Source organism: Mesorhizobium sp. M0145 (assembly GCF_040322355.1).
Classification (GTDB): domain Bacteria; phylum Pseudomonadota; class Alphaproteobacteria; order Rhizobiales; family Rhizobiaceae; genus Mesorhizobium.
The window spans coordinates 1-55842 of record NZ_JAMYTK010000004.1 but is presented as its reverse complement, the minus strand read 5'-3'; the positions used below and the strand labels follow the sequence as shown (position 1 = coordinate 55842).

Genomic DNA, 55842 nt, shown 5'->3' with positions numbered 1-55842 from the left:
CCAGTTCGAGATGATCGTGCGTGCTGAGCCCGAGCTTCAATCCGGCGTACTTAATCGCCAGCAGGTCGGCCGCAGCCAAATCCTCTTGGCCGAGATGGACGAAGTCGCAGCCTTCCTCAAAGGCGAGCCGCCAATAGTCGTTGACGATCAGTTGGCAACCATGGACCGCGCAGACGCCGTTCGCGCGGCGGATTTCCGTCCGCAGCGTGGCCTCGTCCCTATCCTTGATGCGCAACTGAACCAGCTTGACGCCAAGTGGCACCAGCCGTTCGATCCAGGCGGCGCTGTCGACGATCAGGTAGAAGGGATCGAGCTTCATGAGAAAACCGCCCTGCCGAATGTTGGTGTCGATGGCACCGCGACGTCGCGGGGTTCGAGCATTCCCGAAAGGAAGGCTTCACGGCCGGCATCGACTGCCTTGCCGAATGCGCGCGCCATGCCGACTGGCTCGGCTGCCCTGGCGACCGCTGTGTTCAGGAGCACGGCATCAAAGCCGAACTCCATGACTGTTGTCGCGTGCGATGGCCGTCCGAGACCAGCATCCACGATCAGCGGGACATCAGGGAAATGTCCGCGCATCGAGCGCAGCGCCATGATGTTGACCGGCCCGAGGGCGGAACCGATCGGTGCGCACCACGGCATCAAGACCTTGCAGCCCGCCTCCAGCAGCCGCTCGGCGACAACAAGGTCGTCGGTGGTATAGGGGAATACCGAAAACCCATCCTCGCACAGGATGCGGGCGGCTTCGACCAGTCCGAACACATCCGGCTGCAGAGTGTCGTGGTTGCCGATCACCTCGAGCTTGATCCAGGTCGTCCCGAACACCTCGCGCGCCATTTGCGCGGTCGTGACCGCTTCCTTGACGGAGTGGCAGCCGGCCGTGTTGGGCAGGATTCTTGTGCCAAGCGAGCGGATCAACGACCAGAACTTTTCGCCGTCCCTGCCGCCGGCCATTTCACGCCGCAGGGACACGGTCACCACCGACGTGCCCGATGCCTGGACCGCATCGGCAAGGATGGCGGGCGATGGATATTGAGCCGTGCCGAGAAACAGCCGAGAGGGAAGCGTCGTCCCGAGAAGCTCGAACATGCTAGCCTCCCTGCATCGGTGAGAGGATTTCGATCCGGTCGCCCTCGCTCAACTGGAACTCCGCCCGGTTGGCTTTGTGCACGAGGTCGCTGTTGACGGCCGTCGCCAGCCAATCGCCTTCATAGTCGAGCGCGGCAAGTAGTTCGGCCAGCGTTGAGGCGTCAATCTCAAGCGCTTGGCCGTTGACGATCAGTTTCATCGGCGGGCTCCAAGGGTTTGTGGTGACTGAAGACGAGTTCGGCCGCCTGGCGCGCCATGGCGGGCGCGAGAAGAAAGCCATGGCGATAAAGCCCGTTGATCGCCACGGTGCTTTCGCGTGCTTCGACACGCGGCAGATTGTCGGGAAAGGCTGGACGGACGCCGACACCGGTTTCAACGATCTCGGCCTCGCCAAAGGCCGGATGGAGGGCATAGGCGGTGCCCAGCAGCTCCATCATGGAACGCGCCGTGACCCGTCCAGCGGACTGGCTCTCGATCATCGTCGCGCCGGCCATGAACTGGTGGTCAGCGCGCGGCACTACGTAGAGCGGAAAGCGCGGATGAAGCAGTCGGACCGGGCGCGAGAGCGAGACATCGGGCGTGCGCAGGATCAGCATCTCGCCGCGAACGCCGCGCAGTCGGTCGTCTATGGCGGCCATGCCCGTGCAGTCGATCTGACGACCGAAACCGGAGCCAAGCCGGGCGTCGGCGCCGAAGCGGAATTCGATGCCCATCGCTGCTAGTCTGTCATGCAGTGCCGCCATCGCCTGGCGCGGGTCGAGATGGGCTTCGTCGGGGAAGAGCAATCCACGACGGAAGCGGCCGGCGAGGTCGGGTTCCAGGAGCGCAATTTCGTCTTCATCGACACGCCGATGGCCCGACGTGCGGCTGGCGAAGCGGTCGAGCTCGCCGGCATCACGCGGGGGGGCCACGACAAGTGTTCCGCCCCGTGTCACCTGACCCGGCAGCACCGCATCCCACCAGTCGGCGGCGTCACGTCCAAGGTCCAGCACCGGCTGCTCGGCGCTTTCACGCTCGCACCAGGGCGCCAGCATGCCGCCGGCGAACCACGACGCATTGCCTCCAAGGCCATGCCGGATCTCGGCGACAGTGACCGTCGCGCCGCGGGCGGCGAGTTCGAAGGCGGCGGTGAGGCCGGCGACGCCGGCCCCCTTTATCAGCACCTTCATGATGGCTTACCTGGCTGAGGCGTGAGCGGTGCGCCGGTCTCGTCCGCTGGCACGTAGAGATCGCCGCCCTCGCGGTATTTCGCCGCCATCGCCGCCATGCCCTCTTTCTGTGCCTCGGCTCGGATGTCGTGAGAGATGCGCATCGAGCAGAATTTCGGTCCGCACATCGAGCAGAAATGCGCCAGCTTGTGCGCCTCCTTGGGCAAGGTCTGGTCGTGGAAGGACCGTGCGGTTTCGGGGTCGAGCGACAGGTTGAACTGGTCCTCCCAGCGGAACTCGAAGCGCGCGCGGGAAAGGGCGTCATCCCTGACTTTCGCCGCCGGGTGGCCCTTCGCCAGGTCGGCCGCGTGCGCTGCGATCTTGTAGGTGATCACGCCGGTCTTGACGTCATCGCGGTCGGGAAGGCCGAGATGCTCCTTGGGCGTGACGTAGCAGAGCATGGCCGTTCCGAACCAGCCGATCATCGCCGCGCCGATGCCGGAAGTGATGTGGTCGTAGCCCGGCGCGATGTCGGTCGTCAGCGGTCCAAGCGTATAGAACGGCGCCTCGCCACAGACGGCGAGCTGCTTGTCCATGTTCGCCTTGATCTTGTGCATCGGCACGTGGCCGGGCCCCTCGATCATCACCTGGCAATCTTTCGCCCAGGCGATCTGCGTCAGCTCGCCGAGCGTTTCCAGCTCGGCGAATTGCGCCGCGTCGTTGGCATCGGCGATCGAGCCGGGACGAAGGCCGTCGCCGAGCGAAAAGGACACATCATAGGCGCGGCAGATGTCGCAGATTTCAGCGAAATGCTCGTAGAGGAAGCTCTCCCGGTGATGGTGCAGGCACCATTTGGCCATGATGGAGCCGCCGCGCGAGACGATACCCGTGACCCGGTCAACGGTCAGCGGGATGTAGTGCAGCCGCACGCCGGCATGGATGGTGAAATAGTCGACGCCCTGTTCGGCCTGTTCGATCAGCGTGTCGCGGTACACCTCCCAGGTCAGATCCTCGGCGATGCCGCCGACCTTCTCGAGCGCCTGGTAGAGCGGCACCGTGCCGATCGGCACCGGCGAGTTGCGGACGATCCATTCGCGGATGTTGTGGATGTTGCGGCCGGTCGACAGGTCCATCACTGTATCGGCGCCCCAGCGGATCGCCCAGACCATCTTTTCGACCTCTTCAGCCATCGACGATGTGACGGCGGAGTTACCGATATTGGCGTTGATCTTGACCAGGAAATTGCGACCGATAATCATCGGTTCGCTCTCGGGATGATTAATGTTGGCGGGAATGATCGCGCGTCCGCGCGCCACCTCGTGGCGGACGAATTCAGGCGTGACGAAATCGGGCAGCGTCGCGCCGAAAGCCTCGCCGTCACGCTCAAGCTTGCCGTGCAGGATCTCGCGACCAAGGTTCTCGCGGATGGCGACGAACTCCATTTCGGGCGTGATGATGCCAGCGCGCGCATAGGCAAGCTGTGTCACCGCCCTGCCGGTCTGGGCCCTGAGTGGCCGGTTGCGGACTGGAAATTCCGGTGTTAGGCGCTCGCCCGCCGCAAATCCATTGTCTTCTGGCCGGACGTGGCGGCCGTCATAGGCTTCGACATCGCCGCGCGCGGTGACCCATTCATGGCGAAGCCGTGCAAGGCCGTTTTCGATGCTGGTTTCGACAGTCGGGTCGGTATAGGGGCCGGACGGATCGTAAGCGGTCACCGGCGGCTCGCCTGCCGTCGGATGGACGGAGATTTCGCGCATCGGCACCCTGAGCTGCGGGTGGATGGTGCCGGATTTGTGGATTTTGCGTGAGGCAGGCAGCGGTCCCGTCGAGACGGCGGGGGTGAGGGCATTCATCTTGAGGCTCCTTTGCTCGTTGCATTGGAGACCCAGTTCTGTGCCGGAAGGATGAAAAGACGCTTCTAGCGACCTGCCGAAACAGGATCTCGGGCGTAAACTCCCGCAAAGCGCTTGCACCGTCCCTACGCCAGTATGAACTGGATCAGGTTCAACGGGTCACTGCGCCGCCAATGCCAGCAGTATCTCAGCCCCTTGCCGGGACTCCCCTGGTGAATGCGTGAGGTTGGACGGGACGGCTCCGGTTTGTCAAGCGCGTTCTGGCCGCGGCTGATCGGCGGCCGGTCAGACCGTGCGGAAAAAATCGTGCATGTCTCGGCGACAAGTCAAGCGTCGGAGATGAAGGCAGGGACAAGGGAATCGCAAACCGTCGGACTAAAAATCGATCCTGATGATCACACCTTCAATGGCACCGAAGGTTTGCGCGTAGATCGCCTCGATTCTTCCTGCCTCGTCACTGGTCAGCGCGGCGAATTCCTTTTCGCGCGCGCGGTTCGATAGATGTCCATCATTCTGGTGAAGAAAACGGAAGAGCAGATCGGTCAACCGCTCGGGCATGTCGATAAAGGCGTCCACCTGCTGCCGGAACTGATCGTAGCGCTGCAGAAATGCGGTTTCCTCGGGAAGGTCCCGTTCGATCGTCCGCTGAACGCAAGCATAGAGGAATTCGGCGTGCGGGGTTGCATCGAAGAACCGGTAGAAATCACCGGTGTCATTCAGCACCCGGACGTTGAATTGCGGCGTCGGTTCCCATTCCACCAACGGCAGCAGGCGCTGCGAATAGCTCTCGAGCACGCCCCTGTACTCGTTGATCTGGTCCAGGATCGCGGCCGAGACGGGAAAGACCACTCCCGGCGGATTGAAGCCGCGCATGGCAAGGACGTGGTGGATTAGGTAGCGGTGAATGCGGCCGTTTCCGTCCTCGAACGGGTGAATGTAGACAAAGCCGAAGGCGAGGATTGCGGCGGCTACGACTGCATCAAGCTTTTGCGTGGGGCCCTGATCGAACGCTGCCATTCCATCGATTAGCCGCGGCAGGTCCTCGGGCCGAGCGCCGATGTGATCGGGCAAGGGCGTGCCGTTGTCTCGGTCATGCTCGCCGACGAAACCTCCTTCTTTTCGGAAGCCAAGTCTTACGAAACGGGCGTCGCCAAGTACAATTCTTTGCAGACGCAGCAGCTCATCGCGATCGATCGGCCAGCGGCCGGCTTCGCCGATGGCGCGGCCCCAGCGCTGGATGCGATCTTGCGGCGGGTGCTCGCCCTCGATCGCATAGCTTGATCGCGAGTCTTTGAGCAAAAGAAAGACGGCGGTCCGAGCAAGGAGGTCGCGCGGCACGTCCGCTACGATTGCCTCCGCGCGCCGCGGTAGTTCAAGGCCGATGAATTTTTCGAGAATCTTGGTGCGGAACACCAGAGGGCAGAACTCACGCGTGCCGGGGAGATTGTCCCTTACGCGGTAGCGCGAAGCGGTCTTGTCGGGTCCCGGCCACTGCAGCTCGGGATCGACAACCGGAATGTATCGTCCGGCCTCCGCGTCCGGCAGATCGATACGCGCGCCCCTCAGCCATTCATATAAAAACCAGATGCGGCGGGCATAACTGCCGGTCGGGCTTTCACGGACCAGCGCCTCGATCGGCGCGGGACCGGTCACTTGGAACAGCCGCTTGAGGACGGCAAGGTCCAGTCCCTCGTACTTGAGCGCAAAGGTCAGGTGGCCTTCGAGGGTAGGATTTGGGGCATGGCGGGGGGTCATGATCCGCCAGCCATCCCGTTCGGTAATGCGATGATGCTCGCCAGTGGCGAACAACCTACGGGGCAAGGGCACGGCGAGCCTGTAGGCTCCGATCAGGGCGCTGTACCCGGCCGGGGTCGCCGTTTCAGGAAGGCGGATTTCCTGAAAAACGGTAACAGGACCTGAGAATTGCTGTTGCACCGCAGGCATGAAAAGCGAATCCTTCCATCGAATTTTGGTTTAATCGGCCAAAACCTATGAAAAATGATCCTATCCCATGAAAATTGATGCCACCAGACAAATTTTCCGAAAACCGATTCTAAAACGGTGCTGAAGTCGATCAAGCAAGAACTCCGCCACCGGCTCAAGGAAGCGACTTCAGACAAAAAGGTGAGTCCAGGAACCGCCATTCGTCCGTCTCTTAGTCACGAGGCCGGCACGGATGGCCCGCCTTACGTCGAGCCGGATTGCTCCCACTCGGCTCGTGAGGACATCGAAGCGGCGTTGGTAAAATTCATGGACGCCTTCAACAGCGGAAACGCAGCAGCGGTAGGTCAAATGTATACCGACGATGCCGCCCTGCTGCTACCCGACGGCAAACGCGTCGATGACCGCAAGGGCGTGGAAGAATTCTGGCAGGGCGCAATCAAGGCCGGGATGAAGAATCTCACCCTGAAGGCGCTGGAAGTGGAAGGGAGCGGGAATCTCGCCTACGAAGTTGGCGCATTTACGCTCGGTGTGCCGAGCAAAGGCGGCGCCCTCTCCACTGTCGCGGGCAAGTATCTCGTCGTCTGGAAAAAGGGCGACCACGGGACATGGCGCCTGCATCGGGACATCTGGAACTTAGGTGCGGCCGAATAGGGATAGATATCCAGGCCCTCATCGACCGTCTTGCGAAGGGTAGGGCGGCTGTAGTGACCGGGATCTGGTGCTCTATTGCCAGCGCTGTCGAGTGGCAGGACGATGGGGACCGGCTAACCGCGCGGTATAGCTTCGGTCTGGCGCGCTTTCCAATGGATTTGCCGCCAATTTGGCGGATCGCTGATCAGTCGCGGTGATTGCGACCACGTCACCAATTCCAATTCCCCGCTTCATGAAACGAGTCTGGAGCGTGCACGGCCTTAAGCAAGGGATTGCTAATGTGCGAGACAGCACGCTTCGCTCTAGCGGGTATGGCCCAGCGGCTTGGTTGAGGGGGGACTAGCAGCTAGAGGCCGCTGGGCCTTGACCAGCAGCATGCTTAAGAGGAGGCGCTGGCTGGCTGGCCAAAAACTTGCGCTCAAGGCAACGCAAAAGCATCATTCGAACGGACACTGCCCGCCAGAAGCTTATTCCAGCCGATAGAGCCACCATGGAATGCAAGCCCAGCAAACCGGATTCACCAAACATCGCATCGGGAACCTGCGCTTGCCCGTCCATGGCCGCGCCAGTCCTCCGGCATTCAGCATTGCGACGCGGAGCAGCCAGCCGACCCATTATAGACCGCGACGGACGGTGATTAGGGCCAGCGCGGCGATAGGCAGCGAGCGTAACCATTGGCGTAAGTGGAGTGTTTCACGATCTCAATTGGTTGGCTCCGCCAGGTTTCCAGCTGGCTGCCACCGGGCACGTGCCAGCTGGAGTAAACAATGAAATATTCGAAACCGGCTTTTTGGGCGGGAGCCGCGCTAGCTGCCTGCCTTTTGCCGAAACCGGCTTGGCCGAGCCAGTTCGGCTGCGCATATTGCAATGAGGGGTGAGAAACCTGGCATTCGACGGGAGCAGTGCAGTAACATGTGCGAAGCCTAGTCGAGTCTGCAAGCGGCAATCATTCGTCGTGAGTCGACGCTAGTGTGTGCGTTTCGCAGCACTCCGGCTGGCTATCTCGCGTAAGACCGCATGAAGAAGCGTTCCAATTTCCTGTTCGGCGCGCCCGGGTGCAATTCCTGATTCGGACAACTGAACGAGAATTGTCTTGGCGGTGCTGCGCCAGAACGCATTCGCCTCCTCCCCGTTCTTGGATTCCAGCACGCGGGCAACTCCCTCGACCAACTTCCGCCGCCGATACAGCGGAAACGCCCTTATGTTTGACACCGATCACCTCACCCATTCAGTCTCGCGATTAAGCATTGGCGGGTTAGAAAATCTGGTTAACGGCGTATTCTTTTTGGTAGTAGTAAGAGTTCTGTGCGGGCGGTGAACGGTGCCGCGATTAGCCAATGAGCGCGATGGCTTGGGCGCAAACTGTCGGGCAGGAATGGGTAAGAGCGGACATTGGCCGATCTCCGCTCTTCAGGGCCGGAAAAATCTCGACAATGCTCCCAATCGATTCCAGATCGAAGACGACGTCGTCAGAGCCGGTGTCATTGGCTGGCGTTCCGGAATAGCCGATGTCGTCACAATAGGATTTGATCGTCGCTGCTGCGCGACGGCATTCCGGAAGTCGACTGGCTCGTCGCCACCATGACCTTGACCGCACCAGTCGGCCCGATCACGACGTCACCGGCGCGGCCTTGTCGCTGATCGTGGTTCTGAACGGCCTGCCGCGGATGGCGCCGTTCAGCCCGGTCTCCCGCAATCGTTCAATGGTGCAGCGGGCCACATCGAAGCCTTCGCGCTTCAATTGCCGCCACACCTTGCGCACGCCATAGACGGCGAAGTTCTCTGCAAACACTCTTGTGATCTCCGGCTTCAGAGCTAAATCCCGTTTCGCCCGCAATGACAGGCGGGAAGGATCGTGGTTTGTGCCGCACGGTGGACGGGGCAATCGGCAGAACCCTGCAGATTGGCTCGATCCCGTAGTCGCCACGATGATCATCAATGAAGGCGATCATTTTGAACGGGCGGTCGAGCTCCCCCTTGGCAAAATAAGCGGCTGCTTTCCGCAGGATCTCATTGGCGTGCCGAAGCTCCCGGTTCTCCCGCTCCAGAGCCTTCATCCGCGCCGTCATCTCGGTGGGGAACCCCTGCACGTTGGCCGCTGTCCACCTCCATCCGCTTCAGCCAGCCATCCAGTGCGGCTGGCGTGAGATAACGAGCCGGCACGTTTCACTCAGAGCCCCGGCCCCGGCCGGGGTTTTTCATTTGCCCGGGTGATGCTAGGCTTGATAGTCTCTCTTCCGCATTTGCTTCGGGGGATGCCATGCGCACGATCGTTTTGCTGTGCAGTGCCGTGCTTTTCTCGCTCGCCCACATCCCGGCCCGCGCCGAGGAACCTTCGGTCGAACGCGGCCTCTACGTCTCGATTACCGGCGGCTGCCACGACTGTCACACCATGGGTTATCGGGAAAGCGGCGGGAAGATCGACCCGGAGAAGGCGCTCAAGGGCAGCAACATCGGTTTCCAGGGTCCATGGGGGACGAGCTATCCGGCCAACCTGCGGCTCATGGTGGCAGACGACGGCGAAGATGAGTTCGTGCGCATTGCCCGCTTTTTCGACGCAGCGCCGCCAATGCCCTGGTACAATCTCCGCAAGATGGACGAAACCGACGTGCGCTCGCTCTACCGCAATATCCGGTCGCTTGGCCCCGCCGGAGCGGCAGCACCGCAGCTGGTTGCGCCCGGCGAAAAGGTGATGACGCCCTTCATCGTGCTGGAGCCGCCGCAGATGCCGCCGCCCTGCAGTCGCGATCTCGATTGCGGCATAGGTGAAATCTGCGGCACAGCGGAACCGCGGATGTGCGTTAAGCGGTAGGCCTCAGAACAGCCGTCTGGCTCCGGTCGGGGTTTTTATTTGTCGCCATGGTGATATGTTGCCCGCATGGCGAAGTTTCGCAGGTTCTGGAGGCCAGGGGAAGGGGGAGAGGCAAAGATAGCCCCGGCCATAATTGCTCCCATCATGACCGAAATTGCTGCGGCAATGGACGTCCAATTTGCCCACACCGCGTCGGCTTTTAGTGTTTGACCGTGCCTTCAACTCTGCTGTCATACACGGATATCGCCACTCTCACGCTGCTGACGACGCCATGCTTGGACCAATGGGCACCTTCCGGTTGCGTTTCGAACGCTTCGGCGCCCCATGTTTTGAGGCACAGCGCTGCCATGGAGCTGCTGCAGGCGGGCGTCGATTGTTCGGTCCCGCTCGACGGTGTTACTGTCAATCTCGATGCGACCGTCGTCGAGGAAGCGCGAGAGGCCTTCCCAGCGCGTGAGAGTGTAGCGGATCGTCTCGGCGAGCTTTGTCTTGTGGCTGATCAGGTCGAGCTTCTCGCGCAGCCAAGGTTCGAGATCGGCGACAATAGCGCGGCTCCTTTCCTGGCGACGCACGGCGTTCGTCTGCCGACCTCGTCACTCCAAACCTGGTCGAAAACGCGTTGGCGAAGCTCTGGATCGGACGGGTATAAACCGGCCTGTTGAAAGGGATTTTTGGAACCCCCATGCTTCAGAAAGGCCGTCACTGGTGATCAAAATTAGCGCCCGTCGGGATGAACGAGTGAACGGTATGTAAAAGGAGGACATTTGCAATGATTGTCCGCCCCAACCGGCTACGAAAATTGTCCCCAACTGGCGGTTGGTAGACGCCAAGCAGCCGCGCACGTATCGTTTGTTACGATCGGGCCGCACCGGGCACAGCCCACCCCAGCGCCCACGCCCGTGCTCGGCGCAACGCTCGATCGACCCGTCGTGCTGTAGAGTGCGGCGGGTTTTTCAATGCCGATCGCGCAGCTCTTCACTGCCTTGGTGAGGGTCAGACGGTCGTTGCCGTTCTTTTTGATCAGCTTGCTGACCTGGCTCGGCCACACGCCATTTTCCCGCGCGAAATGTTCCACCTCATAACGCGCATCGACCGACAGGCGGCCTCGGTCGAACAAGTGAACAAGTCTCGATTGCTTTTGTTCTCGTCCATTTCCGTTCCCCCTCACTCGACATCCGACGCAGCTGGGAAATGAGGATCCGTCCGCCTATCGAGGAATGGCGGGCGGATCCTATCAGCGCAGGAAGGGACTTTTCTGCGCAGATACAAATTCGGGGCTGTTGGAGCGTCATTTCTGGCTAGCGAGCATCAGCTGGCAACCATTCCTATCACCAAGAAGGTGATGGAGACGGCGAAAACCGGTGCAAGCAGCCAGCGAGCTTGGTGGACACTGTTCTCCATAGGCTCCTCCGTTGAGCGACGCCGAGTACGAACAGACACAGTTCCGGGTGGCTGCATGTGCGGGGCTATTGCGCACTGCAGCGAAGACTTTGGTCCTACGCACGGCTAGACCGAAGGCTCAGTGAGGAACGTCTGCACAAGCTTCATGTTTGGGGGAGCTTTGGCGCAAAGTTTCGCGTCCAGTGCAAGAGAGCTCACAAGGAGATAGCTATGAGAATGCGTCTTTCCACCGCAGCCGCGGGATTTCTGCTGCTGGCTGGTGTCGGTGCTGCCGCCGCTCAGGACGTGGTGATCGACCCGGAACAGGAGACGGTGATTAAGGAATATGTGAAAAAGCAGCCACTCGCTTCGGTGAAAATTCCTGGAGTGGAGCTCAATATCGGCTCAACCCTGCCCGACACAGTCGAGCTTCATGAGGTCCCGAACGTCAAATACCGCTACGTCGTCGTCGACAATCGGACCGTTGTCGTTGATCCAGGCACACGCAAGATCGTCAAAGTCATCCAGTGACCTGAACGATTTGGGGAGGAGAAGCCCGCCGTTACCAAGTTAGGCGGCGCGGGGACGAAGCGTGTTTGATAGGCTGTCGGGCGGCAATCGATCTATAGATCTGCCAGCACCAGGCCTTGGGCAACGCTTGATCAACCCGCCGTGCTGATGGGCACGGCGGGTTTTTCCAGATGAAGGCGGGTTAGAACACGTTGTTAATTTATGATAGCTTTGCCGCGGGAGGCGATCAAATCATGGACAAAAGGGTCGAGGGAGACTCGGAGGAACTGGCGCGGGGCGAATTCGAGCTCAGAGCCGAACGGTATGGCGTGAACGCCTTCATTCTCGTTGTCGAACTTTTAAACCTGCTGGAAAAGCGCGGAACCATCAGCAGCGACGACGTCGCGAAAATGGCCGATGCCGCAGCACTGGCTGTTGCCGCATCCAGTCAACCTGACATGAGCAGCATTAATCTCTTGCAGGCCATCGCTGCCGCGCGCCAGTCCAAATAACGGCTGTCGAGAGCGTTTTTCAACTATTCCAAGTCCATGTCCAAACGGGGTTGCGAGGAGGTCCTATCGATTGCGCACTAAGCGTCCTTGCTGGCCGCGCCCCCATGATCTCGTCGGCGCTGCGAGCATCGAGCACGGGCAGGGCGGCCCAGCGCCGGCGGCTGGCAGCTAGGTCTTCCAGCATTGCCGGCTTGCGAGCGTCGGATCCGAATCGACGTAGGCGCTCCTCCAGCGCGCGCTGCGAAGCGGAGCTAAACCCAACGCACGGATTCGTTCCCGATAACGTCGCGCTTTGGCGCGGTTGCGGCAGTCTCCATTGAGAACCAGCGACGGTCCTGCAGCCGGCTTTCGTCGACAAATAGCCACCGCAGCCGCGATCATCTTGCAATTTGCGGATCTTATGCGCGGCTGCACGTGATCAGGTCGTCGGCAGACAGTGCGATCGGGCACAAGAGATCGAGCGGCTCTGGGCCGGACGTTCCATGTGCCAGGTGTCGGACCCCTTTCCCATTCGAGGCGCAAGTGGGATAGTTGTGCAGATCTGCGATTTAGTTGATCTCCTTCACGACCACCAGAATGAGAACAGTCACGATTGTTCCATGGTGGCGCAATGGCAACGACCCGACTCTGATCTCTCTGCCCAAGTGAAATACTTTCCAAAGAAGTCTCGCACCGAATTCTGCAAGTCTTTCTATCTCACAGTACGTCCTGCCGCTTTTGACAACTCCTTCCGCTTGCATATCTCGACACTCGGTCTTTCTTTGTTGTTCGGGTCATCAGATCGGAGACACGACAAGTGCCGGCAACCAAGATTTTGTGGGGACAGGTCCTCACCACCCTTGGGTTCGTCCTCGTGACAACATGGGCAGCGACACAATGGACGGCATGGCGGCTCGGCTTTCAGAGCCAACTCGGTCCGTCCTGGTTCGAACTGGCGGGACAGCCCATTTTTCCCCCGCCGGCATTTTTCTGGTGGTGGTTTTTCTATGACGTCTACGCGCCGAAGGTATTTGTTGAGGGCGCGGCGATTGCGGCAAGCGGCAGCCTGATGGCGATCGCCACCGCGATCGGGATGTCGGTATGGCGCGCGCGCGAGGCAAAGGACTCCGCGACCTATGGCTCGGCACGCTGGGCGACGCGAGCCGAAATCAGAGCCGCAGGCATAGTCGGTCCTGATGGCGTGGTGCTCGGCAAGCTCGACCACGACTATCTACGCCATGACGGTCCCGAACACGTGCTGTGTTTTGCGCCGACCCGAAGCGGCAAGGGTGTTGGCTTGGTCGTGCCGTCGCTGCTGACTTGGCCGGGTTCGGCAATTGTCCACGACATCAAAGGCGAAAACTGGGAACTGACGTCCGGATGGCGCGCACATTTCGGCCGGGTGCTTCTGTTCGATCCGACCAATGCCGCATCCGCGGCCTATAACCCTCTGCTGGAGGTGCGACGAGGCGAGCGGGAAGTTCGAGATGTGCAGAACGTGGCGGATGTCCTGGTCGACCCGGAAGGCACATTGGAACGCCGCAACCACTGGGAGAAGACCAGCCATGCGCTGCTGGTCGGCGCCATACTGCATGTGCTCTATGCGGAGAAAGACAAGACCCTTGCCGGCGTGGCGAACTTCCTCTCCGATCCACAGAGGCCAATCGAGACGACGTTGCGCGCCATGATGCTGACCCGGCATTTGGGCGATGCCGGCCCGCACCCGGTCGTCGCGTCGGCTGCCCGAGAACTGCTCAACAAATCCGAAAACGAGCGCTCCGGCGTGCTCTCGACGGCCATGAGTTTTCTGGGCCTCTACCGCGATCCGGTTGTGGCCAAGGTGACGTCATGTTGCCACTGGCGGATCGCCGACCTTGTCGAGGAGAAACGGCCGACGACCCTCTATTTGGTCGTGCCGCCATCGGATATCAGCCGCACAAAGCCGCTAATCCGCCTCGTGCTTAACCAGATCGGCCGCCGACTGACGGAAGATCTCCATGCGAAGGATCATCGACAGCGTCTGTTGATGATGCTCGACGAGTTCCCGGCGCTCGGCCGGCTTGATTTCTTCGAAAGCGCGCTGGCCTTCATGGCCGGCTATGGCATCAAGTCGTTCCTGATCGCACAATCACTCAATCAGATCGAGAAGGCCTACGGACCGAACAATTCCATCCTCGACAATTGTCACGTACGGGTAAGCTTCGCCACCAATGACGAGCGGACAGCCAAGCGCGTCTCAGACTCTTTGGGGACCGCGACCGAGTTGCGCGCCATGAAAAACTATGCCGGCCACAGATTGTCGCCCTGGCTCGGGCATCTGATGGTGTCGCGGCAGGAAACGGCGCGCGCTCTGATGACGCCGGGCGAGATCATGCAGCTGCCGCCCACCGACGCAATCGTCATGATCTCGGGCCAGTTCCCAATCCGAGCGAAGAAGACACGCTACTTCGCCGATCAGCGGCTTGCCGAGCGTGTCCTGCCGCCACCGAAAGCCGGAGAGAGCTTGAAAGCCGAACGCTCTGACGACTGGACCGGAACGACGGTTCACATGAAGCAGGAGGGCAATTCTCAAGAAGCGAGGTCCATCACGGATCAGCAGGACGACGATCCGGCCAATGGCGGCATCTGCCGCCAGCCCGAGCTTCCCGAACACGAGGACATCGCACCGGAGCGAACAACAAAGCGCGACGATGAGTTCGATCTTGACCGGGACGAGCCCGACGATGACGCCATGCGCCGTCGTGGTGTCGATCAGGCTATGAGGCGCGCAGCACGTCAGGCCGCTCTTGACCCCAGTGATGGCATTGAGCTTTGAGCCCATGAAGAACGCCAAGAAAAAACGTCTGTCTGCCTATCTTGATCCTGACGTGATGAACGGACTGGCCGATTACGCTGGGCGGCGCGAGGTCTCGCTGTCACTGGTCGCCGAGGCTGCGCTCGCATCGTTTCTGTCGCCGGATGCCGAAGAGCGGAAGCAAGCGGCGATAACTCGCCGCCTCGACCAGATCGATCGACGCGTGCAGCGTGTCGAGCGTGACGTCGGAATTGCTATTGAGACGCTAGCATTGTTCGTCCGGTTTTGGCTCAACTCGACCCCAGCCTTGCCGGAATCCGCTCAGGCCGAAGCCCGCGCGAAGGGTTTGCAGCGTTATGACAATTTCGTCGATGCGCTCGGTCGCCGGCTCAGCAAAGGACCAAGGCTGAGGCAGGAAATAGCCGACGATGTTCCGCCAGTGCCGCCAGTGAACGGATGAATCAGCCGGCAAGATAGGTTAGCAGAGGCGAGAATTCCTGATGCGACGCTATGCCCGATCATCGCGCGACGCCAGATTGAACCATCTCTCGGGACCATGATCTTTCCGACGAGTTTGGCAATCTGCTCGCGCACCATTTCTAAAAATCGTGCCCACAGAATTCGAGTGGTGAGGGGAGCGGACGTCGTGTGTCTGCTTTGCTCCACTCTAGACAACAATAGTCTGATCAAGTCAAAAACGCCTATCGAATCGATTGCGCAAACGTTTCGATGGCACTATGGTTATTGTACCTGCCAGGACAGAGTCGGGTTTAAAGCGCAACATCAGGGAGGAGCGCTTGCGTGCAGCACTCCGTTTGAGCCGCAATGGCAACGATGGTTGAGGTAGCCCGTCGTGCCGGGGTGTCGGTCTCAACGGTGTCCCATGTGATCAACCGCACGCGCTTTGTCTCGCCTGCGAAGTCGAGAGCCATTAATGAAGCGATTGCTTTGCTTGGATATCAGCCCAATGGGCTGGCGCGTTCCCTCAAGGTCGCTTCAACCAACAGCGTCGGCTTGGCGATTTCGGCGATCTCGAACCCGTATTTCACTGACATCATCTGTGCCGTGGAAGCGGAATGCGCGCGTCTTGGCCTCATGGTTTTCCTTTCCGACACGCAGGACGATCCTGATCGGGAGCTTGCGGTCGTTCGCGCTTTCCATCAACGACGTGTTGACGGCGTTATTCTGGCGCCCTCGGGTGCCCCAGAGCGAGCCACCAACTACCTTGCCGAGAAAATGGTTCCCTGTGTTCTGATCGACCGGTTTGCGGACGAGCGATTTGACCAGATCGGCGTTGAGAACCAATCTGCGATGCGGGCTCTTATCGATCACGTCGCATCCTTCGGCCATCAGCGGATTGGGTTCATTGCAGGGCAGCCGGGCCTTGCTACGACTCGCGAACGTATCGATGCGTTCAAGTCAGCTTTGATGGCTAACGGACTTGCCTACGTGTCGGAATATCTGCCGCCAGGGAACGTCGATACGGCGAGCGCTACGGCATCGACCCGCGCGATGTTGTCGTTGCCTTCGCCGCCTACGGCGTTGGTCACCGGCAACAATATGGCGACGATCGGAGCGGTCCGAGCGGTTCGCGAAAAAGGTCTCGAAATACCTCGGGATCTTTCACTTGTCGGCTTTGACGACTTCGAATGGGCCGACTGTTTTGAGCCGCGACTGACCCTTATTGCGCAGCCTTGCGCCGAAATCGGGCGGCAGGCCGCATCGTTGCTTAGCGCCCGAATTGCGTCAACGGATAGCGAGCCCCGCTCGGTGCGGCTTCAGGCGACGCTGCATGCCCGTCAATCCTGCGGGAGGCCGGCATGAGCGCGCCGCTTCTATCGGTGACAGGGGCCGTGAAACGCTTCGGCGGCGTCCAGGCACTACGCGGTGTCGATTTCGATCTCAAGCCAGGCGAGATCCACGCCCTGCTGGGCGAGAACGGCGCCGGCAAATCGACATTGATGAATCTGCTGTCGGGAGTTTACGCACCCGACGAAGGTACGATCCAGATTGACGGCAAGCCGGTGCGGTTCAACAACCCGCGCGAGGCGCAGACGGCCGGAATTGCGACCATTTTTCAGGAGCTTGATCTCGTTCCAACGCTCGATGTGGCGTCAAACCTCTTCCTTGGCCGCGAATTGATGCGCTCGGGCGGACTGCTCGATGTGGCGCGGATGCGCCGCGAAGCTCGCAAGCGTCTGGAAGCTATCGAACTGGCTATCGATCCCGCCAGGCTAGTCGGCGACCTCTCGATCGGGCAACGCCAGGTCGTTGCGATCGTCAAAGCGTTGTCCTATGCGACGCGGGTCCTGATCATGGACGAGCCGACGGCGGCCCTAACGGTGGGCGAGGTCGAGAGGCTGTTTGACATCATGCGCAAGCTCGCCGCCAGTGGCGTCGGCATCGTCTATATCTCCCACCGTCTGGAGGAAGTGCCGCAGATCGCGGACCGGGTGACGGTGATGCGGGACGGACGTGTAGCCGGCATCACCGATCCGCACGCACCGCAGGCCGAACTGGTGCGGCTGCTCGTCGGGCGCCCACTGGACGAACTCTATCCCCAGCGCACCACAGCCGTCGGCCGGGCTCTGCTCAGTCTGCGCGATGCCAGCTTCCGGCTAGCGCGCGACAGCGCCGGCTGGCAGGCCCCGACAGGGCTTTCACTCGAGGTGCATGAAGGCGAGATCGTCGGGCTGGCAGGCATCATGGGGGCAGGGCGCACCGAGCTCCTGAGCGCGCTTTACGGCACCGGCCTTTCCGGTCACTGGGAGGGCGGCGTCGCCATTTCCGGCCGCCCGGTCAAGCTTGATTCGATCAGAGCCGCGCGCATTGCCGGCATCGCCTTCGTCACCGACGACCGCCGTGGCAGTGGCCTCATGCTGAGGATGGCGGTTGGCCTCAACCTCGTCATGTCGGTGATCCGGCGAATATCGCCGGGCGGACTGATGTCGCCGGGCCGCCAGGCCCAGGCGGTGAAACAATCGTTCGGCCAGTTCGACATTCGGCCGAAGAATCCCGACGTCGCGGTCGGCGCGCTGTCCGGCGGCAACCAGCAGAAGGTGGTGCTGGCCAAGGAGATACTTGGCAATCCCCGGCTCTTGCTGCTCGACGAGCCGACGCGCGGCGTCGATGTCGGCGCCAAGGGCGAGATCTATCAGCGGCTGCGGCAGTTGGCTGCACAAGGCCTGGGCATCCTGGTTGCCTCCAGCGAAATGCCGGAGCTGATTGGCCTGTGCGACCGCATCGTGGTGCTGCGCCAGGGGCGCAATGTAGCGGAATTCACCGGTGGCGTTGACGAGCACACCGTGATGGCAGCGGCAAATGGCAGGGAGGCGTGATGTCCGAGCAGAAGATTTCGGTTGCGAGCGGTCCGGTGCTGGCCGCACCGGCCGCAAAGCATCGCGATCCACTCGCGCTGATCGTGCGCTTCCAGAGCCTGATCGGCCTGGTGCTGGTGGCGATCGGCGGCGTCATCTTCTCGCCGAGGCGCCATGGCGAGATACTGTTCCTTGCGCCCGACAACATGGCCAACATCGTGCGCGCGGTGTCGGAGACCGGCATTATCGCCATCGGCATGACCTTCGTCATTATCACCGCCGGCATCGACCTTTCGGTGGGCGCAGTGCTTGGTCTCTCCAGCGTCGTCACCGCGACGATGATGATCTCCGGCGGCTTCGGGCTTATCCCGACCATCCTCGCCGTGCTGGTAATGGGCACCGTCTTCGGCATGATCCAGGGCACCATTTCCAGCCGCTTTCGGCTCGAGCCGTTCATCGTCACGCTCGCCGGCCTGCAGGCGGCGCGAGGTCTCGCGCTGGTCGTTTCCGGCAACCAGTACATTAATATTTCCTATGGCGACGGGCCCGGCCTGGCGCCACCTGTCTTCGCGGTGCTGGGCGAGCGCCTGTTCAACAACACGGTGCCGGTGGCGACCATTGTCTTCATCGTCTTCGCCACTATTGCTACCCTGGTACTGAATACCACGCGCTTCGGCCGCTATGTCTTTGCCGTCGGTGGCAACGAGCGAGCGGCGCGTATTTCGGGCGTGCCGGTCTCGATGGTCAAGATCTCGGTCTACGCCATTACCGGATTTGCCGCCGCCCTTGCCGGCATCGTGCATGCCGGTCAGTTCAACTTCGGCAGCGCCAATGACGGTATGGGCTATGAGCTCACGGCCATCGCGGCCGTGGTCATCGGCGGCACCAGCCTGTTCGGCGGCGCCGGCTCGATGGTCGGCACCGTTGCCGGCACCATCATGCTCGGTGCGCTCGCCAACATCCTACAGCTCAACAACATTACCCCCGCCATGCAGCTGCTCGCGACCGCCGCGATCATCGTTCTGGCGGCAGTGCTTCAATCCCTCGTTCGCCGCCGCGAGGGTTTGGGACGATAGGAGGCCGGCGGCAGCATTTGAAAGACCGTGAAACCAAGGTCTGGCCCTAGGCCCGGCGAGGAGGAGATCAAGCATGACAACGATGGAAAAAAGATCGAGACGCGCCCTGCAGGTCGCCTTTCTAGCAGGCTCTTGCCTGTGCATGGCGGGCGTTGCCCAAGCGGCCGACCCGATGGTCAAGGCCTGCGCCAAGGACGGCCAGTTCATCATCGGCTTTTCGCAGGCGAACAATGCCGAGCCCTACCGCCAGCATGTCAATGACGAGCTGATCGCGGCGGTCAAGGAAGTGCCGCAGTTCACGCTTCAGATCGCCGACGGCGCCGGCAACGTCAACACGCAGACCTCGCAGGTCGACAACTTCATAACCCAGAAAGTTGATCTGCTCTTGATCTCGCCCTTCGAGGCAGCGCCCATGACCCCGGCGGTGAAGCGCGCGATGGATGCCGGCGTTCCCGTCATCGAGCTAGACCGCAAAACGGTAGGCGATCCCGGCAAAGACTACACCGCCTTCATCGGCGGCGACAATTACAAGATCGCGCTCGAAGCGGGCAAATACACCGCAAAGACCCTGCTCCCGGAAGGCGGCGAGGCGGCGGTGCTTGAAGGCCTGCCGAGTTCAACGCCGGCGGTGGAGCGACTCAACGGCTTCAAGGACGGTGTGAAAGAGAATACCAAAATCCAAGTGGTGGCCGAGCAGGCCGCCGACTGGGTGCCCGACAAAGCCCAAACCGCCTTTTCCGCCATGCTGCAAGCGCACCCGGACATCAAGGTGCTCTATGCCTCGAACGACATGATGGCGGCGGGTGCGCTGCTCGCAGCCAAGGGCGCGGGCAAGCAGGTCAAGATCATCGGCACCGATGGCCTGCCGGGTCCGGCCGGTGGCATCGAGGCCGTGGCCAAGGGCGACTGGGCGGCAACCTTCACCTACCCGACCGGCGCCAAGGAAGCGATCGAGATGTCGAAGAAGATCCTGCTTGAGTGTGCTTCGTCGGTGGAGCCGACGGTGACGGTGGACACGACCGCGATCACGCCGGAAAATGCCAAGCAGATGATGGGAAACTGAGGGCAGGGCCGACAGCAGAGTTGATACGGCAAGGCCCCCGGAGTGGGCCTTGTTGTTTTTGGGAGCGAGCCGGCGTGGTCCTCGTCGGTCAAAACTCCGGCTAGAAAATCCCGGCGGTCGAAGGACGGCACGCAGTTGAGCGCGTAGACGGCTTCAGTCCGTCTCGCGGCGATTTCAGCTGGATCTTGCAGCAGCCTTGTCACGGGCTCGTTTCCATTTGGTTGGCGCCAGACACTCGCGGAAAGCGCGAAAACGCCTCTATTCCGGAATAGAGCACTCTCGCCGATGACCGCCACCGTCACCGCCGTCTCGAAAAACTTCGGCGCTTATCAGGATACCTCGGTTCCGCAATCCGGTTCGTCATCACCAAAACGGCCGCACGCGCACCGTGCTGCTGGCCTACGAGGTTTTGTCTGGCTGTTGAAGCGCGACAGGCGGGTCGAGCTGATAGTGGAGCTCAGCGAGGACGATATCGCTGCGGTCGAAGCCTCCGCATGGAGCCGAGTCTCGACCATCTCAACGACAGCTCTCTGGGCCAAAACCAAAGTCGGACACGTCTTCTGTTATTCCTATCTCTGGCATTGGCACACCGGGAGGGCGCGAAGAAGGCGACAAGGACCAGCCCTGCCTGGTGCTGGCGCTGGTCGGCCACCACGAAGCACGTGGACAATAACGGCGCGCGCTCTGATGACGCCGGGCGAGATCATGCAGCTTCCGCCGAGCGATGCCATCATCATGATCTCTGGCCAGTTCCCAATCCGAGCGAAGAAGGTACGCTACTTCGCCGATCAGCGCCTGGCCGAGCGTGTCCTGCCGCCACCGAAAGCCGGAGAGAGCTTGAAAGCCGAACGCTCTGACGACTGGACCGGAACGACGGTTCTCATGAAGCAGGAGGGCAATCCTCAAAAATCGTGGCGCGCCAAGGATCAGCAGGACGACGATCCGGCCAATGGCGGCATCCGCCGCCAGCCCGAGCTTCCCGAACACGAGGACATCGCACCGGAGCGAACAACAAAGCGCGACGATGAGTTCGATCTTGACCGGGACGAGCCCGACGATGACGCCATGCGCCGTCGTGGTGTCGATCAGGCTATGAGGCGCGCAGCACGTCAGGCCGCTCTTGACCCCAGTGATGGCATTGAGCTTTGAGCCCATGAAGAACGCCAAGAAAAAACGTCTGTCTGCCTATCTTGATCCTGACGTGATGAACGGACTGGCCGATTACGCTGGGCGGCGCGAGGTCTCGCTGTCACTGGTCGCCGAGGCTGCGCTCGCATCGTTTCTGTCGCCGGATGCCGAAGAGCGGAAGCGGCAGGCGTTCCAGCATGGCGGGCGGCGTTGCCGGAGGACCCAATGCCCGACGAATACAATGACATCGTCATCCCCCAAGACCACGATGCATCGCCACTTCGGGAGGAGGAGTATTTCGTCGTCTGCCCGGCGTGCGGTCAGGCGTTCGACATCAGGTGTATGGCAGAGGCGCTTCATCACAACGAGCTGGGCCACGAGCCCTGCGACCTTGACTCATAGTCGGCAGTTACCGACGACCCTCGACGAACGTCGAGCCTGGTCGAGACCCACACCGAGGGTAAGTTCTCGCTCATCTGGCCCGGCGTTGCCGTCTGATCGGCTTACAACGAATCCCCGTCGCAAGGGCGGAGCTTCGCCGGCACGCTATGTCGTGACAGATACCTTGCGGCCTTTCAGCGACGACTTGATTGCCGTTGCGGTTGTTGTCGATGCGGTCGCGGCCGTCACCGACCGGGTTGTTAACCCAGGGGAGGGCGCTTACTCCACCGCAACCATGTCGCCCAGTTCCGTCGCGACGCTCCGAAGCAGACCTATTGCCGGCATCGGGGCCCGGGACGAACATGTGATCTCCATAATGGGTACGAGCCGGAGCCCATCGCGATTGAAACTGCTGACCGGCGATCAGGCGCTCGTTGCAGAGAAAGGTTACGATCAATCGCGATGCCCGCGCTGCCTTCACCCGAATGTGCTGGGCGTCTCCTTCCACAGCGCACACGTGCGACACGTCCTGGACGGGCGCGCCGCCTGTTGCCGAGAGCGACGATCGCGAATCCGAACGCTGGACGGCAGGTGAGGCGCGGTTGCGACTTGCTTCACCAGTAATCCGAAGACGCCAGGGACGCACTACGCTGGACGCGTGCCCTAGCTGTCGAGCTCCCATTTATCCGTTCGTCCGCTCCATATCCGGCTGGACCGCGCCGCACCCTTGGGCTGTTCAAAGGCGTTGGCACCTTCCCTACGCCGACACCGGCCGTTGTATCGCCGGAGCGTCAACCCGCTGAAGTCCGGCGGTGCTTTCTCAGCCGAGTGATCGCCGACTTGTCGACCGTGATCACCCCGCCGCAGTCAATCCGCACAGTGAGTTTGTTCGCCCCGCGATCGATGCGGGTGACGTCCCCAACAAGAACCACTCGGTCTCCGGCCCGGACTTTGGGTGGCGGATCAATCGTATAAGGATGGTCATACGAGGGAATGCTCACCCTGGCGCGGCCGCTGGGGAGAATCGTGATGACGGTACCTGCTAGTGAGACCTCATCGCCAACTTCAAATTCGCGAGGCATGTTAACGTGCAGCATGGTCTTCCTCCCGATGCTTTCCCTAATTGACGCTTTGCTAAATTAATGCCCGGCCAACCAGGTTGGTTGCTTGCAATCGACTTCGTACGGTTCCGCACAATTCCAAGCTGGTATGCACTCCCAGTTGGCCTCGGATCGGCCTTGTGTGCGTCAAATTCTGCAGAAATGGCTTTACATTCAGCGATGACCTTGGCGCGCCCAGGCCCGTGTTAGCGGAGCGGCGAACTTCCTCTCGGTCGGCGATGGCCATAAACGCGGAGCGTGGAGCGAAAATGGATCCTTCGCCTTCGGGTACTTCGTCCGGTAAATTCGAAGAACGCCGACGCTGGCTTCAGCTGCCACGCGGGTTATTGGAGCCAGATCATTGATGCGGGTGTCGCGCGCCTACGGCAGGTCAAGTTCGGTTTCATGCGTCCCGCTCTTCAAGGCCAGCGACGCCATCATCCGGCAAGGTTCAGCCAGCTCATATGTTGTTCGCAATTGCTGCACATGGAAGGTTCCGATCGGTTGACATTTCAACACTAGAGCAACCGGACAGACGCTGGAAGCGGCCCAAGCCTTGCCCTTCTTCGGGCCACGCTTCGAGCTTTTTGGCGAGCTATCCTGAGTTCGGGCAGCGTTGGTTGCCACCAGCCTCGTTGCCGTTCCACTAACTCGGCAGCACGCCGAGCGGGCCATGTTCTAATCAATTCAGCCAACGTCGCCGGACGCCATCTGCCCCAGACATGGTCGACGTTCGCCTCGATCAAATGCGGATAGAACGCTGCTAACTCCGAGGCGTTGACGAGTTCACCCGAAATCTCGGTGAAGACCACTATGCCGTATTGCTCCGTCGCCACGGCACGGCCAAGCCGGGGTAAATCGTCAAGGGGCAGTGGATAGCGACGTCGCCTGCGTTCGGCATACCGCAATCTAGCGGCTTCATATTCCTCGGAGTCTTTGGACGCTTCCCGTCGCCGTTTCCTCTCCTCCGGTTCTGCGCGGCCTGCGGCCCCTTCGATGCTTGGCCAATGGCGCCTCAACTCCTCGTATGAGCGGAAAGGCACCCTCCAGGCCCGCAGTTCGTCGTCCCAGCTCGCCCATGGAACGGCTCGCAACTCCTCAAGAACCGTCCGCGAATATGGCGTGCGGATTCGCAGGTCGTCCGCGACTTCCAGATACCGGCTCGACAGGGGATCGAAGGCGAAGGCATCCCGTCCCTTGCTGTCATCATGTGCTACTCGTAGATCCGCCTCTTGCGCCTGCCAGCGCTGGATGCGCCGCGCGGCAGTCTTTCCCGGCACGAACCAGCTTTTGCGCTCGTAACTCCACCTGGCGCGCGGAAATGCCTGTCGAAACCGCTCAACCGCCGCGCGATCGTACGGAAAGCGCGCTTCGGCTCCAGGAGCTGGCTGCGGTGCAGCAGGGGCGTCGGATTTTTCCATCAGATTGCGAAGCACAGCACTGCTCGCAAACAACGCGGTGCAGTTCATTTGGGTCCAAGAGCACCAGAACGTATGGTCAGAGCCGCTAGGGGCAGCCAATGAGGCGATCGGTGAAACTGCTGAATGCTAGTGTGGGAAAGCTTCGCCGCGCCGGACCGTTTATTCTGCTCCAGGAGAGGTCCATTCATGCCCAGACTAGGGTGCAAAACCCCATTGCCAGACGGCCAACGAGCCCTCGTTCGCGTCCCCTGAAAGCGAGGAGACGGAAGTGAACCACATCGTCGAAACGCAAGTGTATCGCCAGCCCAGGCGCGGGAGCTTGTGCGGCGCCACGGAAACGACTGGCGTAAGATCGAATGCCGCCAAGTCTTATAAGGACGACAGCTAAGCACTTCCAAGCCGGGGGAAAGGGAGCTTTGTCACGACATCCGCGGAGTTGCAAATCGAGCGGATCGGCTTGAGGTGACGAATGACCACCATCGCCATATTGGTAGCTTTTCTCAGACCGTTTGCACCGGCCCGGTCTGGGGATCGAATAAAACCAGCGAAGACCGCGTTCGAGCGGCGCTTTTGCTTCGACTGCGCTGCCGTAGAAAAGCCGCTCCGTCGTCATATTTTTTAATTAATACAGTTACTTCAACAGTCGCAGTGGAATCACGTGAGAGCTGTTGCAATCGGGCGCTCCGCCGCCTATTGTGTCTTGCAACAGCTCTGAGCTAAACGTATGGTAACTGTTGAATTGATTGATTTTGTTGAATTAAATAACGATCAGCGTCGGGAAAAAGTCAATTCCGACCAACGTTTCATTGCGCTTAAAGAGGCCCAAAGGAAGGCGAAGAGCTTTCGGGGATCCCTCGTCTGGCACACCGTGAACGGCATCGACCATTTGATGCGAAGCTACTACGACGCCGCTGGCGTACGACACCAAAAGGCAGAGGGTCGGCGCTCGCCGGCGAGCGAAGCTGTCAAGGCGGATTGGGAAGCAGCTCGCGCGTCCGCCCAAGAAACGTTCTCTGCGCGACAGGAGCAGATGGAGCGCCAATCTGCTGTCAATCGCGCGCTCCGGCTTGGGCGTGTTCCCCTGATCGCCGCAAGAATTATCAGAGCAATCGATAACGCCGGTCTTCTCGGGGAAGGCATTCGTATTGCAGGCACGAATGCGATCTACGCCTATGAGGCGGCGGCCGGAGTGTTCGTGGATCCCGGAATCACATCGACGCAAGATATCGATCTCCTCATGGACTCGCGCCAGTCCCTCAGGATCATGTCTGGCGCCAACGTCGAAGATGGAGCGCTCATCAACCTTTTGCGCAAGGTCGATCGGTCTTTCGAGCGTTCATCCGCCACATTCCGCGCGGTGAACCGCGACGGATATCTCGTTGATCTGATCAAACCGCTCGCAAACCCGGCATGGAAGCCGAGCCGGGAAACTATCGGGAAGGCTGACGACGAATTGGTGGCCGCCGAGATCGCCGGCCTGGCATGGTTGGAAAATGCCCCTGCTTTCGAAGCAATCGCCATCGATGAAAAAGGCGGACCGTTACGGCTCGTGGCACCCGATCCGCGTATTTTTGCCGCTCACAAATTCTGGGTCTCAAAACGAGCTGATCGCGAGCCAATCAAGCGCCGTCGCGACCTGGCCCAAGCGCAAGTGGTTGCCCGGCTGACGACGCAGTATCTCGAGCATCTCCCCTACGAAGCAAGCGAGCTTCGGGTCCTCCCAAGGGCGGTTTTCGACGAGGCCCATCATTTGTTCGCACAACCAGCGTCGCGGCCGTGAATGTCTGAGCAACATGTTGGCCGGCTGGATTGGCCCTCAACTTCCAACCGATCGAAGACGCGGCCCAGCAGCGCCAGATCGGAGGGACGAAAGACGTCAGATTGCTCTGCTTTGGGACCAATTGGCACGACACCCCTTGATGCAGGCCCAGCCGACAGGATCGAAACTAATTGGCGCTATTACAGGGTTCAAGCTGGAGACAGCCGATGATCCTAGAGTCTCGTGCTCATGCCGGTTCGATATTCGTTTGGGAGAAGTCTTTGCCGATGAAAAGCAGCGGTTCGTCTGCACGCTTTGCCAAAGCATAGGACAGGAAATCGTCAAAATTTAGCGCCGCCGGGTGGTGGCCTTTGCCGTAGGTCAGCCAACCCTGGGTCGCCAGATCAACCAATTCGGAGTCGACAGGAATGATGTCGGCCTCGATTTTGCGCAGCCAAAGATCGATCTCGGCCAATGCGTGTTCGCCGCGCCTGCTGACCAGCACCATGCGTGCCTCGGGCACCCCGGTTGCCGGGACCAGTCGGATTGGGTCGGAGACCAGCGCTCGTTCCAGCCTTGCTGCCTCAGGCTCGCTCCGAAGGATCGCTACAACAGCTGAGGTATCGATCACCATCAGTTAGGGATTCCATGCTCGTCATACCCGATGATCTCCTCGTCGCTGCGAGTATCCAGTTCAGGCAATCGTGCCACTCTTTCTCGGATGGCGCGCAATTCTGCCAGCAGACGCTCCTGAGCGGTCTCTCCAAAGCCCAAGCGATGCAAGCGCTCGCTAAGGGCTTGATGGATGGCTGCTGTCTTACTGATACCCTGGCGGCGTGCGAGTTCATCGGCGAGAGCAACGGTGGCCGGATTTTTGATATTCAGGGACACGAGAAACTCCAAAAATCTACCTTTCTGGCAATTTCCACCATAGTTCTCTAGGCTCTTCAACATAACCTGCTAGCCTCGCCTACACTCGCGCCGGATTGATCATGACAATCGCCAGGCCGTTGCCTGCCAAGGCGGCGACCGCCAGTCTCTCGAAGCTGCCTGTCGACTCCAATCCGACAACGGCCGGCGAAAGGGCTGCCAATCGCCGAACCAGAGCCTCCACCCCGGCATGGTCATACCCACCGAGAACGCCTCGCCGGACGGCAAAACATGCACGTCGAGCCGATCCTTGGAACGTCGATGCCAATAATGACTTCCCAATCGGGCTTCGCTTGCGGCCCTAGATATAGCCGGCTGGTTCTGCTGGAGCGGAGATAGCCAGTCGGGCACCGGTTGCTGAGCTATCGCGGTCGCCGCACCGCATTTCGCAAGTCTCTGCACGTCATTCCACGATCGCCGGTTTTGCTTGTTGCAAGGCCGGCGCTCCTGCCTTTTCTAATGATCCCCGACCGCGCCACGAATCAGTTCGTGGCGAGAAACGGGGACCCCGCATGGCGACCAACCATCATGCCAGCAAGGGAGCGGTATCGCGCGGCGCGCGCATGCTGCGCACCGCCCTCGGCCCGGCGATCGCAGGCTTCCTTGACGATCCAGCCATTGTCGAGGTGATGCTCAATCCCGACGGTCGCCTGTGGGTTGATCGTCTCAGCGAAGGACTCGTTGCAAGCAATGAAATACTGATCGCGGCCGACGGCGAACGGATCGTCAGGCTGGTCGCGCACCATGTCGGTGCGGAGGTGCATTCGGGCTCGCCGCGCGTTTCGGCCGAACTGCCCGGGACCGGCGAACGGTTCGAGGGTCTGTTGCCGCCTGTTGTCACGGCGCCAACCTTCGCCATCCGCAAGCCGGCAGTCGCGGTGTTCACGCTTCAAGACTATGTCGCCGCCGGCATCATGACCGAAGCCCAGGCTGGCGTCCTGCAGCTTGCCGTGAAGACACGGAAGAACGTGCTGGTGGCCGGCGGCACGTCGACGGGCAAGACCACGCTCGTGAACGCGTTGCTGGCGGAGGTCGCTAAAACCGCCGACCGCGTCGTGCTGATCGAGGATACGCGAGAGCTGCAGTGTGCTGCGCCCAATCTTGTGGCGCTGCGCACCAAGGACGGTGTCGCCTCGCTTTCCGATCTGGTGAAGTCGTCGTTACGCCTTCGGCCCGATCGCATTCCGATCGGCGAGGTACGCGGTGCGGAAGCGCTCGATCTGTTGAAGGCCTGGGGCACTGGCCATCCCGGCGGCATAGGCACCATCCACGCCAATTCTGCCATTGGCGCACTGCGGCGACTGGAGCAGCTCGTGCAGGAGGTGGTCATTACGGTTCCGCGCGCACTGATTGGCGAAACCATAGATCTCATCGCAGTTCTCGCTGGCCGCGGCTCAGCGCGCCGGCTCGTCGAGATCGCCCTGGTCGACGGGCTCGATCCGGCCACCGGCGACTACCGCACCCTGGAAGCAAATTTCGAGACCACAACGACCGTGAATCGCCACTCTCCCTATGGAGCTTCAGAATGACCCAGATCCGCTTCAATTCATCGGCTATCCGCAAACTTGCCGTGGAGCTGTCGTATGCGGCGACCGCCGCGATCATTACGATTGCGCCCGCCCATGCTGCCGGTTCCTCGATGCCCTGGGAGGAGCCGCTTCAGCAAATCCTTGAGTCAATCGAGGGGCCAGTCGCCAAGATCGTGGCGGTGATCATCATCATCATCACCGGTTTGTCGCTCGCCTTCGGTGACACGTCGGGCGGATTTCGCCGGCTGATCCAGATCGTCTTCGGGCTGTCGATCGCTTTCGCGGCAAGTTCGTTCTTTCTGTCCTTTTTCTCCTTCGGTGGCGGAGCTCTGATCTGATGGATGAGGAGATCCGTGGCTTTTTCGCGCCGGTGCATCGCGCGCTCACCGAACCGATCCTGCTCGGCGGCGCGCCGCGTGCGGTCGCCATCGCAAACGGCACGCTGGCCGGCGCGATCGGATTGGGGCTTCGCTTGTGGATCGCGGGGCTCATCATCTGGGCGGTCGGACATCTCGTGGCCGTCTGGGCGGCAAAGCGCGATGCGCAATTCGTCGATGTGGTTCGCCGCCACCTGCGCTATCCCACGCATTTCGGATGTTGAGGTTTCGCCATGATGAACCTCGCGGAATACCGAAAGAAGAGTGCCAGCCTCGTCGATTATCTGCCGTGGGCTGCCCTGGTAGCGCCGGGCGTGGTGCTCAACAAGGACGGCAGTTTTCAACGGACGGCGCGTTTTCGCGGGCCGGATCTGGACTCCGCGACGCCGGCGGAGCTCGTCGGCACGACCGCGCGGCTCAACGGCGCGCTGCGTCGGCTCGGCTCCGGCTGGGCACTTTTTGTCGAAGCCCAGCGCAATCCTGCCAGCGGCTACCCAGACAGCCGGTTCCCGGATTGCGCATCCGCACTTCTCGACATCGAGCGTCGCGAACAGTTCGAAGACTCCGGTGTGCTGTTTGAAAGCAGCTACTTTCTCACCTTCGTGTGGCTGCCTCCTGCGGAGGAAGCGTCGCGAATGGAGAGCTTGCTCTACGAAGGCCGGCAAAAGACCGGTGTCGATCCGTGGGAGCTCCTGAAGAGTTTTGTCGATCGCACGGACCGCGTGCTCAACCTCATCGAGGGCTTCGTTCCCGAAGCTGACTGGCTCGATGATGGCGAGACGCTGAGTTACCTGCACTCCACCATTTCGACCAAGCGGCATCGCGTTCGCGTACCAGAAACGCCGATGCATCTCGATGCTCTGCTTGTCGATCAGCCGTTGGCCGGCGGGTTAGAGCCGAGGCTTGGCGATGCGCATCTGCGCACACTCACCATCACCGGGTTTCCGACGATGACCTTCCCGGGGATTCTCGACGATCTTAATCGCCTTGCCTTCCCCTACCGCTGGTCGACGCGGGCGATCATGCTGGACAAGACCGACGCGACCAAGTTGGTGACGAAGATACGCCGTCAGTGGTTCGCGAAGCGGAAATCCGTCGCCGCGATCCTCAAAGAGGTGATGACCAACGAGGCATCCGTTCTCGTCGACACGGACGCCGCCAACAAGGCGGCCGATGCGGACGCGGCGCTCCAGGACCTGGGCTCTGACCAGATCGGCGAAGCCTATGTCACCGCCACCGTTTCGGTCTGGGATGCCGATCCGTCGATCGCCGACGAAAAGCTGCGTCTGGTCGAAAAGATCATTCAGGGCAGGGACTTCACCTGTATCGCCGAAGGCGTCAACGCTATCGAAGCTTGGCTGGGCGGTATTCCTGGCCATGTCTATGCCAATATTCGCCAGCCGCCGCTTTCCACGCTCAACCTCGCGCACACGATTCCGCTCTCCGCGGTCTGGGCAGGTCCGATCGAGAACGAGCATCTTGGAGCGCCGCCGCTGTTCTTCGCCAGAACGGAGGGCGCCACACCGTTCCGGTTCAGCCTGCATGTCGGCGACGTCGGCCACACCCTCGTCATCGGCCCGACGGGCGCTGGCAAGTCGGTCCTGTTGGCGATGATCGCGCTTCAGTTCCGGCGCTACGAAAACAGCCAGGTCTTTGCCTTTGATTTCGGCGGCTCAATCCGCGCGGCCATACTCGCCATGAATGGTGACTGGCACAATCTCGGAAGCGATACCGCAAGCGGGCAAGGGTCTGACGATCCGTTGCCCTTGCTCACTTTGACCGATCTGTCGGACGACGTTGACACCGTGTCGCTGCAGCCGCTTGCCCGCATCCATCATACGCCGGAGCGGGCCTGGGCGGCCGACTGGCTTTTCGACATTCTACTGCGCGAAGGCGTGCCCATCACGCCGCAGGTCAAGGAACATCTGTGGTCGGCGCTGACGTCGCTGGCTTCTGCGCCCGTCCACGAACGGACGCTGACTGGCCTGTCCGTGCTGCTGCAGTCCTCGCCGCTGAAACAGGCGCTTGGTCCCTACTGCATCGGCGGCGCTTTTGGCCGGCTGCTTGATGCCGAGTATGAGCGTCTCGGCGAAGCCTCCGTCCAGGCGTTCGAAACCGAGGGCCTGATCGGCACGGGTGCTGCTCCCGCGGTGCTTGCCTATCTTTTCCACCGCATCGAGCAGAGGATGGACGGCCGGCCGACACTGCTGCTCATCGACGAGGGCTGGCTGGCGCTCGACGATGGCGGTTTCGCCGACCAGCTGCGCGAATGGCTGAAGACGCTGAGAAAGAAGAACGCCAGCGTGGTCTTCGCCACGCAGTCGCTTTCGGACATCGCCGGATCGCCAATCGCGCCGGCAATCGTCGAAAGCTGCCAGACGCGGCTGTTCTTGCCGAACGAGCGCGCTATCGAGCCGCAGATCGCCGAGATCTATCGACGCTTTGGTCTCAACGATCGTCAGATCGAGATCATCGCCCGGGCGATACCGAAGCGCGACTATTACTGTCAAAGCCGCCGCGGCAACCGTCTGTTCGAACTGGGACTCGGTCCGATCGCGCTGGCGCTCTGCGCCACATCGTCCAAATCAGACCAGGCCGCGATCGACCGGACAATCGTCGAGGCCGGCCGAGAGCATTTCCTCGAGGCCTGGCTAGCGGAGCGCGGTCTCTCCTGGGCGGCCGACCTCATCCCAGGTCTCACCAACGTGATCGACCGATCCACAAAGGAGCTTCCCTCATGAATTCCGTTCTTGCAGGTCGCCGTATCCGTCGCATGGCGGCAGCCGGCGCAATCGTCGTCGCGACGGCGCTATCATCGGCACCAGCATCGGCACTGATCGTGTTCGACCCAAAGAACTACGCCGAGAACCTGCTTTCGGCATCGCGTGCGCTGGAGCAGATCCACAACCAGATCACCTCGTTGCAAAACGAAGCGCAGATGCTGATCAACCAGGCGAAGAATCTCACTTCGCTGCCAACCTCGCTGCTTGGCCAGATCGAGGGCAATTTTTCCGAGATGAAGAGCTTGCTCGGCGAAGCCGAGAAGCTGGCCTATAGCGTCCAGGAGATCGAGAGCCAGTTTGCCTCCACTTACACGAATTTCGGTTCGGATCTCTCCAGCCAGCAGCTTGTCGAGGGTGCGCATCAACGCTGGCAGACCTCGGTGTCTGCCTTCGAGCATTCGCTGAAAACCGGCGCCATCGCAGTCGACAACATCGCCGGGACACAGGAGCAGACGAGTGCGCTGGTCAGCGCCAGCCAATCGGCTGTCGGCGTGCTGCAGGCGACGCAGGCCGGCAACCAGCTTCTTGCCGTGCAGGCCAAGCAAGTTGCCGATCTCACCGCGATGCTGGCCGCACAAGGAAGGGCCGAGGCCCTTGAGCAGGCGAGGAGGGCAGCCGCGCAGGAGCAGGCACGCGAACAGTTCAGCCGTTTCATGACGGACCGCAGTTACAGCCCGTCATCGGTAAAAATGTTCCACGACTGAGGCGAGAATCGCATGGATCTCAAGATCGCCGCCCGGATAGCAGCCGTTCTTGCCCTTGGCGCCGCCATGACCGCCGCCTTCATGGCGTTGCGCGGCGACGGCTCGCGGGACGCGTCCTCCCCGCGCTCCGCACATCCGGGCGGCGAGCCGGCAAGAGTCGAACTTGCCCGATGCCGGGACAGTGGCATGGCGGCGATTGACGACGACACCTGCAGGAAAGCCTGGGCTGAAAGCCGCCGACGCTTCCTGCGGCCATCTCGTCCCGTAGCGCCAAATGCGGCTCCGTCGATCGAAAAAGACACGAGGCGCCTGCCGCCGCCCCAACCGCCGACGACCTCTCGCGCGGAAGACCGGCTCAATCCGGAGACGGTGGCGCCATGAACGACACCGGCGTGATCGATCGCTTCCTCGAGACTTTCACTCGCTACATCGATTCCGGCTTTGGTCTGCTCGGTGGGGAAGTCGCGTTTCTTACTTCGACCCTGATTGTCATCGACATCACACTGGCCGGCCTGTTCTGGGCTTGGGGTGCTGATGAGGACGTGCTGCATCGGCTGGTGAAGAAGACGCTCTATATCGGCTTCTTTGCCTTCATCATCGGCAACTTCAATCGTCTGGCCGGGATCGTCTTCGAGAGCTTTTCCGGGCTCGGCCTGAAGGCTGGAGGCTCGGCACTTTCAGGCTCGGCATTGCTGCAGCCGGGCCGCGTCGCACAAGTCGGCATCGATGCCGGCAATCCGATCCTCGAAGCCGCCAGCCAACTGATGGGCTACGTCTCGTTCTTCGAGAATTTCGTCCAGATCGCAGTGCTTATGATCGCCTGGGCGATCGTACTGATTGCGTTCTTTCTTCTGGCCGTCCAGATCTTCGTCACGCTGGTCGAATTCAAGCTGACGACGCTTGCCGGGTTTGTGCTGCTCCCCTTTGCGCTGTTCAACCGGACCGCCTTCCTTGCCGAAAAAGTGCTCGGCAACATCGTTGCCTCCGGCGTGAAGATCCTGGTCCTTGCCGTCATCGTCGGCATCGGCTCGGGCCTGTTCGGCGAGTTCACCCAAGGCTTCGGCGCCGAACAGCCCACAATCACGGATGCGCTGTCGCTTGTCCTGGGCGCTCTGTCGCTGATGGGATTGTCGATCTTCGGTCCCGGCATTGCGACGGGGCTGGTCTCCGGTGCCCCGCAACTGGGCGCAGGTGCCGCTGTTGGCACGAGCCTGGTCGCTGGCGGCCTTGGCGTGGCCGGCGCTATGGGTGCCCGCGCCGGATCGAGCGGCGCAGCAGGCGGGCTCAGTGCAGGCGGGCGTATGTCGGCAGCAGCCGCACGCGGCGGCGCGCACCTGGCCGGCAGCACTTCGGCCGCCTGGGAACTTGGCGCAGCCACGTCTGGAAGAGGTGGTGCAGGCTCAGTCGCCGCCGGCATGGCGGGTGTCGCAAAGGCTGGTGCCAGCGCTGCCGTTCAACCCGTCAAGCAAGCAATGTCGCGCGCCGCTTCAGCTCTGTCCGATAGCTACGAGGCCGGCCGCTTGGCAGCTTGGGCTGCGACGAGTGGAGAGCGATCGTCGGGAACGGCTTCCTCCGGTGACTGGTCGACCTCCGAAACCAGTTCCGACGCCCCGCCCGCATGGGCAAAACGCATGAAGCGCAGCCAGGCCATGAGCCACGGCGCCAGTATCGCCGCCCATTCGGTCCACTCAAGTGATGATGGGGGCGGCTCGATGAATGTTTCCCTCGATCAGGACGACCGCCGATGACCCCCTTTAGACGCCCTTTTGTTCGTTACGGAAAAACGCCTCAACCCGAGACACCCTATCAGCGTGCAGCCCAGATTTGGGACGAGCGCATCGGCTCGGCTCGCGTCCAGGCGAAAAACTGGCGGCTGATGGCCTTCGGCTCGCTCGTCCTGGCCGGCGGTTTTGCATCCGCATTGGTCTGGCAGTCGACGCGCGGCTCAGTGGTTCCCTGGGTGGTGGAGGTCGACAAGTTCGGCGAAGCGCAGGTTGTCGCTCCGGCCGTTGCCGACTATGGGCCGACCGATCCGCAGATCGCCTGGCATCTGGCCCGCTTCATCGAAGAGGTCAGAAGCATTCCGGCCGACCCGGTCATCGTCCGCCAAAACTGGCTGCGCGCCTACGACTACACCACAGACCGCGGCGCCATTTCCCTCAATGATTATGCTCGCTTGAACGACCCTTTTGCCAAAGTGGGCAAACTCCAGATGGCCATCGAGGTTTCCAGCGTCATCCGTGCTTCGCCGGATTCCTTCCGCGTCGCCTGGATCGAGCGCCGCTACGAGAACGGCACCTTGGCCGGCACCGAGCGCTGGACCGCAATCCTCACAGTCGTGATCCAGCCAACCCGCGACGCCGACCGGCTGAAAGCCAATCCGCTCGGCGTCTACGTCAATGCCATCAACTGGTCGAAGGAGCTTTCATGATGTCTGCGGCACGAACATTGGCGAGACCGGCCATGCGCAATGGGCCCAGGGCGCGTATGTTTGCCCTGGCACTGCTGTCAGCAACGGCGCTCGCCGGCTGTGCTTCGAAAAAATACATTCCGCCGGAAATCGCCTACGACGATGCGGTGCCTGCGGTGCGCAGGGTCGAGCCGCCTGGTCCGGTCAAAGTGGTGGAAGTGCCGAAACCGCTTCCACTGCCTGGTCAGTTGAAACCAGTAGAGGCCACGAAGGTGAAGCCGGAGCCAGCCGATCCGAAGCAGCGGATCAGCCAGGCCAATGAGGCCGCACGCATGCAGCCGGTTCGCGGCGGTTTCGTCAATGCCATCCAGCTCTATCCCTGGAGTGAGGGCGCGCTCTACCAGATCTACGCCGCACCCGGCCAGGTCACCGACATCGCCTTGCAGCCCGGCGAGCAGCTTGTCGGCTCCGGGCCAGTCGCCGCAGGTGACACAGTGCGCTGGATCATCGGCGATACGCAAAGTGGGACAGGGGAGCGCCAGCAGGTCCATATTCTTGTGAAGCCGACACGGCCGGATCTGCAGACCAACCTCATCATAAACAGCGACCGCCGCACCTATCATCTCGAGCTCCGCTCGACCGAAAAGACCTACATGGCTTCGGTCTCCTGGCAGTACCCGCAGGACCAGCTGATTGCGCTGCGGCGCCAGAACGCGCAGGCTTCCGCCGCACAGCCGGTCGCGTCCGGCGTCGACATCCAGAAACTCAATTTTCGCTATCGCATCGAAGGCGACATGGCGCCCTGGCGGCCGCTTCGCGCCTTCGATGACGGTGCAAAAGTCTACATCGAGTTCCCGTCGGGCATAGGGCAAGGTGAAATGCCGCCGCTCTTTGTCATCGGCCCATCGGGCGGCTCGGAGCTGGTCAACTACCGTGCTCGCCAGAACTACTACGTCGTAGATCGGCTGTTTGCCGCCGCTGAATTGAGGCTCGGTGACAAAACAAGCGAAAAGCGCGTCCGCATCGTGCGCACGGACGGCAAACGAACCTCGCCCAGCACGAGGCTGTTCCGATGAGCGACCCTGCAAATGCACCCAACCAGGACATTCGAGCGGAACTGCGCCTTCGGCCCGAACCGGCCAGGGTCACGCGACTGTCGCGCAAGGTGCTGATAGGCGTTGGTGGAGTTGCCAGCGCTGCGATCCTCGGCACGTTGATTTGGGCGCTCGACACCAGAGAGCGCGGAACCGAACAGCCGCCCGAGCTCTTCACCACCGAAAACCGCTCAACGGCCGACGGGCTACAGAAGCTGCCGAAGGACTATGCCGGTGTTCCGCAACTCGGCCCCGCGCTGCCTGGCGATTTGGGCCGGCCGATCTTGCGTGCGCAGGAGCGCGGCCAGCCGATTGGGGCGTCCAACGTCAGTGGACCGCGCGCAGATCCGGAGGAGCAGCGCCGACTGGCCGAGATCGAGGCCGCACGCGTGGCGAAGCTCTTCACCGATACGAACACGAGACCTGGTCCCGCACGACAGGATGCTGGCACCAGAGTCATAGAACCGGTCACCCAATCTGGTCTGACTCCGCCGCTGGGGTCGCCACCGATCGATCCTGGCGCCGCGCAAAACGTGCAGGATCGCAAGCTGGCCTTCGTCAATGCCGAGCCAGACCGTCGCACAGTCAGCCCCAATCGGCTCGCCGAGAAGGCCTCGCCCTATGTGGTGCAAGCCGGCAGCGTCATTCCAGCTGCCCTTATCACCGGCATCCGCTCCGACCTGCCCGGCGAGATCACCGCTCAGGTCACGGAAAATGTCTACGACAGCCCGACAGGATCCCATCTCCTGATCCCGCAGGGTGCGAGGCTGATCGGCCAGTACGACAGCCACGTCGCCTTCGGCCAGTCGCGCGTGCTGCTGGTCTGGAACCGGCTGATCATGCCTGACGGCACCTCGATCGTGCTGGAGCGCCAGCAGGGCGCAGACGCTGAAGGATTTTCCGGGCTGGAGGACGAGGTCGACCTTCATTGGGGCCAGATGTTCCGGGCCGCAGCACTCTCGACATTGCTGGGCATTGGGACATCGCTTGGGTCCAGCGACGACGAAAGCGAAATCGCCAAGGCCATCCGCGAAAGCGCTCAGGATTCGGCCTCCGATATTGGCCAGCAGCTCGTGCGCAATCAGCTCAATGTCCAGCCTACGCTCACCGTGCGGCCCGGTTTCCCGGTTCGCGTGATTGTCAATCGCGACCTTCTTCTTGTGCCTTACGGCACGCCAAAGGATCCATCATGACCAAGCTGAAACTTTCCGCCATTCCCGATGACCGTCCGGTCAAGATCACCGTCGAACTGCCTGCCGCCGTTGATCGCGACCTCGTTGCCTATGTCGATTATCTGAACAGTCAACATGTCTTTGTCTCACAAGCAGGAGGTGAACCATGCCGGATCTGAGGCTCGGTCGGCTGCCGAAGGTTGGCGTCGTCCGCATGACCATCTCCCTGTCGGAACCGCTCAAGGAGGAACTCGACCAGTATGCAGCCGAACACAGCCGGCTCTACGAACCCGTGGACGCCGCAGCCCTGATTCCGCACATGCTGGAAGCCTTCGTCCGTTCGGATCGCGGCTGGCGCGGCCGTAAGGCGAAGGCCGGCCGTGCCCGTCAACGAGGGGCGTCTCCAGCCAGCAGTACGACACGAAGCGGTGCTGAAGGTGATGGCTCCGCCTGAAGCTGTCCTGGTGGCTTTACCCTAAGCGGAAGTTCGCTCGCCCTCGGTTGAACTCACAATCATGACCCTTTCGAGACCTTCCGGAGTCGAATTCTCTCCTTGAAAGCCGACATTGGCCGGAACCAGCACTCGTGACCCTGAGCGGTCGTTCAGTCTGCAAGATAGCCTCCCGAAAGACGACATCCGGTCAGACAGAGAAACTGCTGACCCGCGGCAACCGTCCACCCAACTCGCCATCGCTCCACGGTCCACCTCCACGAGCGGCTTCTGTCTCAGGCGGCTAGGGTTATTCCCGCCGAGCCGAGGGCGTGTCATATAGCGTAGCACGCTCCAGCTCGCTGAGCAGGGCCTCGGCCTCTCTGACGTCGGCGGTTTCGAAACCCTCGGTGAACCAGTCGCGAACGGGTGTCAGAAAACCGTGGGCTTTCTCCCCGGCGCCTCGCTCTGCCCACAGGCGTGCGAGCTGCGTCGCAGCTCGCAACTCCCACCATTTGGCGGCCTGCGCCCCGGCAGTCTCTACCGATTTACCGAAAGATTCCGCCGCCAAGTCGCCGTCGCGACCAGGCTCGCGCAAAGCACACTCCCCTTTCAGTCGGTACAGCTCGGCATCAAACCAACGCTCGCCGGTGGAAGTCGCACGCTCGAACGCGTCGTCGAGCACGCGTCGCGCATCTTCAACGTTGCCACTACTAAGGTAAGCCTCAGCCAGAATGGACTCGAAGTACGGCATCATCACCAGGTAACCGGCGTTCACGTCGTGCTCGTAGCAGGATTTGAGGGTCTCGAGGCCTTCGGTTGCATTTCCTTCAGCGATGAGTGCGGCAGCTCGAAAGCCCCGACCCTTGTTCAACATTGCAGGCATGGCCTTTTCGGACGCGAGAGCAATCAGGCGCTCGCTGTCGCGCCGAAGGGCGAGCCAGTCTTTGCACAAGTGGTAGTAGACGCACGTGTTGGCGAGAGCCAACACGATCGCGAAGGGCTGGCGCGTTTTCTCCGCAGTTTCCAGACCCTGCCGGCACCGCCGGTACCCCTGCTCGGGGTAGCCCAGAATGAGCAGCGTCCGGGCAAGGTAGAGGATCGGTCCGGCGTCGGCGATGTCCGCACCGAGCAGAGGGTCCAGGTCAGGTGCCCTTGTCGAGACCCGCTGCTCCAGGAAAGAGCGTGCGGTGGCAAAATCGCCCATCCAAAGGGCAACGAATCCGGCTGCGTCCGCTCCGATTGGGCCACCCTCGCCGTATGCGCGCGCCGCCGCGCGCATCAGTTCGTTGGCGACTTCGCGCGCGCGATCGAGCTCCGCGCGATTGTAGTAACAGAGAAACTCGCCGTAGCCGGCCCGGAGGTTCTCGTGCTCCGCTCCCGTTTGCCCTGCCAGGAATCGGGCGCGAGCATAAGCGGTGCCCGTTTCGACCGCCGCCGTGCCCCTAGCCGCCCGGAGCGCATCCCCGAGCGCAAGGCGGAGCCCGAGTTCAAATCGGTTGCGCTCCAGGCCTTCCGGCAGCGTTTCGAGAAGCGAGAGACCGTTATCGAGCTGGTCCAGCGCTTCCCTTGTCGCCGAGCGCATGATCGCCGTGCGTGCCGCAGCCTGATAATATGGCACTGCCTGCTCGACGAGCCCGGCCCTGCCGTAGTGGCCGGCGACGAGTTCGGGATGAGCTGTGGCCGTGTCCTTGAATCTGTTGACCAGCGCGTCGGCAATCGCGCCGTGCAGTTCCCGGCGGCGCCTTTTGAGGAGCGATTCGTAGGCGGCGTCCTGAATGAGAGCGTGCTTGAAGATGTGTGCCGGGCTGGCCGCGGTGCCGCCGCTCAAGATTAGCTCGGCTCCGATCAGTTCCGAGAGCGCCGTCTCCAGTTCACCGGCAGGCATGTCGCTCACGCTCGCCAGCAGCGCACGATCGAACTCCCGCCCAATCACGGCACCGACTTGCGCGGCATGCCTTGCGGAGGGCGGCAGGCGGTCGAGCCGAGCCATCAGCGCGTCCTGAAGTGTCACGGGAACCGTGACTGCAGGCAGAGATCCCAAAAGGTCGAAGTGATCTCCTGCGTCGACAAGGACGTTGAGATCGCGCATCGCCTTGGTCAATTCCTCGATGAACAGCGGAATGCCGTCGGTGTGCGCGACGATCTCGTTCAAGACTTCCTGCGGAAGACGCTTGCCCGCAACGGCCTCGGCCACTGCGGCCGCCTCAATCGGATCGAGCCGTTCGAGCACGATCCAGTCAACGTGTGCGCCGCTCCAGGCCGGCTTGAACTCCGGCCGGAAAGTGACGAGCAGCAGCACTGGCAATTGGGCGATCCGATCGTTGATGCGATCGACCAGTTCCAGCGTCGTCGGGTCGAGCCATTGTGCGTCCTCGACGACCACGAGCAGCGGATGCCGCGTCGCGAGCCCCTCAATCCAGTTCAGCAGCGCTGCAAACGTCATGGCCTTCCTCTGCTGAGGGGTCAGATCACGTAACGAATGCTGCTCGCCGGTTCGAACGCCGAGCAGATCGGCGATGACAGGGATAGCGCCGCTGGTATCGGACAAAGCCCTTCCCAGAAGAAGCTCGAGCTTCCTGAGCTGTGTTTCGTCCGGGTCAATGCTTGCAAACTCCGCGGAGCGCCGGATTTCCGAGATGACGGGCCGTAGCGCCGAGTTCGCGTAGTACGGCGAGGCGTCGAAATGGATTTCCTGGAGCCAGTCCCCTCTCAGTCGATCCCCGAGAAAGCGCACCAGTCTCGATTTTCCGATCCCGGGCTCCCCGGTTACGAGGACAACCTGGCCCATCGTTCGCCTGACCCGCCCCCAGCGCTCGAGCAGCAGATCGATCTCGCGGCCTCGGCCGACGAACGGCGTGAGTATCGTGCCGTGAAGTCCCTCGAACCGACTTTCACTGCGCCCGATGCCGTGGACCCGCCAGAGGGCTACCGAGGGGCCGATCCCCTTGATTGGCTGCCTTCCCAGGTCCTCCAGGTCGAAAATCCCTCCGACGAGGTGCCGGGTGGTTTCGGAAATCACAACCTGGTCCAGCCCTGCCGCCTGCTGCAGCCGTGCTGCGAGGTTCGGCGTCTCCCCGACGATCTCGTCCGGGCGCTCTGCCTCCCCTTCCCCTAGGCTTCCGATGACCACCAACCCTGTGGCAATGCCGATGCGTGCACGAAGGTGAGGAACCTCTTGCGTCTTGATTCCACCAGCTGCTGCCACAATGCGAAGGGCAGCCTTGGCCGCCCGTTCAGCCGCGTCCTCCTGTGCCTTCGGCCAGCCGAAATATGCAAGAACGCCATCGCCCAAGAACTTGGCGACGTGCCCCCCGAAACGGTCCACTTCTTCGGTTACCGCGCTTCGGTAACGCCGCATCACCGCCCGCAGCTCTTCGGGGTCGAGCTGACGGCTTAGCTCGGTCGACCCGACGAGGTCGACGAACATCACCGTGAGCTGCCGCCGCTCTGCCTCTGTCGGGGCGGATAAAGGCAGCGCCGTCTTCAGCGATGCGGATGCGCCGTTGGGCGTCGACTTCGAGGCAACGGCCAGAGATGCAATCGCATCGAGCAACTTGCGGCGGTGACCGACGGAGGTCACGCCGATCCCCGTCAGATCCTCGGCCGTCAGGTGGGCAAGAACCTCTTCACTGATATCGTTATCGCGGAAGGCCTTCTCGTATTGTCCCAGGCCGATACCGCGAAGCCAGGCGGCGACGTTCACGTCCCCCTCCTGCATGACGAGCAATCATACACCCAAAGCTATCACGTATCTATGAAAACAAGTTGGAGAAGGGTCGATTCGGCCGAGCCCGAACGTCCGGTCTAGGTAGCACCAGAAATGTCAAGTTCTGGCGCGACCGAGCCGGCGGTAGGATTCGGCTCTGCCGTACAGCCGCGGAGCGTTCTACGTCGCCGTTGGGTGGAGGACCGCTCTTCAAGTGTGGCTCTCGGAACGACGTGGTTGCCGGACATTCCGGTCTTTCAGCTTCAGTCGACGCCCAAAGGAGGCTTTTCCCGACGGCGGAATGACAATGCGCGCGGCTATACGGCCGCGCGCTTCAGTTGTCGGGGTCCGACTGATCAGATCGCCTGACCACCCGAAACCTCGATCCGCTGTGCCGTAACCCAACGGTTATCCTCGCCCAGAAGGCTTGCCACCATCGGCCCGATGTCGTCGGGCAGCCCCACGCGGCCAAGCGCGGTCATCCCTGCGAACTGCGCGTTGACTTCGGCATTGTCGCGCACCAGCCCGCCACCGAAATCGGTCTCGATCGCTCCGGGCGCGACCGTGTTCACTGTGATCCCGCGCGCACCCAGCTCTTTCGCCATATAGACGGTCAAGATTTCGACCGCCCCCTTGGCGGCCGCATAGGCCGAGAAGCCCGGATAGGACACGCGGGTCAGGCCCGAAGAAAAGTTCACGATCCGCCCGCCATCTGCGATGAGCGGCAGAAGCGCCTGCACGAGGAAGAAAACGCCCTTCACATGGACGTCGAACAGACCGTCGAACTGCGCCTCGGTGGTATCGCCGATTATGGTGAATTCGCCGTGGCCGGCATTGTTGATTAGGTAATCGAAGCTGTCGCGGCCCCAGGTCTCTTTCAGCGCCGCGCCCAGGGTCTCGGCAAAGGCCGCGAAGCTGGCGACCTCGCCGAGATCGAACTGCAGGGCAACCGCCTTACGGCCCAGGGCTTCGATCTCGGCCACAACCTCGCGAGCCTGAGATGCGTTGCCGCGATAGGTGACGATCACGTCGCGGCCATGCTGCGCGATGCTGACAGCGGTGTTGCGGCCGAGGCCGCGGTTGGCGCCGGTGACAAGTGCGATCTTGGTCATGCGGGAAGTCCTTTCATCCGAAGCGATGGGGACAACATGCGGCAAGAGCGTCTCCAGTTGTTGCCGATTCCTCGCGTAGTCTTGCCTGTTCCTGCAAATCTGGATCGGCCTTGCCGCAAAGATTTTCCAGAATGTCCGGATTTCTTGCCTGATCCTTCTTTAGTTCTTGCCTGAAACGCCACCACCCTTCAACTTGCCCCCATGAGCCGAACGCTTCTCGACCTTGTGCGCAGCTTTGCCGACACTCATGCCGACCGTTCCGGGGCGGCGTCGACGCCTATTCCCGGCGTGACCGCGATCCGCGCCACGCAGCCCGGCGAATTGCAGGTCGCTGTCAATCGGCCGCTGGTGGCCATGCTGTTACAAGGTGTCAAGCGGGTCACGATAGGGGCCGAGACATTGGAATTCGGTCCGGGCGAGTCGCTGCTGATCTCGGCCGATGTGCCCACGGTCAGCCAGATCACGCAGGCAAGCCTCGGCGCGCCCTACTATTCGCTGGTGCTGGAACTCGACCCCGTCCTTATGCGGGAACTCGCGGTCGAGATGGCGGCGGTCCCGGGCGATCCGTGCAAGCCTGTCCGAGTGGAGCCGACCGACGCAGATGTCGCCGATGTGGCCCTGCGCCTGATGCGGCTTCTGGACCGTCCCTCTGCCCTCCCGGTCCTGCAAGGGCCGTTGCTGCGCGAGATTCATTTCTGGCTTCTGGCGGGACGGCACGGATCGGCCCTCCGCAGCCTCGGCGGGGCCGATGGCCATGCACAACGCATCGCCCGTGCGGTCGCTATGATCCGCGAAAGCTATGCACGGCCGATCCGCATCGAGGAACTGGCCGAGGCCGCGGGGATGAGCACCTCGTCCTTCCACCAGCATTTCCGCCAGACCACCACGCTGTCTCCCTTGCAATTCCAGAAGCAGTTGCGCCTGATCGAGGCTCGGCGCCAGATGCTGGCCGATGGCATGAGCGTGAGTTCGGTGGCTTATGCGGTGGGCTATGAGAGCGTGCCTCAGTTCACCCGCGAATATGGCCGTCTGTTCGGCAAACCACCGGCCCGCGACATACGACAGGCACAGATGGATGCGTAGTCTGACTCTGCTTCAGAAGAAAGCGAGCGTCCGCTGTGGGCTCAATTGAGCCGTTCGTCGCGTCCGCCGCCGAGGACCGGAAAGGGTCGACACCTGCCGGAGCGTGAACGTCCCGTTCGGAGAACCGTCGGGAACGGCGGCTTATGGCGCGAACACGATCTCCAGCATTGTCACCCGCGATGTCCTCCGGGCGGAGGCTGAAGAGACTGCCACGGCACTTTTCAACCTCGCCAAGGAACACCTTGAACAGCTCAAGGCGAGGCCATCGACTTAAGCCTAGCTGTGCGTGTTTCGACATTTCGACGTCGCGGTGTCGGATTATTTGCATGCAAACCAGTTTTACGACGCTATCCTCCCATCCTCAACGGACCATTCTGGGAGGAATGCATGGCTGCGCATGAGCAACATGCCGTTGAAATCATTAGGGACAAAGAGTGGTCGGTTCGCGTGACGGTCAACGGCACCACCACCACGGTCCCTTTTACATCTGAGAGCTACGCGCGTTCGTTTGCAGACGGTCAGGCGTTCCGACTGGGCGTTCAGGTCGCGGAGATCAAGAAGGCGGCCTAGCTGCGCGCTTGCCCCAAGAGCCCCACAGCGATTGAACCTCGAGTCACCAAAGCCGGTTGAAATTAGCCGTTGCGCGGCATAAGAGCTTGTGCCAAATAGTTAGTACGTGGCTCGCACGAACAAACAGACTGACTGTGACGACCTGTAGATGGCGCCCAAGCTGGGCTGCTGCGCGGTCTGGAGGTGAGCCGGAACACTCGGTCAACAGGGGATACGCACAGTGAACCGCTTTCAGAAACTCTCGACCGCAGCGCTCGTCGCAGCATCCTTCACGTCGGCCGCCCTCGCCGCGAATGACAAGCTGACGATCGGCATCGTCACCTTCTCGACATCCGACGTCGACACAAACCAGATGGTCGACACGATGAGCCAGGAAGCCAAGTCTAAGGGCTGGTCGGTGGAAACGCTCAATGCCAATGGCGATCCTTCGCAAGCGATCACCAGCATCAAGCAGCTGGCAACCAAGAAGGTGGACGCCATCATCGTCACGGTCTTCGATTCGACGGGCCTGGCGGCCGGGCTCCAGGCGGCGGCGGACGCAAAGATCCCCGTGCTTTCGGCCGGCGGCGGCATGGCAGACGGGATCGCGCTATCTGCAAGTACCGGTGCTGCGCAACCGCTGATCGACTTGATGCTGAAGGACATCGACAAGTCCGGAACTGTACTCGACCTCACCTACCATCCCGGCATTCCGTGCCGCGAACGAGCCGACGCCTTCGATGCGGCGGTCAAGGCAAATCCGGGGCTCAAGGCGACCTCGCACGAGATCAGCATCCCGGGTGCTGCCGAATCCTCGCAGGCCGCGACCAGCGCCTGGCTTGCAGCCAATGCCAACGCCAAGGGGCCGTTCGCCATCTTCAACTGCTATGACGACAACGCTATGGGCGCGATCGCGGCGCTGAAGCAGAACGGCCGCAGCGACGTGAAGGTCTATTCGTTCAACGCCACGGCGCCCGCTGTCCAGGCTGTCAAGGACGGGACGATGACCGCCACGCTCGGTGTCGATCTGACTTCGGCAGGCAAAATGCTAGTCGATCAGATTCCCGACATCCTGGCAGCCGGCGACCAGTGGAAGCCCAAATCCTTCGTGCCAGGCTATACGCTCGTCACCAAAGAGAATGTCGACAAGTTCATCAAGGACAATCCGCAGTAAGCTCTCCTGATTGTGGGTCTGGGCCGGACTTGCCTGGCCGGGCCGGAGTGCTGTCATGAGAGCCGCCATGTCCGCTGATCATTCCCTGCCCGAAACCCACGCTCCGGCAGAGGCGCCCCGCGTCCTGACGTCAACGCAGACCGGCTATGCCTCCCCCAATGCCCGACAGCGGCGCGCGTTGCTCATGCGCCTGCTTGGAACCTACGGCACCATCATCGTGCTGGCGTCGATGCTGGGGATCTTCTCGGTGCTGGAGCCGGGGACCTTCGCAACCATCGGCAATTTTCGCAACATCGTAAACGACATGGCGATCGGCACCATTGTCGCGGCCGGCCTCACCGTGCCCCTCGTCGCCGGTGATTTCGACCTCAGTATCGGCTATGTCGCGAGTTTCTGCGGGCTTCTCGTGGTCGGGCTGTTGAGCAGCAGTGGCTTGCCGATCCTACCCGCCATCTTCCTTGTCGTCGGCCTCGGAACGGTCATCGGCATTGTCAACGGCATTGTCGTTTCGAAGATCGGGGTGAACGCCTTCATTGCCACGCTTGGCACGGGCACCATCGTCGTCGGGCTGAACTACGCCTATTCGGGCGGAATTCCGCTGCAACTCACCCAGTCGCGCGAATTCACAAATATCGCGATCGGCCGGATTGCCGGAGTGCCGCACCTCGTCATCATCATGGCCGTCGTGCTTGCGCTGCTGTGGGTGATCCTCAACCGAACAGTGCAGGGCCAACACATCAAGGCCATCGGCGTCAGCCCGGAATCAGCGCGCCGCGCCGGCGTCGCCGTCGATCGCAGCCGCATCGTTGCCTTCGCCATCGCCAGCACCTGTGCTGCTATAGGTGGCGTGCTGATGGCCTCCAATCTCGGCTCCGGCCAGGTGACGGCGGGTGACAGCTTCATGCTGACGTCGTTTTCGGCCGCCTTCCTAGGTTCGGCGGCGCTGCGAGAGGGTCAGTTCCATATCCTCGGCACCTTGATCGGCGTGCTGACGGTCGCCGTCGGCAACAACGGGCTGGCCATGATCGGCGCGCCGATCTTCACGCAGTTTCTGTTCACCGGCTGCCTTCTCGTCGTCGCCGTAGCGCTCGGCGGTATTGGCCGCCGCTATGCGAGGGGATAGGCCATGGCGCAGAAGATGCTGCTCAGCCTGCGCCGGATCTGCCGCAGCTTCGGCGGCATCCAGGCACTCGATGACGTTTCGCTGGACATCGCCAGGGGCGACATACTCGGCCTTGTTGGCGACAATGGTGCCGGCAAGTCGACGCTGATCAAAATCCTGGCCGGCGCGCATGACCCAACTTCCGGCGACGTGATCCTCGAAGGGCGGCCGCAAAAGTTGTCGCCGCCGTCCGAAGCGCAACGCCTCGGCATCGAGACGGTCTATCAGGACCTGTCGCTGATCGGCACGTTCACTGCCGCCGAAAACTTCTTTCTCGGCCGCGAGATTGCGCTTGGCCGCGGCCCGGCGCTGCTGCGCTGGATCCGCCGCAAATCGATGGGCGACATCGCGATGCGCGGCCTCGAGGAACTGCACATCGAGATCCCCGGGGTGCGCAGCAAACCGGTGGATCGCATGTCCGGCGGCCAGCGCCAATTGGTGGCGATCGCGCGCGGTGCCTTTTGGGGCCACAAGCTGCTGCTGCTCGACGAGCCCACCGCGGCGCTCGGCGTACGCGAATCCCGTGAGGTGCTCGACCTCATCAAACGACTCGGCGCCCAGGGGCTGACGATCGTCATGGTCACCCACAATCTCGATCATCTCTGGCAGGTGTGCAACCGCGTGGTGGTGATGCGCAGGGGCCGCAAGGTCGCCGATCTCGCAAGTTCCGGCACCAACATGGAGGACGTCGTCGCTTATATCACCGGCGCCAGGCAGCCGGCGACCGCGCAGGCGGAAGCATGAGCGCGGCTGAAACGATGACGCTGCGCCGGCTGCTGGGCAATGCGCCGAGCCGCTGGGGGCATTGGGGTGCCGACGACGAGATCGGAGCGCTCAACTATCTGACCGCCGACGAGGTCAAGCGCGGCCTGGCGTCGGTGCGGGACGGCCGCACCTTCACCCTCGGCGTGCCGGTCGGGACTTCTGAGGGCGATGCCGTCTTTCCCGGCCGCTGGCCGGCGAAGCATTTCATGGTCGCCGACAAGGCCGGCTTCGAGAACGGTCACTGGCAACCGCTTGCCGGCGGCCTCGAATTCGCAGACGACTATATCACCAGCTTCGCACAGGCCGGCACGCATTGCGACGCGCTCGGCCACATGTGGTTCGACGACACGCTTTGGAACGGCTTCGCGGCAAGCAGTACCAATGGCGGCATGACCAAGGCCAGCATCATGCCGATCGCGGAGCGCGGGATCGTCGGACGCGGCGTGCTGCTCGACATCGCCCAGTTCCGCGGCAAACCGGCCCTTGAGCGCGCTGAAACATTCACGCATCGCGACCTCATGGAATGCGCCCAGGCCCAAGCGGTCGATATCCTGCCGCGCAGCATCCTTCTCGTTCGCACCGGCTGGGTCGGCGCACTGGCGGCGGGAAGCCAGCGCGTCGGCGATGGATATTGGGAACCCGGACTGACCTTCAGCCTCGACCTCGTGCGCTGGTTCGACGAGATGCAGATCCCCTGTCTGGTTACCGACACACTGGCCAACGAGACAACCTACGAGCCCGAGACAGGGTTGATGCTGGTGCTGCACGCCGCGCTGATGCGCAATCTGGGCGTGGCGTTCACCGAAATGGCATCGCTCGACCTGCTGGCCGCCGACTGTGCCTCGGACCACCGCTACGAAGGCTTCTACTGCGCCAGTCCGGTCAAAGTGAGCAAAGGCACCGGCGGCGCGGCAAATCCAGTGTTCATCAAATAGCACCAACAAGGTGGAACGGCTTATGACTTCTGCAGACGACCAGATCTGTTTCCTGCCGGCCACGGAACTGGCCCAGCGCATCCGGCGCCGCGACCTGTCGCCGGTTGAAGTAACCGAGGCCTATCTGCGCCGCATCGAGGCGCGCAACCCGGTGGTCAACGCCTACACGCTGGTTCTCGGCGACCAGGCGATGGAAGCTGCGCGGGCCGCCGAAAAGGCCGTGATGGCAGGCGGTCCGCTTGGACCGCTGCATGGCGTCCCCGTCGGCATCAAGGACCTCGACGATATGGCCGGCGTGCCGACCTCGATGGGGTCGTGGGCGGTGCACGACCGGGTGCCCAAAACAAGTGCTGTGGCGGTCGAGCGCCTGCTCGACGCAGGCGCCATCGTGCTCGGCAAGACCAACACGCCGGAGTTCGGCCATAAAGGTATCACCGACAATCTGCGCTTCGGGCCGACCAGCACGCCCTTCGCGATCGGCTACAATTCCGGCGGCTCGTCCGGCGGCAGTGCGGCAGCGGTCGGCGACGGCATGGCGGCCCTGGCGCAAGGCACGGACGGCGGCGGTTCGGTCCGCATACCCGCCTCGTTCAGCGGCACCGTCGGCTTCAAGCCCTCTTTCGGCCGCATTCCTTCGGTGACTCGCCCCGACGCCTTCTTGTGGGGACATCCTCTGGTCCATATCGGACCGCTGACCCGCACCGTTGCGGACGCCGCGCTGATGACCAAGATCATGGCCGGGCCTCACAACCGCGACCCGTTCTGCCTGCCGGATCACGGCGTTGATTATGTCGGCGCCGTTGCCGGGCGGACGCCGAAACTGCGCGTGGCCTACAGCCCGCGACTAGGCAATTTTCCGGTCGAAGCCGGGGTCGCCACCGTCGTTGCCCGGGCAGTCGATGTCATGCGAGCACATGGCATTGAGGTTGATGAGGTCGAGCTCGATTTTAGGGCCGATCACAAGGAACTGGCTGCGCTTTGGGTGCGCACGATCTCGATCCACTATGCTGCCATCGCCGTGTACTGGAAACAGGAGGGCATCGACCTAATGGGCAAGCACGCCAAGGTGCTCACCCCGCAGTTCCTCGCCATGCTGGAGGGCGCCTACAAGGTGTCCGCCGTCGACCATGCGCTCGACGATCTTTTGCGCACCGGCGTCCTTGACGGCCTCGAGGATGTATTCGAAACCCATGACCTGATCGTCTCGCCGACGCTGGCCGTTCCGCCCGTCAAGAATGCCCCCGACGGCAACACGATCGGGCCGACATCGATCAATGGCGAGGCGGTCGATCCGCTGATCGGCTGGTGCATGACCTATCCGATCAACTATACCGGCCATCCGGCGATTTCGGTTCCGGCCGGCCTGACGGCGCAGGGCCTGCCAGTCGGCCTGCAGATCATCGGGCGGCGGCACGCCGACGAAACCGTTCTGGCGATGGCGGCTCAGTTCGAACGTATGCAGCCCTGGTTCCAAAGCTATCCGGGGCTCGCTGGATAGTTGGGTGTCGGAATACCTAGATCGGAAGCTGCAGCAGCTCGGAAATCACCAGACCGGCTGCGCCTAGGAGGGCGGCCCGGTCACCTGCATCGCCGGCAATGAATTCGATCGCGCCGCCGGGTCGTGACGGAACCATGGCGCGGACATGCTCCGCGATTGCGCCGAGCAGGCAATCGCCGCCGAGCACGACATCGCCATGCATGATGAAAATGTTGGGCGCCACCGTCTGCTGCAGATTGGCGATGCCGACGGCGACGTTGCGGGCATAGCGGTCGAGCAGCTCAGCCGCTCCCGGCAGCCGCCGCGCCGCCATGTCGACGAGGCGGGCCGAGTCGATCAGGTCTGGCTCTGGCAGAGCCGTGCGGGCGGCCTCCCGCCGGAGCCAGCTCAAGGTGGCAATGGTGTCCCAGCAGCCGCGCCTGCCACAGCGGCAGGGCTCGCCGTCGAGCTGCACGAAAGTGTGTCCGAGTTCGCCGCCTGCGCCTGCCGTGCCACGATAGAGGTGCCCGTCGAAATAGAGTGCGCCGCCCAGCACCTCGCCCGTGTAGACGACCGCGAATTGCCTGACGCCGCGCCCGGCGCCGAACCAGCGGTCGCCGACCAGCAAGGCGCGCGGATGATGGTCGAGCTTGACCGGCAGGCCGAAGCGTCGCCCGAGATCGTCGGCGAGCGGGTAGCGGTCGAGCGCCGGCGCGAGATTGACAGCGACGATCGACCCGCGATCGGTGTCAACCATGCCGCCGACGCCAACACCGATCCCGAGAGGCATGCGCCGCGCCCTGGAGAGAGTGTCGCCGACGCATTCAGCGATCGACTCGATGATTGGCCGGACCGGCCCCCTGCCGTCCGGCAGGGCCATCTTGCGTTCCGATTCGATCTTGCCGTCGAGCGTCGCCACGCAGGCATGCACGGCATCCGGCATCAGCAGCACACCGCAGATCGGACGGGCATTGGGCGAGAACCACAGCGGCCGGGCCGGCTTGCCGCCGCCCGGACTGGGAGGAACCGGGTCGCTCTCGACCAGCACCTGATCGTCGATCAGCGGCTGCACGATTCCGGAAATGGTGGTGCGGTTGACCCCGGCCAGGCGGGCCAGTTCAGCCCTGCTCGTCGGCCCAAGATCGAACAGGGCCTGCAGCACACGGCCGCGATTGGTCGAGCCGACCATCGAGGACGACAGCAGCGCCTTGCGCCGGCGCGAAACCCGCTCCGCGCCGGACGCATCGCCGGGCGGCGTGAACAGAGCGCTGCGTCCGCCATTCGGGCGCCCATCGTCGGTATCGTCCATCGTCGGGTTTTTCATAAGGGGCATCCTGCCAGCTCTTCTAACCCAGGACCTTACCGGTTTCGAGCACTTTGTGCGAGCAGGCAACAAACTCGTGCATTGCCAGGACAAGATGCGTCGCAAATGTTCAAAGACACGCCAGCTCGGCGTCTCCTGACTAATTGGTGTCACAATAAGTTCCTGACCCACTTCGGCTTTGACACGTTGCGCGACCTGCCGGATTTCAAGGCACTCGAGGACGCTGGCCTGCTGTCCAAAGACAAGCTGCTCGCCGACGATATTCCGGTTGGCCAGACGAGCGGGGAGCGTGATGGTGAGGTGGACATCGTCGCTGAAGGCGAGATGCCATGAGCAGACAGGCTTCTCTCTTCGACTCTCGGCAATCTCACGTCCAGGACCGATCGCGTGGCAATCGGTGATCGGGATCATGGACTTCAACCACATCGCCTTCGACAAGATTGGCTGGAAAGATCACCAGATTCGTCCCGCCGGCATGACGCAGCGACGGAAACAAAATACCGCGTAGCCCCTCGATGATCACCTGGTCTGCGAGCTTCCGGTGGCCTTGACGTCGACCCGCACCAAATCGCGCGCCACCAAGCCAAGCAGGTCGCGATGCTCATCCAGCCATTGCGACATCGCCTTCAACTCGCGACCGATCTCGTGCGTGGCGAAAAGATCGAATATGCTGGCTTGGACGGTGCGTTCTTGGCGCATTGTCGGCTCCGGCGGTGGCAGGGCTTTGGAATCAGTCGCATGATCCAAGATACCTGAAACCGCCGGGCCTTGCTCGCGCAAAGCCGCGATTCACCAACAGAATCAACTGTTTGCCGTTGATGGACGGGAACTAGCTAGCACTTTTTCACGATGATTTCGCCCGGCGTCGCTGACCAGACTGGCAAGCCACGGACGCTGGGATCGTCGAACGTCGGCATGCAAAAGGAAAAAGACAGGACGTTGGTGGTTTCAGGTTTTGCGATGGTTTCGAGGTGCGAGAAGTCGGCTCGAGCATTGGCGCGCAGAGCGGCTACCTCGCTGCCCCTTGCGTCCGGGCGTCTATAAGTAATCTCTAGTAAACGAGCTGAATGATTAGGATTGCGACCGCAAGAGCAGAAGTGCAAATGCCCTCTCACGCTCCACCCATATAAATATCCATGATCTGCCGATCGTCGCGCACATCCTGAGGCTTTCCCTCGAAGCGCCTTTCGCCGGCCGCCAGGATGTAAAGCTTGTCTGCCATCGGCATCGCCTCACGGATATTCTGCTCCACCATCACGATGCCGATGCCGTGCGCGGTGAGGCTGCCAATGCGCTCGAGCGTCTCGATGACCATGGCCGGCGATAATCCGGCGGAAGGCTCATCGAGCAGAATGAAGCGCGGTTCCGAGACCAGCGCTCGCCCCAGCCCAAGCATTGCCTGCTCGCCGCCAGAAAGCGAACCGGCCGCGGTTCGCCGTCGCCGCGCCAAAGAAGGATATTGCTCGATCACCGCCTCGATGCGCTGTTCGACTAGCCGGCTGTCCGCGATGGCATGCGCAAATTCTCTATCACTGTGAGGCGCGGAAACACACCGCCGCCCTGCGGCATCAGCACCAGCCCCTGGCGCACCACCTCATGGACGGCAAGGTTGGAGAGCGTTGCATCGCCCAGGCTGGCCGTGCCGCTCCACACCGGCAGCGCGCCGGCAATCGCCTTGAGCAGGGTCGACTTGCCACAGCCGTTCGGTCCGAAGATGCAGGTGATCTTACCAGCCTCCGCGCTTAGCGAAACGCCATGGACGATCTCCTGCTTGCCGTAGCCGGTGACGATGTTTTCGGCGGTGAGGGTGGTGCTCATTGCGGCCGCCCCAGATAGGTCTGCATAACTTCCGAATTGCGAACGATGTCGTTAAAAGAGCCGCTGGCCACGACGCGCCCTGCATCCATGACGATGATGCGATCGCACACGTTGCGTACCATCTCCATGTCGTGCTCGATGACCAGGAAGGTGATGCCGTGTTCGGGCAGCCGCGCGATGGCCTCTAGGATGATCTTGCGGATGTTGGGATGCACGCCCGCCGTCACCTCGTCGAGCAAAATGAGCGTGGCCTGGCGCATGATGACACGCCCGAACTCCAGCAGCTTCTGCTGGCCGCCCGAAAGGTCCGAAGCGCGATTGTCGGCGACATGGTCCAGCGTGAGCAGCGCCAGCGTTTCGGCTGCCCGATCACGGGCAGGCCGCGCAAGCTGCGGTCGACCAGCAGCGACGCAGCGTCATGCCATTCTCGACGTTGCTGTAGTGGTAGGTCAGCAACGCTCCGGACGGGCAGCGATAGACATCCTGATCAGGTAGATAGGCGAAGTCCTGCTTGCCGAACCGTCCGTCGGCCTTCGCGCCGGCTGTTCACAGCTGCTCTACGCGCTCAGTCCTCGGACAAGCCGGCCAGAGAACTATCCTTCCAGAAGCGACACGGGATCAAGGGACGTCGCCTGGCCGGACGTGACGCGCAGGAGAGGGCATCTTTGCAAACGCGACGATCACTCCGGCACGCCGGAGATGCCCAGCGCCTCGACGTAACGCTCGGCGAACACCTTGTCCCGCCACGGGTTGATCTGTCTCTGCAGGGTGAGCGTGTAGGTCGGGAACGCCTCCATCAGCCGCCGCGCCGCCGCCTGCGCTTCGTCCAGCCGGTTGAGTTTGACCAGCGCCATGATCACCACCCGGTGCGAGGAGCCGTAATTCGGCATCTCGCGCAGCGCTCGTTCTCCCCAAACCAGCGCTTCCTCGTAGCGTTCGAGCATCAGGTAGCTCATCCCGATGCCGGAGAGCGCGATGCCCTTCTCGGGGTCGACCGGACTCAGCCGCATTGCCCTGTGGAAGTGCTCGATCGCGACGAGGGGGTGGCCGGAATGGGCGTTCACCCAGCCGCTGCCCGTATGGCCCTGCGCCGAATTGGGGTTAAGGAGCAGGGACCGTTCGATCGTGTCCAGCGCCGTCTCGTAATCCTTGGCGCTGTAGGCGATCACCTGCGCGGCGAAACGCAAGCTTGTCGGGTCGTCTCGCGCGTCCGCCAGCACCTCGCGAGCCATGCGCACGGCGACGCGGATATCGTCGGGCTCGTGCCAGCACTGACTCACCGACAGGCTGCGGATATAGGCACCGAGTGCCTTCGCCAGGGTGAAGCCTGGGTCGATGCTGAGCGCCTCGTTGGTGAGCCGGCGCACGTCGGCGAAGCCTTCGCGCGTCATGCTGTAGAAGCGCGGCAGCGCACGAAGGTAGAGGTCGTAGGCACCGATGTAGTCGGTCGGCTTCATGCGCGCCTGCTTGATCTCCTGCAGCCGGATGCTCGGTTCGACAGCGCCGACGACGCTCTCGGTCACCTTGTCCTGCAGGTCGAAGATATCGCTCACGTCGCCCTCGAAGCGGTCGGCCCAGACATGGTGTCCGCTGATCGCGTCCACCAACTGCCCACTGATGCGCACCCGCGATCCTGCTCTGCGGATGCTGCCTTCGAGCACGTAGCGGACGCCCAGCTCGCGCCCGACCTGGCGAAGGTCCACCGCCCGGCCCTTGTAGGTGAAGGACGAGTTGCGGGCGATCACGAAGAAGGAGTTCACCCGGCTCAATCCCGTGATGATGTCCTCCACCAGCCCGTCGGCGAAGTATTCCTGGTCGGGATCGCCGCTCATGTTGGTAAAAGGCAGAACCGCGATCGAGGGTTTCGCGGGCAGCGGAGGCGATGCAGCCACCGAGGCACCGGCGTCGGTCTCGACGCGGTAGGCGCGCACAGGCCGCTCGATGTTCTTGAGGCGCAGGTCGCCGAGCGGCGTGAAGCCGCAGTCGAGCTTGCCCTGAAGGTGGTCGTAGGCGGTGCCTGAGACGACCACGGTGCCGGGGTCGGCGATGCTGTCGAGGCGGGCGGCGATGTTGACCCCGTCGCCGTAGAGGTCGCCGTCCTCCTCGCAGACCACGTCGCCGAGATTGATGCCGATGCGCAAGCGAATCCGCTCTTCCTCGGGCATCTCCGCCTCGTGTTCTGCCACGGCCTGCTGGATCGCCATCGCCGAGGCCACCGCGTTGACGACGCTGGCGAACTCACACAGCATGCCGTCGCCGGTGAGCTTGACGATCCGACCCCGGTGCTCAGAGACCAGCGGTTCGAGGAGGTCCTTGCGGTAGATCTTCAGCCGCTCGAGCGTGCCGCGCTCGTCGCGCTCCGTCAGGCGCGAATAGCCGACCACGTCGCAAACCATGATCGCTGCGAGGTGACGCTGCGTGGTCATTGCACCGCTCAGCCAAGCGCCTGCACGCGGGCCGCCCCGCGTCCATGTCCTGCCAACTTCCAGACGCCCCATGTGCATGGTATCCGTCTCTCCCAGTCGCCGCCCGTCGCCGATACAGAACGGAAAACGCAGCTCGACCTTGCCTTCACGAGATTTCGCTATCCCGCTTGCGAGGCGTGGAGCGTTCCAGTCGCCGCGCTAACAGCCAACCGGCGACACGCCCACGCAGCCTCTGGGGACGCTGACACGCCACTCCCAGAAGGCCGGAGATATTTGCTGCCCTTGGTAACCGGTTGACGCCACCGTCGCGGTGCTTTTGTCACCGCGATGTAACAGCGAGATGGCCCTACGAACGCGCGCATCGGGCATCACACCAGACGTTCGCGCTTAGAGGTGCTGAGGTCGGAAAGTGGCGCGTTCTTCCGCTTGGCGAACGCGTAACAATGACCCTCGTTGCTGCCGTTTAGTCGCAAAATCCCAAAGCCCGGATCAGGTGACGCGCATCTACTGTTCCGAGACACCGGCCGCGCGGTGCGAGGCCATGTCTGCGGCTGTCCGCTCGACATCACTACGGAACTGCGTTCTAAACCAGGACGTGATGGTGAAGGTTGGCCGCGCCGCGACAAGCTGCGCCGCCCCGTCCGACGAGCTTCTTCGATGCGCCCCGCCTGCTCCTGGATCATCATGATGTATTGGCATGGCGCGATCCCAACTACGGCAATGTCGCATATTGCTATTCAGGAATCACTCGATTGCAAGGCCGTCGAGCGGATGGAGAAAGTCAGCGACGAACAATACCGCCGCTGAACCTTACCGGGGCCGCAGCGTCTCGCACTTGGCGAAGTCTTGCGCTGCCGAGTTCTGCAGTGACAGGCACGCTGCCAACTCACCCCAGCCAATACCTCGGCCCCGGCCCCTTGCGTCCTGCCATATCGGCAGGGTTCGCAAGGCTACACCGGTCG

At 62.0% G+C, this 55842-nt stretch carries 54 protein-coding genes, 6 pseudogenes, 1 riboswitch and 1 other annotated feature (1 of these 62 only partly in view); of the genes and pseudogenes, 35 read left to right on the top strand and 25 right to left on the bottom strand.

Annotated features, from left to right (window positions below; genetic code table 11):
* From NKJ28_RS09280 to NKJ28_RS09255, 6 genes are all read right to left on the bottom strand, one after another.
* Positions 1-319 carry the 5' portion of a thiamine phosphate synthase gene (locus tag NKJ28_RS09280; RefSeq protein ID WP_352635140.1) on the bottom strand. The gene continues 287 nt to the left of window position 1, outside the view, so 319 of the gene's 606 nt are visible here — the first part of the coding sequence; it begins with the start codon at positions 317-319; the stop codon falls past the left edge of the window.
* Positions 316-1089, bottom strand: a complete 774-nt coding sequence (locus NKJ28_RS09275) for a thiazole synthase (protein ID WP_352635138.1) — start codon at positions 1087-1089, stop codon at positions 316-318. Before NKJ28_RS09275 ends, NKJ28_RS09280 begins: the two co-directional genes overlap by 4 nt.
* Position 1090: 1 nt before the next feature.
* Positions 1091-1288: a sulfur carrier protein ThiS gene (thiS, locus tag NKJ28_RS09270; protein WP_352503089.1), complete on the bottom strand. Its 198-nt coding sequence runs from the start codon at positions 1286-1288 to the stop codon at positions 1091-1093.
* Complete coding sequence (gene thiO, locus NKJ28_RS09265) at positions 1257-2258, bottom strand: glycine oxidase ThiO (protein ID WP_352635136.1); 1002 nt, start codon at positions 2256-2258, stop codon at positions 1257-1259. The genes thiS and thiO overlap by 32 nt, the downstream gene beginning before the upstream one ends.
* A complete protein-coding gene (gene thiC / locus NKJ28_RS09260) occupies positions 2255-4090 on the bottom strand; it encodes a phosphomethylpyrimidine synthase ThiC (RefSeq protein ID WP_352635134.1) in 1836 nt (611 codons plus the stop codon). The genes thiO and thiC overlap by 4 nt, the downstream gene beginning before the upstream one ends.
* A 104-nt stretch (positions 4091-4194) precedes the next feature.
* Positions 4195-4311, bottom strand: a riboswitch (TPP riboswitch).
* 154 nt (positions 4312-4465) lie between these two features.
* Positions 4466-6034, bottom strand: coding sequence for a Fic family protein (locus NKJ28_RS09255; RefSeq protein ID WP_352635132.1), 1569 nt, complete (start codon positions 6032-6034; stop codon positions 4466-4468).
* Positions 6035-6151: 117 nt separating this feature from the next.
* Here NKJ28_RS09255 and NKJ28_RS09250 point away from each other — a divergent pair, with 117 nt between their 5' ends.
* The gene (locus NKJ28_RS09250) at positions 6152-6685 is read left to right on the top strand and encodes a YybH family protein (RefSeq protein WP_352635130.1); all 534 of its coding nucleotides are present in this window, start codon (positions 6152-6154) and stop codon (positions 6683-6685) included.
* A gap of 966 nt (positions 6686-7651) precedes the next feature.
* Here NKJ28_RS09250 and NKJ28_RS09245 read toward each other — a convergent pair.
* Positions 7652-7897, bottom strand: a complete 246-nt coding sequence (locus NKJ28_RS09245) for a DUF6074 family protein (RefSeq protein ID WP_084641544.1) — start codon at positions 7895-7897, stop codon at positions 7652-7654.
* 412 nt (positions 7898-8309) lie between these two features.
* Positions 8310-8818, bottom strand: a pseudogene (locus tag NKJ28_RS09240) (IS3 family transposase); the annotation flags it as partial.
* Positions 8563-8677 (bottom strand) — a sequence feature (AL1L pseudoknot). It overlaps the preceding pseudogene by 115 nt.
* 127 nt (positions 8819-8945) lie before the next feature.
* On the opposite strand from NKJ28_RS09240, the gene NKJ28_RS09235 reads away from it, so the two are divergent.
* Entirely contained in the window at positions 8946-9497 is a 552-nt protein-coding gene (locus NKJ28_RS09235) for a hypothetical protein (RefSeq protein WP_352635128.1), read from the top strand.
* Between the two features lie 383 nt (positions 9498-9880).
* Here NKJ28_RS09235 and NKJ28_RS09230 read toward each other — a convergent pair.
* Positions 9881-10088, bottom strand: a pseudogene (locus tag NKJ28_RS09230) (IS66 family transposase); the annotation flags it as partial.
* Positions 10089-10287: 199 nt separating this feature from the next.
* Positions 10288-10614, bottom strand: a complete 327-nt coding sequence (locus tag NKJ28_RS09225; RefSeq protein WP_352635126.1) for a hypothetical protein — start codon at positions 10612-10614, stop codon at positions 10288-10290.
* 494 nt (positions 10615-11108) lie between these two features.
* Here NKJ28_RS09225 and NKJ28_RS09220 point away from each other — a divergent pair, with 494 nt between their 5' ends.
* Together NKJ28_RS09220 and NKJ28_RS09215 are read left to right on the top strand one after the other, a co-directional pair.
* Positions 11109-11408, top strand: coding sequence for a DUF1236 domain-containing protein (locus tag NKJ28_RS09220; RefSeq protein ID WP_023679192.1), 300 nt, complete (start codon positions 11109-11111; stop codon positions 11406-11408).
* A 233-nt stretch (positions 11409-11641) separates the two neighbouring features.
* Positions 11642-11899: a hypothetical protein gene (locus tag NKJ28_RS09215; protein WP_352452180.1), complete on the top strand. Its 258-nt coding sequence runs from the start codon at positions 11642-11644 to the stop codon at positions 11897-11899.
* A gap of 19 nt (positions 11900-11918) precedes the next feature.
* Here NKJ28_RS09215 and NKJ28_RS09210 read toward each other — a convergent pair whose 3' ends face one another.
* Positions 11919-12209 (bottom strand): type II toxin-antitoxin system VapB family antitoxin, encoded by a 291-nt coding sequence (locus NKJ28_RS09210; protein WP_502902174.1) that lies wholly within the window; start codon positions 12207-12209, stop codon positions 11919-11921.
* 486 nt (positions 12210-12695) lie between these two features.
* Here NKJ28_RS09210 and NKJ28_RS09205 point away from each other — a divergent pair, with 486 nt between their 5' ends.
* From NKJ28_RS09205 to NKJ28_RS09165, 9 genes and pseudogenes are all read left to right on the top strand, one after another.
* Positions 12696-14693, top strand: coding sequence for a conjugal transfer protein TraG (locus NKJ28_RS09205; RefSeq protein WP_352635124.1), 1998 nt, complete (start codon positions 12696-12698; stop codon positions 14691-14693).
* A 4-nt stretch (positions 14694-14697) separates the two neighbouring features.
* Positions 14698-15132, top strand: coding sequence for a hypothetical protein (locus NKJ28_RS09200; RefSeq protein WP_023679188.1), 435 nt, complete (start codon positions 14698-14700; stop codon positions 15130-15132).
* Positions 15133-15497: 365 nt separating this feature from the next.
* The gene (locus tag NKJ28_RS09195; RefSeq protein WP_352635122.1) at positions 15498-16496 is read left to right on the top strand and encodes a LacI family DNA-binding transcriptional regulator; all 999 of its coding nucleotides are present in this window, start codon (positions 15498-15500) and stop codon (positions 16494-16496) included.
* Positions 16493-18010, top strand: a complete 1518-nt coding sequence (locus NKJ28_RS09190) for a sugar ABC transporter ATP-binding protein (RefSeq protein WP_352635120.1) — start codon at positions 16493-16495, stop codon at positions 18008-18010. The genes NKJ28_RS09195 and NKJ28_RS09190 overlap by 4 nt, the downstream gene beginning before the upstream one ends.
* Positions 18010-19065, top strand: a complete 1056-nt coding sequence (locus NKJ28_RS09185; protein ID WP_352635118.1) for an ABC transporter permease — start codon at positions 18010-18012, stop codon at positions 19063-19065. The genes NKJ28_RS09190 and NKJ28_RS09185 overlap by 1 nt, the downstream gene beginning before the upstream one ends.
* A 73-nt stretch (positions 19066-19138) precedes the next feature.
* Positions 19139-20128, top strand: a complete 990-nt coding sequence (locus tag NKJ28_RS09180; protein WP_352635116.1) for a substrate-binding domain-containing protein — start codon at positions 19139-19141, stop codon at positions 20126-20128.
* Positions 20129-20413: 285 nt separating this feature from the next.
* A complete protein-coding gene (locus NKJ28_RS09175) occupies positions 20414-21277 on the top strand; it encodes a type IV secretory system conjugative DNA transfer family protein (RefSeq protein WP_352635114.1) in 864 nt (287 codons plus the stop codon).
* A gap of 4 nt (positions 21278-21281) precedes the next feature.
* Positions 21282-21446 (top strand): annotated as a pseudogene (locus NKJ28_RS09170) (CopG family transcriptional regulator); the annotation flags it as partial.
* A gap of 35 nt (positions 21447-21481) precedes the next feature.
* Positions 21482-21658, top strand: coding sequence for a hypothetical protein (locus NKJ28_RS09165; RefSeq protein ID WP_352635435.1), 177 nt, complete (start codon positions 21482-21484; stop codon positions 21656-21658).
* A 770-nt stretch (positions 21659-22428) separates the two neighbouring features.
* Here the strand turns inward: NKJ28_RS09165 and NKJ28_RS09160 are convergent.
* Complete coding sequence (locus NKJ28_RS09160; protein WP_352635113.1) at positions 22429-22734, bottom strand: hypothetical protein; 306 nt, start codon at positions 22732-22734, stop codon at positions 22429-22431.
* Positions 22735-23255: 521 nt separating this feature from the next.
* The gene (locus NKJ28_RS09155; RefSeq protein ID WP_352635407.1) at positions 23256-24158 is read right to left on the bottom strand and encodes a hypothetical protein; all 903 of its coding nucleotides are present in this window, start codon (positions 24156-24158) and stop codon (positions 23256-23258) included.
* A gap of 724 nt (positions 24159-24882) precedes the next feature.
* Here NKJ28_RS09155 and NKJ28_RS09150 point away from each other — a divergent pair.
* On the top strand, positions 24883-25938 hold the full coding sequence (locus NKJ28_RS09150) for a GSU2403 family nucleotidyltransferase fold protein (protein ID WP_352635112.1): 1056 nt from the start codon (positions 24883-24885) through the stop codon (positions 25936-25938).
* 226 nt (positions 25939-26164) lie between these two features.
* Here the strand turns inward: NKJ28_RS09150 and NKJ28_RS09145 are convergent, their stop codons facing one another.
* Both NKJ28_RS09145 and NKJ28_RS09140 read right to left on the bottom strand, forming a co-directional pair.
* Positions 26165-26551: a type II toxin-antitoxin system VapC family toxin gene (locus NKJ28_RS09145; protein ID WP_352635111.1), complete on the bottom strand. Its 387-nt coding sequence runs from the start codon at positions 26549-26551 to the stop codon at positions 26165-26167.
* Positions 26551-26808 carry a type II toxin-antitoxin system VapB family antitoxin gene (locus NKJ28_RS09140; protein WP_352502877.1) on the bottom strand — a complete coding sequence of 86 codons (258 nt, stop codon included), beginning with the start codon at positions 26806-26808 and terminating at the stop codon, positions 26551-26553. Before NKJ28_RS09140 ends, NKJ28_RS09145 begins: the two co-directional genes overlap by 1 nt.
* Before the next feature lie 551 nt (positions 26809-27359).
* On the opposite strand from NKJ28_RS09140, the gene trbB reads away from it, so the two are divergent.
* Genes trbB through NKJ28_RS09080 form a run of 12 tightly spaced genes read left to right on the top strand, consistent with a single transcriptional unit; the run spans position 27360 to position 37370 of the window.
* Complete coding sequence (gene trbB / locus NKJ28_RS09135; protein WP_352635109.1) at positions 27360-28376, top strand: P-type conjugative transfer ATPase TrbB; 1017 nt, start codon at positions 27360-27362, stop codon at positions 28374-28376.
* Positions 28373-28714, top strand: a complete 342-nt coding sequence (locus NKJ28_RS09130) for a TrbC/VirB2 family type IV secretion system protein (RefSeq protein WP_352624541.1) — start codon at positions 28373-28375, stop codon at positions 28712-28714. Before trbB ends, NKJ28_RS09130 begins: the two co-directional genes overlap by 4 nt.
* On the top strand, positions 28714-28977 hold the full coding sequence (locus tag NKJ28_RS09125) for a VirB3 family type IV secretion system protein (RefSeq protein WP_023679160.1): 264 nt from the start codon (positions 28714-28716) through the stop codon (positions 28975-28977). The genes NKJ28_RS09130 and NKJ28_RS09125 overlap by 1 nt, the downstream gene beginning before the upstream one ends.
* A gap of 9 nt (positions 28978-28986) precedes the next feature.
* A complete protein-coding gene (gene trbE / locus NKJ28_RS09120) occupies positions 28987-31494 on the top strand; it encodes a conjugal transfer protein TrbE (protein WP_352635107.1) in 2508 nt (835 codons plus the stop codon).
* Positions 31491-32240, top strand: coding sequence for a P-type conjugative transfer protein TrbJ (gene trbJ / locus NKJ28_RS09115; RefSeq protein WP_502902167.1), 750 nt, complete (start codon positions 31491-31493; stop codon positions 32238-32240). Before trbE ends, trbJ begins: the two co-directional genes overlap by 4 nt.
* 12 nt (positions 32241-32252) lie before the next feature.
* Positions 32253-32621, top strand: coding sequence for a putative entry exclusion protein TrbK-alt (gene trbK-alt, locus NKJ28_RS09110; protein ID WP_352635105.1), 369 nt, complete (start codon positions 32253-32255; stop codon positions 32619-32621).
* Complete coding sequence (trbL, locus tag NKJ28_RS09105; protein WP_352635103.1) at positions 32618-33988, top strand: P-type conjugative transfer protein TrbL; 1371 nt, start codon at positions 32618-32620, stop codon at positions 33986-33988. Before trbK-alt ends, trbL begins: the two co-directional genes overlap by 4 nt.
* Entirely contained in the window at positions 33985-34671 is a 687-nt protein-coding gene (trbF, locus tag NKJ28_RS09100; protein WP_352635100.1) for a conjugal transfer protein TrbF, read from the top strand. Before trbL ends, trbF begins: the two co-directional genes overlap by 4 nt.
* Positions 34672-34703: 32 nt before the next feature.
* Positions 34704-35726, top strand: a complete 1023-nt coding sequence (trbG, locus tag NKJ28_RS09095; RefSeq protein ID WP_352635098.1) for a P-type conjugative transfer protein TrbG — start codon at positions 34704-34706, stop codon at positions 35724-35726.
* On the top strand, positions 35723-36937 hold the full coding sequence (locus NKJ28_RS09090) for a TraB/TrbI/VirB10 family type IV secretion system protein (RefSeq protein ID WP_352635096.1): 1215 nt from the start codon (positions 35723-35725) through the stop codon (positions 36935-36937). Before trbG ends, NKJ28_RS09090 begins: the two co-directional genes overlap by 4 nt.
* Positions 36934-37095, top strand: coding sequence for a DUF2274 domain-containing protein (locus NKJ28_RS09085; RefSeq protein WP_502902166.1), 162 nt, complete (start codon positions 36934-36936; stop codon positions 37093-37095). Before NKJ28_RS09090 ends, NKJ28_RS09085 begins: the two co-directional genes overlap by 4 nt.
* Complete coding sequence (locus NKJ28_RS09080) at positions 37083-37370, top strand: DUF2274 domain-containing protein (protein ID WP_352572196.1); 288 nt, start codon at positions 37083-37085, stop codon at positions 37368-37370. The genes NKJ28_RS09085 and NKJ28_RS09080 overlap by 13 nt, the downstream gene beginning before the upstream one ends.
* Positions 37371-37656: 286 nt before the next feature.
* Here NKJ28_RS09080 and NKJ28_RS09075 read toward each other — a convergent pair whose 3' ends face one another.
* Complete coding sequence (locus tag NKJ28_RS09075; RefSeq protein WP_352635094.1) at positions 37657-41052, bottom strand: adenylate/guanylate cyclase domain-containing protein; 3396 nt, start codon at positions 41050-41052, stop codon at positions 37657-37659.
* A 359-nt stretch (positions 41053-41411) separates the two neighbouring features.
* Positions 41412-42167, bottom strand: coding sequence for an SDR family NAD(P)-dependent oxidoreductase (locus NKJ28_RS09070; RefSeq protein ID WP_352635092.1), 756 nt, complete (start codon positions 42165-42167; stop codon positions 41412-41414).
* Between the two features lie 201 nt (positions 42168-42368).
* On the opposite strand from NKJ28_RS09070, the gene NKJ28_RS09065 reads away from it, so the two are divergent.
* The 7 genes from NKJ28_RS09065 to NKJ28_RS09035 all read left to right on the top strand — a co-directional run bounded on the left by NKJ28_RS09065 (position 42369) and on the right by NKJ28_RS09035 (position 49333).
* Positions 42369-43250, top strand: coding sequence for an AraC family transcriptional regulator (locus NKJ28_RS09065; RefSeq protein WP_352635090.1), 882 nt, complete (start codon positions 42369-42371; stop codon positions 43248-43250).
* 387 nt (positions 43251-43637) lie between these two features.
* Complete coding sequence (locus NKJ28_RS09060) at positions 43638-43820, top strand: hypothetical protein (RefSeq protein WP_023679139.1); 183 nt, start codon at positions 43638-43640, stop codon at positions 43818-43820.
* 220 nt (positions 43821-44040) lie between these two features.
* Positions 44041-44973, top strand: a complete 933-nt coding sequence (locus NKJ28_RS09055; protein ID WP_352635088.1) for a sugar ABC transporter substrate-binding protein — start codon at positions 44041-44043, stop codon at positions 44971-44973.
* A gap of 67 nt (positions 44974-45040) precedes the next feature.
* Positions 45041-46096 carry an ABC transporter permease gene (locus NKJ28_RS09050; RefSeq protein ID WP_352635086.1) on the top strand — a complete coding sequence of 352 codons (1056 nt, stop codon included), beginning with the start codon at positions 45041-45043 and terminating at the stop codon, positions 46094-46096.
* Between the two features lie 3 nt (positions 46097-46099).
* Positions 46100-46879: an ATP-binding cassette domain-containing protein gene (locus tag NKJ28_RS09045; RefSeq protein ID WP_352457238.1), complete on the top strand. Its 780-nt coding sequence runs from the start codon at positions 46100-46102 to the stop codon at positions 46877-46879.
* The gene (locus NKJ28_RS09040; RefSeq protein WP_352635084.1) at positions 46876-47835 is read left to right on the top strand and encodes a cyclase family protein; all 960 of its coding nucleotides are present in this window, start codon (positions 46876-46878) and stop codon (positions 47833-47835) included. Before NKJ28_RS09045 ends, NKJ28_RS09040 begins: the two co-directional genes overlap by 4 nt.
* 22 nt (positions 47836-47857) lie before the next feature.
* Entirely contained in the window at positions 47858-49333 is a 1476-nt protein-coding gene (locus NKJ28_RS09035) for an amidase (protein WP_352635082.1), read from the top strand.
* 16 nt (positions 49334-49349) lie between these two features.
* On the opposite strand, the gene NKJ28_RS09030 is transcribed toward NKJ28_RS09035, so the two are convergent.
* Positions 49350-50636, bottom strand: coding sequence for an ROK family protein (locus NKJ28_RS09030; RefSeq protein WP_352595144.1), 1287 nt, complete (start codon positions 50634-50636; stop codon positions 49350-49352).
* 105 nt (positions 50637-50741) lie between these two features.
* Here NKJ28_RS09030 and NKJ28_RS09025 point away from each other — a divergent pair, with 105 nt between their 5' ends.
* Positions 50742-50969: a hypothetical protein gene (locus NKJ28_RS09025; protein ID WP_502902165.1), complete on the top strand. Its 228-nt coding sequence runs from the start codon at positions 50742-50744 to the stop codon at positions 50967-50969.
* Between the two features lie 34 nt (positions 50970-51003).
* On the opposite strand, the gene NKJ28_RS09020 is transcribed toward NKJ28_RS09025, so the two are convergent.
* The 7 genes and pseudogenes from NKJ28_RS09020 to NKJ28_RS08985 all read right to left on the bottom strand — a co-directional run bounded on the left by NKJ28_RS09020 (position 51004) and on the right by NKJ28_RS08985 (position 54880).
* Positions 51004-51159 (bottom strand): RES domain-containing protein, encoded by a 156-nt coding sequence (locus NKJ28_RS09020; protein ID WP_352635080.1) that lies wholly within the window; start codon positions 51157-51159, stop codon positions 51004-51006.
* A 14-nt stretch (positions 51160-51173) separates the two neighbouring features.
* A pseudogene (locus tag NKJ28_RS09015) lies at positions 51174-51335 on the bottom strand (ISNCY family transposase); the annotation flags it as partial.
* A 412-nt stretch (positions 51336-51747) separates the two neighbouring features.
* Positions 51748-52107, bottom strand: coding sequence for an ATP-binding cassette domain-containing protein (locus NKJ28_RS32985; protein ID WP_502902164.1), 360 nt, complete (start codon positions 52105-52107; stop codon positions 51748-51750).
* A gap of 20 nt (positions 52108-52127) precedes the next feature.
* The gene (locus NKJ28_RS09000; protein ID WP_352635078.1) at positions 52128-52454 is read right to left on the bottom strand and encodes an ATP-binding cassette domain-containing protein; all 327 of its coding nucleotides are present in this window, start codon (positions 52452-52454) and stop codon (positions 52128-52130) included.
* Positions 52451-52816: pseudogene (locus tag NKJ28_RS08995) on the bottom strand (ATP-binding cassette domain-containing protein); the annotation flags it as partial. The pseudogene NKJ28_RS08995 and the gene NKJ28_RS09000, both read right to left, overlap by 4 nt.
* 13 nt (positions 52817-52829) lie before the next feature.
* Positions 52830-53000: pseudogene (locus NKJ28_RS08990) on the bottom strand (IS5/IS1182 family transposase); the annotation flags it as partial.
* Positions 53001-53134: 134 nt separating this feature from the next.
* The gene (locus tag NKJ28_RS08985; protein WP_352635076.1) at positions 53135-54880 is read right to left on the bottom strand and encodes an adenylate/guanylate cyclase domain-containing protein; all 1746 of its coding nucleotides are present in this window, start codon (positions 54878-54880) and stop codon (positions 53135-53137) included.
* Between the two features lie 453 nt (positions 54881-55333).
* Between NKJ28_RS08985 and NKJ28_RS08980 the strand changes: the two genes are divergently transcribed.
* Positions 55334-55687 carry a cupin domain-containing protein gene (locus NKJ28_RS08980; protein WP_352635074.1) on the top strand — a complete coding sequence of 118 codons (354 nt, stop codon included), beginning with the start codon at positions 55334-55336 and terminating at the stop codon, positions 55685-55687.
* Positions 55688-55842: the final 155 nt, after the last annotated feature.

Coding starts and splice junctions, on each gene's coding strand:
- NKJ28_RS09185 (WP_352635118.1), top strand. CDS start 18,010: ATGTCCGAGCAGAAGATTTCGGTTGCGAGCGGTCCGGTGCTGGCCGCA.
- NKJ28_RS09275 (WP_352635138.1), bottom strand. CDS start 1,089: ATGTTCGAGCTTCTCGGGACGACGCTTCCCTCTCGGCTGTTTCTCGGC.
- trbL (WP_352635103.1), top strand. CDS start 32,618: ATGAACGACACCGGCGTGATCGATCGCTTCCTCGAGACTTTCACTCGC.
- NKJ28_RS09080 (WP_352572196.1), top strand. CDS start 37,083: ATGCCGGATCTGAGGCTCGGTCGGCTGCCGAAGGTTGGCGTCGTCCGC.
- NKJ28_RS09025 (WP_502902165.1), top strand. CDS start 50,742: ATGTTCAAAGACACGCCAGCTCGGCGTCTCCTGACTAATTGGTGTCAC.
- NKJ28_RS09150 (WP_352635112.1), top strand. CDS start 24,883: ATGGTAACTGTTGAATTGATTGATTTTGTTGAATTAAATAACGATCAG.
- NKJ28_RS09125 (WP_023679160.1), top strand. CDS start 28,714: ATGGATGAGGAGATCCGTGGCTTTTTCGCGCCGGTGCATCGCGCGCTC.
- thiC (WP_352635134.1), bottom strand. CDS start 4,090: ATGAATGCCCTCACCCCCGCCGTCTCGACGGGACCGCTGCCTGCCTCA.
- NKJ28_RS09180 (WP_352635116.1), top strand. CDS start 19,139: ATGACAACGATGGAAAAAAGATCGAGACGCGCCCTGCAGGTCGCCTTT.
- NKJ28_RS09065 (WP_352635090.1), top strand. CDS start 42,369: ATGAGCCGAACGCTTCTCGACCTTGTGCGCAGCTTTGCCGACACTCAT.
- NKJ28_RS09060 (WP_023679139.1), top strand. CDS start 43,638: ATGGCTGCGCATGAGCAACATGCCGTTGAAATCATTAGGGACAAAGAG.
- NKJ28_RS09145 (WP_352635111.1), bottom strand. CDS start 26,551: ATGGTGATCGATACCTCAGCTGTTGTAGCGATCCTTCGGAGCGAGCCT.
- NKJ28_RS09030 (WP_352595144.1), bottom strand. CDS start 50,636: ATGAAAAACCCGACGATGGACGATACCGACGATGGGCGCCCGAATGGC.
- NKJ28_RS09090 (WP_352635096.1), top strand. CDS start 35,723: ATGAGCGACCCTGCAAATGCACCCAACCAGGACATTCGAGCGGAACTG.
- NKJ28_RS09200 (WP_023679188.1), top strand. CDS start 14,698: ATGAAGAACGCCAAGAAAAAACGTCTGTCTGCCTATCTTGATCCTGAC.
- NKJ28_RS09175 (WP_352635114.1), top strand. CDS start 20,414: ATGACCGCCACCGTCACCGCCGTCTCGAAAAACTTCGGCGCTTATCAG.
- NKJ28_RS09085 (WP_502902166.1), top strand. CDS start 36,934: ATGACCAAGCTGAAACTTTCCGCCATTCCCGATGACCGTCCGGTCAAG.
- NKJ28_RS09160 (WP_352635113.1), bottom strand. CDS start 22,734: ATGCTGCACGTTAACATGCCTCGCGAATTTGAAGTTGGCGATGAGGTC.
- trbE (WP_352635107.1), top strand. CDS start 28,987: ATGATGAACCTCGCGGAATACCGAAAGAAGAGTGCCAGCCTCGTCGAT.
- NKJ28_RS08985 (WP_352635076.1), bottom strand. CDS start 54,880: ATGACCACGCAGCGTCACCTCGCAGCGATCATGGTTTGCGACGTGGTC.
- thiO (WP_352635136.1), bottom strand. CDS start 2,258: ATGAAGGTGCTGATAAAGGGGGCCGGCGTCGCCGGCCTCACCGCCGCC.
- NKJ28_RS09050 (WP_352635086.1), top strand. CDS start 45,041: ATGTCCGCTGATCATTCCCTGCCCGAAACCCACGCTCCGGCAGAGGCG.
- NKJ28_RS09000 (WP_352635078.1), bottom strand. CDS start 52,454: ATGAGCACCACCCTCACCGCCGAAAACATCGTCACCGGCTACGGCAAG.
- NKJ28_RS09220 (WP_023679192.1), top strand. CDS start 11,109: ATGAGAATGCGTCTTTCCACCGCAGCCGCGGGATTTCTGCTGCTGGCT.
- NKJ28_RS09040 (WP_352635084.1), top strand. CDS start 46,876: ATGAGCGCGGCTGAAACGATGACGCTGCGCCGGCTGCTGGGCAATGCG.
- trbB (WP_352635109.1), top strand. CDS start 27,360: ATGGCGACCAACCATCATGCCAGCAAGGGAGCGGTATCGCGCGGCGCG.
- NKJ28_RS09165 (WP_352635435.1), top strand. CDS start 21,482: ATGCCCGACGAATACAATGACATCGTCATCCCCCAAGACCACGATGCA.
- thiS (WP_352503089.1), bottom strand. CDS start 1,288: ATGAAACTGATCGTCAACGGCCAAGCGCTTGAGATTGACGCCTCAACG.
- NKJ28_RS09215 (WP_352452180.1), top strand. CDS start 11,642: ATGGACAAAAGGGTCGAGGGAGACTCGGAGGAACTGGCGCGGGGCGAA.
- NKJ28_RS09045 (WP_352457238.1), top strand. CDS start 46,100: ATGGCGCAGAAGATGCTGCTCAGCCTGCGCCGGATCTGCCGCAGCTTC.
- NKJ28_RS09190 (WP_352635120.1), top strand. CDS start 16,493: ATGAGCGCGCCGCTTCTATCGGTGACAGGGGCCGTGAAACGCTTCGGC.
- NKJ28_RS09155 (WP_352635407.1), bottom strand. CDS start 24,158: ATGGAAAAATCCGACGCCCCTGCTGCACCGCAGCCAGCTCCTGGAGCC.
- NKJ28_RS09035 (WP_352635082.1), top strand. CDS start 47,858: ATGACTTCTGCAGACGACCAGATCTGTTTCCTGCCGGCCACGGAACTG.
- trbG (WP_352635098.1), top strand. CDS start 34,704: ATGCGCAATGGGCCCAGGGCGCGTATGTTTGCCCTGGCACTGCTGTCA.
- trbF (WP_352635100.1), top strand. CDS start 33,985: ATGACCCCCTTTAGACGCCCTTTTGTTCGTTACGGAAAAACGCCTCAA.
- NKJ28_RS09195 (WP_352635122.1), top strand. CDS start 15,498: ATGGCAACGATGGTTGAGGTAGCCCGTCGTGCCGGGGTGTCGGTCTCA.
- trbK-alt (WP_352635105.1), top strand. CDS start 32,253: ATGGATCTCAAGATCGCCGCCCGGATAGCAGCCGTTCTTGCCCTTGGC.
- NKJ28_RS09070 (WP_352635092.1), bottom strand. CDS start 42,167: ATGACCAAGATCGCACTTGTCACCGGCGCCAACCGCGGCCTCGGCCGC.
- trbJ (WP_502902167.1), top strand. CDS start 31,491: ATGAATTCCGTTCTTGCAGGTCGCCGTATCCGTCGCATGGCGGCAGCC.
- NKJ28_RS09255 (WP_352635132.1), bottom strand. CDS start 6,034: ATGCCTGCGGTGCAACAGCAATTCTCAGGTCCTGTTACCGTTTTTCAG.
- NKJ28_RS09130 (WP_352624541.1), top strand. CDS start 28,373: ATGACCCAGATCCGCTTCAATTCATCGGCTATCCGCAAACTTGCCGTG.
- NKJ28_RS09235 (WP_352635128.1), top strand. CDS start 8,946: ATGCGCACGATCGTTTTGCTGTGCAGTGCCGTGCTTTTCTCGCTCGCC.